The organism is Streptococcus bovimastitidis (assembly GCF_001885095.1).
GTDB classification, from domain to species: domain Bacteria; phylum Bacillota; class Bacilli; order Lactobacillales; family Streptococcaceae; genus Streptococcus; species Streptococcus bovimastitidis.
Window position 1 is genome coordinate 865,073 of the sequence record NZ_LZDD01000001.1, and the last position, 56,439, is coordinate 921,511.

At 37.0% G+C, this 56,439-nt stretch carries 61 protein-coding genes, 1 pseudogene and 1 riboswitch (2 of these 63 only partly in view); of the genes and pseudogenes, 21 read left to right on the top strand and 41 right to left on the bottom strand.

What is annotated here, in order from left to right; translation table 11 throughout:
* A protein-coding gene (ppc, locus tag A9Q68_RS04155; protein WP_071793422.1) for a phosphoenolpyruvate carboxylase crosses the window boundary here: on the bottom strand, positions 1-1,739 show its 5' portion. The gene continues 967 nt to the left of window position 1, outside the view; only the first 1,739 of its 2,706 coding nucleotides appear in the window; the start codon lies at positions 1,737-1,739; its stop codon lies beyond the left edge, outside the window.
* A gap of 196 nt (positions 1,740-1,935) precedes the next feature.
* On the opposite strand from ppc, the gene pepF reads away from it, so the two are divergent.
* The gene (gene pepF / locus A9Q68_RS04160) at positions 1,936-3,732 is read left to right on the top strand and encodes an oligoendopeptidase F (RefSeq protein ID WP_071793423.1); all 1,797 of its coding nucleotides are present in this window, start codon (positions 1,936-1,938) and stop codon (positions 3,730-3,732) included.
* A 37-nt stretch (positions 3,733-3,769) separates the two neighbouring features.
* Here pepF and A9Q68_RS04165 read toward each other — a convergent pair whose 3' ends face one another.
* Positions 3,770-4,144 (bottom strand): DUF4430 domain-containing protein, encoded by a 375-nt coding sequence (locus tag A9Q68_RS04165; RefSeq protein ID WP_071793424.1) that lies wholly within the window; start codon positions 4,142-4,144, stop codon positions 3,770-3,772.
* Complete coding sequence (locus tag A9Q68_RS04170) at positions 4,128-4,631, bottom strand: ECF transporter S component (RefSeq protein WP_071793425.1); 504 nt, start codon at positions 4,629-4,631, stop codon at positions 4,128-4,130. The genes A9Q68_RS04165 and A9Q68_RS04170 overlap by 17 nt, the downstream gene beginning before the upstream one ends.
* A gap of 327 nt (positions 4,632-4,958) precedes the next feature.
* On the opposite strand from A9Q68_RS04170, the gene A9Q68_RS04175 reads away from it, so the two are divergent.
* The 5 genes from A9Q68_RS04175 to A9Q68_RS04195 all read left to right on the top strand — a co-directional run bounded on the left by A9Q68_RS04175 (position 4,959) and on the right by A9Q68_RS04195 (position 8,153).
* On the top strand, positions 4,959-5,804 hold the full coding sequence (locus A9Q68_RS04175) for a glycoside hydrolase family 25 protein (RefSeq protein WP_071793426.1): 846 nt from the start codon (positions 4,959-4,961) through the stop codon (positions 5,802-5,804).
* 71 nt (positions 5,805-5,875) lie between these two features.
* A riboswitch (TPP riboswitch) is annotated at positions 5,876-5,972 on the top strand.
* A gap of 47 nt (positions 5,973-6,019) precedes the next feature.
* Positions 6,020-6,583: an energy-coupled thiamine transporter ThiT gene (gene thiT / locus A9Q68_RS04180; protein ID WP_071793427.1), complete on the top strand. Its 564-nt coding sequence runs from the start codon at positions 6,020-6,022 to the stop codon at positions 6,581-6,583.
* Between the two features lie 82 nt (positions 6,584-6,665).
* Positions 6,666-7,139 (top strand): aminoacyl-tRNA deacylase, encoded by a 474-nt coding sequence (locus A9Q68_RS04185; RefSeq protein ID WP_071793428.1) that lies wholly within the window; start codon positions 6,666-6,668, stop codon positions 7,137-7,139.
* Positions 7,140-7,141: 2 nt separating this feature from the next.
* Positions 7,142-7,507 carry a YccF domain-containing protein gene (locus A9Q68_RS04190; RefSeq protein WP_071793429.1) on the top strand — a complete coding sequence of 122 codons (366 nt, stop codon included), beginning with the start codon at positions 7,142-7,144 and terminating at the stop codon, positions 7,505-7,507.
* Positions 7,508-7,520: 13 nt separating this feature from the next.
* Positions 7,521-8,153, top strand: coding sequence for a histidine phosphatase family protein (locus tag A9Q68_RS04195; protein WP_071793430.1), 633 nt, complete (start codon positions 7,521-7,523; stop codon positions 8,151-8,153).
* A 36-nt stretch (positions 8,154-8,189) separates the two neighbouring features.
* On the opposite strand, the gene A9Q68_RS04200 is transcribed toward A9Q68_RS04195, so the two are convergent.
* Positions 8,190-9,092 (bottom strand): HAD family hydrolase, encoded by a 903-nt coding sequence (locus A9Q68_RS04200; RefSeq protein WP_071793431.1) that lies wholly within the window; start codon positions 9,090-9,092, stop codon positions 8,190-8,192.
* Positions 9,093-9,264: 172 nt separating this feature from the next.
* On the opposite strand from A9Q68_RS04200, the gene lysS reads away from it, so the two are divergent.
* Complete coding sequence (lysS, locus tag A9Q68_RS04205; RefSeq protein ID WP_071793432.1) at positions 9,265-10,761, top strand: lysine--tRNA ligase; 1,497 nt, start codon at positions 9,265-9,267, stop codon at positions 10,759-10,761.
* Between the two features lie 43 nt (positions 10,762-10,804).
* On the opposite strand, the gene A9Q68_RS04210 is transcribed toward lysS, so the two are convergent.
* Positions 10,805-11,083 (bottom strand): hypothetical protein, encoded by a 279-nt coding sequence (locus tag A9Q68_RS04210; RefSeq protein ID WP_071793433.1) that lies wholly within the window; start codon positions 11,081-11,083, stop codon positions 10,805-10,807.
* A gap of 141 nt (positions 11,084-11,224) precedes the next feature.
* Here A9Q68_RS04210 and A9Q68_RS04215 point away from each other — a divergent pair, with 141 nt between their 5' ends.
* Complete coding sequence (locus A9Q68_RS04215; RefSeq protein WP_240494207.1) at positions 11,225-12,262, top strand: DNA glycosylase AlkZ-like family protein; 1,038 nt, start codon at positions 11,225-11,227, stop codon at positions 12,260-12,262.
* A gap of 27 nt (positions 12,263-12,289) precedes the next feature.
* On the opposite strand, the gene A9Q68_RS11050 is transcribed toward A9Q68_RS04215, so the two are convergent.
* Together A9Q68_RS11050 and A9Q68_RS11055 are read right to left on the bottom strand one after the other, a co-directional pair.
* Positions 12,290-12,640, bottom strand: coding sequence for a hypothetical protein (locus A9Q68_RS11050; RefSeq protein ID WP_276204044.1), 351 nt, complete (start codon positions 12,638-12,640; stop codon positions 12,290-12,292).
* Positions 12,636-13,331: an ammonium transporter family protein gene (locus A9Q68_RS11055; RefSeq protein ID WP_338061957.1), complete on the bottom strand. Its 696-nt coding sequence runs from the start codon at positions 13,329-13,331 to the stop codon at positions 12,636-12,638. Before A9Q68_RS11055 ends, A9Q68_RS11050 begins: the two co-directional genes overlap by 5 nt.
* 98 nt (positions 13,332-13,429) lie before the next feature.
* On the opposite strand from A9Q68_RS11055, the pseudogene A9Q68_RS04225 reads away from it, so the two are divergent.
* Together A9Q68_RS04225 and A9Q68_RS11060 are read left to right on the top strand one after the other, a co-directional pair.
* Positions 13,430-14,555: pseudogene (locus tag A9Q68_RS04225) on the top strand (NAD(P)/FAD-dependent oxidoreductase).
* Positions 14,556-14,609: 54 nt separating this feature from the next.
* On the top strand, positions 14,610-14,744 hold the full coding sequence (locus tag A9Q68_RS11060) for a hypothetical protein (RefSeq protein ID WP_276204038.1): 135 nt from the start codon (positions 14,610-14,612) through the stop codon (positions 14,742-14,744).
* Positions 14,745-14,763: 19 nt separating this feature from the next.
* On the opposite strand, the gene A9Q68_RS04230 is transcribed toward A9Q68_RS11060, so the two are convergent.
* Positions 14,764-16,413 carry a peptide ABC transporter substrate-binding protein gene (locus tag A9Q68_RS04230; RefSeq protein ID WP_071793435.1) on the bottom strand — a complete coding sequence of 550 codons (1,650 nt, stop codon included), beginning with the start codon at positions 16,411-16,413 and terminating at the stop codon, positions 14,764-14,766.
* Positions 16,414-16,589: 176 nt separating this feature from the next.
* Positions 16,590-16,805, bottom strand: a complete 216-nt coding sequence (locus A9Q68_RS04235; protein ID WP_071793436.1) for a YdbC family protein — start codon at positions 16,803-16,805, stop codon at positions 16,590-16,592.
* A gap of 120 nt (positions 16,806-16,925) precedes the next feature.
* On the opposite strand from A9Q68_RS04235, the gene A9Q68_RS04240 reads away from it, so the two are divergent.
* Positions 16,926-17,225, top strand: a complete 300-nt coding sequence (locus tag A9Q68_RS04240) for a hypothetical protein (RefSeq protein WP_071793437.1) — start codon at positions 16,926-16,928, stop codon at positions 17,223-17,225.
* 48 nt (positions 17,226-17,273) lie between these two features.
* On the opposite strand, the gene A9Q68_RS04245 is transcribed toward A9Q68_RS04240, so the two are convergent.
* Positions 17,274-18,560, bottom strand: coding sequence for a peptidase U32 family protein (locus tag A9Q68_RS04245; RefSeq protein WP_071793438.1), 1,287 nt, complete (start codon positions 18,558-18,560; stop codon positions 17,274-17,276).
* Between the two features lie 102 nt (positions 18,561-18,662).
* Positions 18,663-19,589: a peptidase U32 family protein gene (locus A9Q68_RS04250; RefSeq protein WP_071793439.1), complete on the bottom strand. Its 927-nt coding sequence runs from the start codon at positions 19,587-19,589 to the stop codon at positions 18,663-18,665.
* A 155-nt stretch (positions 19,590-19,744) separates the two neighbouring features.
* On the opposite strand from A9Q68_RS04250, the gene A9Q68_RS04255 reads away from it, so the two are divergent.
* Positions 19,745-20,029: a DUF3270 domain-containing protein gene (locus tag A9Q68_RS04255; RefSeq protein WP_071793440.1), complete on the top strand. Its 285-nt coding sequence runs from the start codon at positions 19,745-19,747 to the stop codon at positions 20,027-20,029.
* A 98-nt stretch (positions 20,030-20,127) separates the two neighbouring features.
* Here A9Q68_RS04255 and A9Q68_RS04260 read toward each other — a convergent pair whose 3' ends face one another.
* From A9Q68_RS04260 to A9Q68_RS04330, 15 genes are all read right to left on the bottom strand, one after another.
* Positions 20,128-20,670, bottom strand: coding sequence for a YtxH domain-containing protein (locus tag A9Q68_RS04260; protein WP_071793441.1), 543 nt, complete (start codon positions 20,668-20,670; stop codon positions 20,128-20,130).
* Positions 20,667-21,071, bottom strand: a complete 405-nt coding sequence (locus A9Q68_RS04265; protein WP_071793442.1) for a DUF948 domain-containing protein — start codon at positions 21,069-21,071, stop codon at positions 20,667-20,669. The genes A9Q68_RS04260 and A9Q68_RS04265 overlap by 4 nt, the downstream gene beginning before the upstream one ends.
* 24 nt (positions 21,072-21,095) lie before the next feature.
* Positions 21,096-21,875 carry a prolipoprotein diacylglyceryl transferase gene (lgt, locus tag A9Q68_RS04270; protein WP_071793443.1) on the bottom strand — a complete coding sequence of 260 codons (780 nt, stop codon included), beginning with the start codon at positions 21,873-21,875 and terminating at the stop codon, positions 21,096-21,098.
* On the bottom strand, positions 21,872-22,804 hold the full coding sequence (gene hprK / locus A9Q68_RS04275) for an HPr(Ser) kinase/phosphatase (RefSeq protein WP_071793444.1): 933 nt from the start codon (positions 22,802-22,804) through the stop codon (positions 21,872-21,874). Before hprK ends, lgt begins: the two co-directional genes overlap by 4 nt.
* Before the next feature lie 184 nt (positions 22,805-22,988).
* The gene (locus tag A9Q68_RS04280) at positions 22,989-23,261 is read right to left on the bottom strand and encodes a PspC domain-containing protein (protein ID WP_071793445.1); all 273 of its coding nucleotides are present in this window, start codon (positions 23,259-23,261) and stop codon (positions 22,989-22,991) included.
* 136 nt (positions 23,262-23,397) lie between these two features.
* A complete protein-coding gene (locus A9Q68_RS04285; RefSeq protein WP_206281792.1) occupies positions 23,398-23,835 on the bottom strand; it encodes a SprT family protein in 438 nt (145 codons plus the stop codon).
* Entirely contained in the window at positions 23,822-25,954 is a 2,133-nt protein-coding gene (locus tag A9Q68_RS04290; RefSeq protein WP_071793447.1) for a Tex family protein, read from the bottom strand. Before A9Q68_RS04290 ends, A9Q68_RS04285 begins: the two co-directional genes overlap by 14 nt.
* Before the next feature lie 91 nt (positions 25,955-26,045).
* The gene (gene phoU, locus A9Q68_RS04295) at positions 26,046-26,699 is read right to left on the bottom strand and encodes a phosphate signaling complex protein PhoU (RefSeq protein ID WP_071793448.1); all 654 of its coding nucleotides are present in this window, start codon (positions 26,697-26,699) and stop codon (positions 26,046-26,048) included.
* Between the two features lie 14 nt (positions 26,700-26,713).
* Complete coding sequence (gene pstB / locus A9Q68_RS04300) at positions 26,714-27,466, bottom strand: phosphate ABC transporter ATP-binding protein PstB (protein ID WP_071793449.1); 753 nt, start codon at positions 27,464-27,466, stop codon at positions 26,714-26,716.
* 2 nt (positions 27,467-27,468) lie between these two features.
* On the bottom strand, positions 27,469-28,284 hold the full coding sequence (gene pstA / locus A9Q68_RS04305) for a phosphate ABC transporter permease PstA (RefSeq protein ID WP_071793450.1): 816 nt from the start codon (positions 28,282-28,284) through the stop codon (positions 27,469-27,471).
* Positions 28,277-29,140: a phosphate ABC transporter permease subunit PstC gene (gene pstC, locus A9Q68_RS04310; RefSeq protein WP_071793451.1), complete on the bottom strand. Its 864-nt coding sequence runs from the start codon at positions 29,138-29,140 to the stop codon at positions 28,277-28,279. Before pstC ends, pstA begins: the two co-directional genes overlap by 8 nt.
* A gap of 63 nt (positions 29,141-29,203) precedes the next feature.
* Entirely contained in the window at positions 29,204-30,088 is an 885-nt protein-coding gene (locus A9Q68_RS04315; protein ID WP_071793454.1) for a substrate-binding domain-containing protein, read from the bottom strand.
* Positions 30,089-30,240: 152 nt separating this feature from the next.
* Positions 30,241-31,596 (bottom strand): two-component system histidine kinase PnpS, encoded by a 1,356-nt coding sequence (gene pnpS, locus A9Q68_RS04320; RefSeq protein ID WP_071793456.1) that lies wholly within the window; start codon positions 31,594-31,596, stop codon positions 30,241-30,243.
* The gene (locus tag A9Q68_RS04325; RefSeq protein ID WP_071793457.1) at positions 31,580-32,308 is read right to left on the bottom strand and encodes a response regulator transcription factor; all 729 of its coding nucleotides are present in this window, start codon (positions 32,306-32,308) and stop codon (positions 31,580-31,582) included. Before A9Q68_RS04325 ends, pnpS begins: the two co-directional genes overlap by 17 nt.
* Before the next feature lie 251 nt (positions 32,309-32,559).
* A complete protein-coding gene (locus tag A9Q68_RS04330; RefSeq protein ID WP_071793459.1) occupies positions 32,560-32,943 on the bottom strand; it encodes a VOC family protein in 384 nt (127 codons plus the stop codon).
* 194 nt (positions 32,944-33,137) lie between these two features.
* On the opposite strand from A9Q68_RS04330, the gene A9Q68_RS10765 reads away from it, so the two are divergent.
* From A9Q68_RS10765 to A9Q68_RS04345, 4 genes are all read left to right on the top strand, one after another.
* Entirely contained in the window at positions 33,138-33,284 is a 147-nt protein-coding gene (locus tag A9Q68_RS10765; protein ID WP_165605221.1) for an SPJ_0845 family protein, read from the top strand.
* A 45-nt stretch (positions 33,285-33,329) separates the two neighbouring features.
* A complete protein-coding gene (locus A9Q68_RS04335; protein WP_071793727.1) occupies positions 33,330-34,235 on the top strand; it encodes a permease in 906 nt (301 codons plus the stop codon).
* Positions 34,232-35,047, top strand: a complete 816-nt coding sequence (locus A9Q68_RS04340) for a TIGR03943 family putative permease subunit (RefSeq protein WP_071793461.1) — start codon at positions 34,232-34,234, stop codon at positions 35,045-35,047. Before A9Q68_RS04335 ends, A9Q68_RS04340 begins: the two co-directional genes overlap by 4 nt.
* A 104-nt stretch (positions 35,048-35,151) precedes the next feature.
* Positions 35,152-36,513 (top strand): MFS transporter, encoded by a 1,362-nt coding sequence (locus A9Q68_RS04345; RefSeq protein WP_071793463.1) that lies wholly within the window; start codon positions 35,152-35,154, stop codon positions 36,511-36,513.
* A gap of 27 nt (positions 36,514-36,540) precedes the next feature.
* On the opposite strand, the gene A9Q68_RS04350 is transcribed toward A9Q68_RS04345, so the two are convergent.
* Positions 36,541-37,158: an SDR family oxidoreductase gene (locus A9Q68_RS04350; RefSeq protein WP_071793465.1), complete on the bottom strand. Its 618-nt coding sequence runs from the start codon at positions 37,156-37,158 to the stop codon at positions 36,541-36,543.
* 351 nt (positions 37,159-37,509) lie between these two features.
* Here A9Q68_RS04350 and A9Q68_RS04355 point away from each other — a divergent pair, with 351 nt between their 5' ends.
* Positions 37,510-38,220, top strand: coding sequence for a peptidoglycan recognition protein family protein (locus tag A9Q68_RS04355; RefSeq protein ID WP_165605222.1), 711 nt, complete (start codon positions 37,510-37,512; stop codon positions 38,218-38,220).
* Positions 38,221-38,303: 83 nt separating this feature from the next.
* On the opposite strand, the gene A9Q68_RS04360 is transcribed toward A9Q68_RS04355, so the two are convergent.
* The 9 genes from A9Q68_RS04360 to yycF all read right to left on the bottom strand — a co-directional run bounded on the left by A9Q68_RS04360 (position 38,304) and on the right by yycF (position 49,404).
* Positions 38,304-38,804 (bottom strand): YkgJ family cysteine cluster protein, encoded by a 501-nt coding sequence (locus A9Q68_RS04360; RefSeq protein WP_071793469.1) that lies wholly within the window; start codon positions 38,802-38,804, stop codon positions 38,304-38,306.
* 19 nt (positions 38,805-38,823) lie between these two features.
* Entirely contained in the window at positions 38,824-40,275 is a 1,452-nt protein-coding gene (ftsY, locus tag A9Q68_RS04365) for a signal recognition particle-docking protein FtsY (RefSeq protein WP_083426033.1), read from the bottom strand.
* 263 nt (positions 40,276-40,538) lie between these two features.
* On the bottom strand, positions 40,539-41,363 hold the full coding sequence (locus tag A9Q68_RS04370; RefSeq protein WP_071793473.1) for a Cof-type HAD-IIB family hydrolase: 825 nt from the start codon (positions 41,361-41,363) through the stop codon (positions 40,539-40,541).
* 2 nt (positions 41,364-41,365) lie between these two features.
* Positions 41,366-42,163 carry a Cof-type HAD-IIB family hydrolase gene (locus A9Q68_RS04375; RefSeq protein WP_071793475.1) on the bottom strand — a complete coding sequence of 266 codons (798 nt, stop codon included), beginning with the start codon at positions 42,161-42,163 and terminating at the stop codon, positions 41,366-41,368.
* A gap of 25 nt (positions 42,164-42,188) precedes the next feature.
* Positions 42,189-45,734, bottom strand: coding sequence for a chromosome segregation protein SMC (smc, locus tag A9Q68_RS04380; protein ID WP_071793477.1), 3,546 nt, complete (start codon positions 45,732-45,734; stop codon positions 42,189-42,191).
* Complete coding sequence (rnc, locus tag A9Q68_RS04385) at positions 45,735-46,427, bottom strand: ribonuclease III (protein ID WP_071793479.1); 693 nt, start codon at positions 46,425-46,427, stop codon at positions 45,735-45,737.
* Between the two features lie 102 nt (positions 46,428-46,529).
* Positions 46,530-47,339, bottom strand: a complete 810-nt coding sequence (locus tag A9Q68_RS04390) for an MBL fold metallo-hydrolase (protein ID WP_071793480.1) — start codon at positions 47,337-47,339, stop codon at positions 46,530-46,532.
* A gap of 3 nt (positions 47,340-47,342) precedes the next feature.
* Positions 47,343-48,701 (bottom strand): cell wall metabolism sensor histidine kinase VicK, encoded by a 1,359-nt coding sequence (vicK, locus tag A9Q68_RS04395; RefSeq protein WP_071793482.1) that lies wholly within the window; start codon positions 48,699-48,701, stop codon positions 47,343-47,345.
* On the bottom strand, positions 48,694-49,404 hold the full coding sequence (gene yycF / locus A9Q68_RS04400) for a response regulator YycF (RefSeq protein WP_071793483.1): 711 nt from the start codon (positions 49,402-49,404) through the stop codon (positions 48,694-48,696). The genes vicK and yycF overlap by 8 nt, the downstream gene beginning before the upstream one ends.
* 260 nt (positions 49,405-49,664) lie before the next feature.
* On the opposite strand from yycF, the gene A9Q68_RS04405 reads away from it, so the two are divergent.
* The 4 genes from A9Q68_RS04405 to A9Q68_RS04420 are packed head-to-tail and all read left to right on the top strand — an operon-like array spanning position 49,665 to position 52,654.
* Positions 49,665-50,444 carry an amino acid ABC transporter ATP-binding protein gene (locus A9Q68_RS04405; RefSeq protein ID WP_071793484.1) on the top strand — a complete coding sequence of 260 codons (780 nt, stop codon included), beginning with the start codon at positions 49,665-49,667 and terminating at the stop codon, positions 50,442-50,444.
* A gap of 12 nt (positions 50,445-50,456) precedes the next feature.
* Positions 50,457-51,275: a transporter substrate-binding domain-containing protein gene (locus A9Q68_RS04410; protein ID WP_071793485.1), complete on the top strand. Its 819-nt coding sequence runs from the start codon at positions 50,457-50,459 to the stop codon at positions 51,273-51,275.
* Between the two features lie 15 nt (positions 51,276-51,290).
* Positions 51,291-51,992 carry an amino acid ABC transporter permease gene (locus tag A9Q68_RS04415; RefSeq protein WP_071793486.1) on the top strand — a complete coding sequence of 234 codons (702 nt, stop codon included), beginning with the start codon at positions 51,291-51,293 and terminating at the stop codon, positions 51,990-51,992.
* A 14-nt stretch (positions 51,993-52,006) separates the two neighbouring features.
* The gene (locus A9Q68_RS04420) at positions 52,007-52,654 is read left to right on the top strand and encodes an amino acid ABC transporter permease (protein ID WP_071793487.1); all 648 of its coding nucleotides are present in this window, start codon (positions 52,007-52,009) and stop codon (positions 52,652-52,654) included.
* Between the two features lie 124 nt (positions 52,655-52,778).
* Here the strand turns inward: A9Q68_RS04420 and A9Q68_RS04425 are convergent, their stop codons facing one another.
* The 5 genes from A9Q68_RS04425 to dhaK form a co-directional block, all read right to left on the bottom strand.
* On the bottom strand, positions 52,779-53,786 hold the full coding sequence (locus tag A9Q68_RS04425; protein WP_071793488.1) for a DUF3114 domain-containing protein: 1,008 nt from the start codon (positions 53,784-53,786) through the stop codon (positions 52,779-52,781).
* A gap of 234 nt (positions 53,787-54,020) precedes the next feature.
* Entirely contained in the window at positions 54,021-54,731 is a 711-nt protein-coding gene (locus A9Q68_RS04430) for an MIP/aquaporin family protein (protein WP_071793489.1), read from the bottom strand.
* Between the two features lie 10 nt (positions 54,732-54,741).
* Entirely contained in the window at positions 54,742-55,116 is a 375-nt protein-coding gene (dhaM, locus tag A9Q68_RS04435) for a dihydroxyacetone kinase phosphoryl donor subunit DhaM (protein ID WP_071793490.1), read from the bottom strand.
* On the bottom strand, positions 55,113-55,691 hold the full coding sequence (dhaL, locus tag A9Q68_RS04440) for a dihydroxyacetone kinase subunit DhaL (RefSeq protein WP_071793491.1): 579 nt from the start codon (positions 55,689-55,691) through the stop codon (positions 55,113-55,115). The genes dhaM and dhaL overlap by 4 nt, the downstream gene beginning before the upstream one ends.
* Positions 55,692-55,701: 10 nt before the next feature.
* Positions 55,702-56,439, bottom strand: partial view of a dihydroxyacetone kinase subunit DhaK gene (dhaK, locus tag A9Q68_RS04445; RefSeq protein ID WP_071793492.1) — the 3' portion only. The gene runs 252 nt beyond the window's last position; only the last 738 of its 990 coding nucleotides appear in the window; its start codon lies off the right edge, out of view; it ends in the stop codon at positions 55,702-55,704.

Here is a 56,439-nt window from a genome sequence, read left to right on the forward strand (position 1 = left end):
TTTTGAGCTTTATAAAGGGTCCAACCAGAAGATAAATAACCACCATCCTTATTACTGTCAGAATAACCTAACATAATTTCTTGATAGTTACCTTTGGAAGCAATCCAATTCTTAACCATTGGATAGGCTAGGTAGTCGGTCATAATATGATTTGAGTTGTCCAAATCTTCGATAGTTTCAAATAACGGAACAATCTGAACACGTGCACTATCCTTATCCACCAAGCCAACTTCTTTAAGCATGATTGCTAATTCAAACATATCTGACACACTCTCAGTATGAGAAATGATGTGTTGTTTGATAACCTCTTCGCCAAGTTTATCCTTCAAGCGACGGGCAGCTTTGTAGATAGCAAGTTCTTTCTCTAAGAGTTCTGATTTCTCAACATTTGTCGAAGAAAGGGTTCTTGGATCCTCAGATAATTGTTTGTAGAGAAGACGACATTTTTCAGACTCAGAAAGGGATGAATAGTCTTCTTCAATATTTGCTGCTTTCAGCAATTCAGCCACACATGCTTCTTGAACACTGGAATCTTGCCGCATATCAATACTTGCCAAGAAGAAACCAAAGATATCAACAGCTTGAATTAGTTCCGTCAAATCACCAGTAATCAGAGAACGGTCTCCGTTTTCAACTAAAGAATTTTTAATTTTCAAAAGATCTTTTTTAAACTCTTCGGGATTTTCATAGGCTGGAACCAGGGATTTTTTGAAGCGACTTTTCGTAAGACTTGAGTGCGTTTCTTGTAAACGTGCCTTAATATAATGAAAAGCTTTACGATAAGGCTCATTTTCACGGTAAATCGATTTATCACTAGATAAATCCGCTAACTCTTGAACATCCTCACTTGTTTTTACTAATGTCGATGACATAGAGAACGTCCGATAAAGAACTGATAACTTATCAAGGTAATAATTTAAAATCACTTCACTTTGAAGAGTAGCCGACTGTTTTAAGGTATCTGCTGTGACAAAAGGATTCCCATCACGGTCACCACCAATCCACATCCCCATGGTAATTGGTTTTGGATTCTCTAAAACTAAGCCTTTTTCTTTAGCTAAATCTTTATATTGTCTAGTTAATTTTGTAATGGCTGGAATCAAAGAATTGTCATAATATTGCATGACATTAGTGATTTCATTTTTAACTTTTAATTTTTTTTCACGAATGATGTCGGTTTGCATAATAATTTCAATGTAGCGACGTAATTCTTCCAACCATTTCTTTTGGTTAACGACACCATTTTTGACATCACGGTATTTCCGCAGCAAATCATGAATGTGATTTGTTAATTCTAAGACAGTTTTTCGTTGCACTTGCGTAGGATGAGCCGTCAAAACTGGTACAACGTTTACCTTTTCCAGAATATCTTGCGCATTATCTTTAGAAGCGACTTCATTAATTGTGTTTGCTAATTTTCCTAAGTAGTCAACATTGGTATTATTTTGATAATTAATTTCATATGCCAAATCAACATCTTCAGAAATATTAATTAGTAAGGGCAAAATTGAAAAATAACGAGAGATGATAACCATTTCGTCATTGGATAATTCTCTTATAGTATTCTCCAGTAAAACAGCATCTTTCCCTTGTGATAATTCCAAAATTCTTTCAATTTTAGCATATACTTGGTCTCCGGCCATAGACCTTGTAATATCTTCGAGTAGATCTTGTAAAATAGCTACTTCTTCAGTAATCATTTTATGATGGTTACTACTCTCTAATTTTTTTACAGTCAAATCAATCACTCCTTTTCTCATTGCTTAAGTCAATGATACCACTTTTTCAAGTAAATGTAAGTTCTTTTTCATATAATGTTTGCTTTTTACAAAAACTTTACCGAAAATTTATACAAATGTTTGCTTTTACTTATTTTTCTATTCTCTTAACCGCTTTTTTGTTATACTGAAACTATTAGAACAAAAGGAGATAAGCATGGAACTCAAAAAACGCTCTACATTTCCCGAAAATGAATTATGGGATTTAACAGCTCTTTACAAGGATCGACAAGATTTCCTTCTAGCCATCGAGAAAGCTTTGGATGATGTTCAAACATTCAAGAAAAACTATGAAGGGCACTTAAACACCAAAGAAGACTTTGAACAAGCCCTATATGAAATTGAACATATCTACATTCAAATCAGTCATATTGAAACTTATGCTTTTATGCCACAAACAACTGATTTTTCTAATGAAGAATTCGCTGAAATCGCGCAAGCTGGTGATGATTTTGTTACAAAGGCTTCTGTTGCTCTGAGCTTTTTTGATTCTAGCCTAGCTCAAGCTGATTCTGCTATCCTCGATGCATTAGAAGAGGTCGAATACTTTAGATCTACAATCCGTCAAGCTAAATTGCGAAAGCAACACCTACTGGCCCCAGAAGTTGAACAAGCAATGACCAACCTTCGCGAAGTTATGAATGCACCTTATGATATTTACACTAAAATGCGTGCTGGTGACTTCGAAATGGAGCCTTTTGAAGTTGAGGGCAAAAGCTATCCCAATAGTTTTGTTTCTTATGAGAATTTCTATCAAAACCACGAAGACCAAGCTATTCGCGAAAAATCTTTCCGCTCATTCTCTGCTGGGCTTCGCAAGCATCAAAATGCTGCTGCCGCTGCCTATTTAGCAAAAGTCAAATCTGAAAAATTAATGGCCGACATGCGAGGATATGATTCTGTTTTCGACTATCTTCTTGCAGAACAAGAAGTCGATCGTGCCATGTTTGATCGTCAAATCGACTTGATTATGACCGAGTTTGGTCCAGTGGCTCAAAAATACCTTAAACACGTCGCCCAAGTAAATGGCCTGGAAAAAATGACCTTTGCTGACTGGAAGTTGGATATTGATAACGACTTAAATCCACAAGTGAGTATCAACGATGCCTATGATTTTGTCATGAAATCCATCCAACCACTTGGTCAAGAATACTGCCAAGAAATCGCCCGTTATCAAACAGAACGTTGGGTTGATTTTGCTGCCAATGAAAATAAAGATTCTGGTGGCTACGCTGCCGATCCATATAAAGTGCATCCTTATATCCTCATGTCTTGGACAGGTCGCATGTCAGATGTCTATACCTTGATTCATGAAATTGGGCATTCAGGACAGTTTATCTTCTCAGATAATAATCAATCCTACTTCAACACTCACATGTCAACCTATTATGTTGAAGCACCTTCTACTTTCAACGAATTACTTCTTTCCGATTACTTGGAAAATCAATTTGAAGACGCCCGTCAAAAACGCTTTGCCCTAGCTCATCGCTTAACAGATACCTACTTCCACAATTTCATTACCCATTTATTAGAAGCCGCTTTCCAGCGAAAAGTATACCAGTTAATTGAAAATGGTGGAACATTTGGCGCGGAAAAATTAAACGAGTTTATGAAGGCTGTGCTAACAGAATTCTGGGGGGATGCTATTGAAATTGATGATGATGCAGCCCTTACCTGGATGCGTCAAGCTCACTATTACATGGGCTTATATAGTTATACTTATTCTGCAGGGCTCGTTATCTCAACAGCTGGCTATTTAAACCTAAAAAACAATCCAAATGGCGCACAAGAATGGCTTGAATTCTTGAAATCCGGTGGAAGCAAAACACCACTTGAAACAGCCCTTTTAATCAATGCCGATATTTCAACTGACAAGCCACTCCGTGATACCATTCAGTTCTTAAACCAAACCGTTGATCAAATTATCGACTACAGCAATCACATTGAAAAATAGAATCAAAGAACCAAGGACACTGTCCCTGGTTCTATTTTTATTTGATTTTTTCCATATAGAAATAAATCTTATCACCCTTTTTGACTTTTAAAGCATTGGCAGCTTTCGTGGCTATTTTCCCATTTACCTTATAAAACCAATAAGTCTTTTCTTTTGGTTTTTGAGCATAACCATCAATAGCTATAATAAAACCATCTTTTTCCTTGACCTTGTAATTAGCTTTAAGGACATCCATTACCGTATCCCCTTTTTTGAAGCTAACCTTCTCATCGATTTTATTTGTATCCTCTTTAACAATTAATCGCACAACTTTTTCTTCTTTAGTTGAGACTTTGTCAGAATTTTTTTCACTACAAGCCGATAAAGACACTAAACTAACGAAAATTAAAAACCATTTAAAATACTTTGTCATTAAAAACCCTCCGAAAAATTGTTAATAAGATTGGATAAAAGAGAAAGGTTGAAATTGCGTGTAAACCATTAAAGACAGTACCTGCTAAAAGATAAGACCACCAAGGCATACTATATAGATAAGCAAAACAAGAATCAATGATCAAACCATAAAAGAATGCTAAAATAGCTGCAAAAAGTGACTGCATGACAATTTCTGGACCTTTAATTTTCTTTGTCAAAGGATAAAGTAAAAAACGCCAAATTGTCATAATCATAATAAATGCTGTTATTTGCCAGAAAACCCAAGGACCAAATCCTAATAGAAAAGAACTTAGTAAAATAGAGATAATCATGGCTAAAATAGCTTCATAATAACCCATCATTAAAGTTGTTAGTAAAAAAAGAGCTGAAATGGGTTGAATATTTGGCAAATGCGAAAACGTCATTCTGAGGACAAAAGCCAAAGCTGCTAAAATGGCAATTCGAGCCATTTGTTTTGAAGTCATATGCGAACCTTTCAGTGTTTTTTACTATTATGACAGAAAGACAGAAAAAATGCTAGATAAGGAAAGGATAAAAAACTGTTAATTAAAACTAAGATAAGAAAATTATCATTATTTTCTTATTTTAAATACGGTTAGAGGTAATTCAGCTATTAATAAAAAGAAACAATTTTTCTATATCACTTATCACAAAAAATTGAGTAAAGGTATAAGGACACTCCTAAGGAATTTTTCAGACATTTTCCCAATTTTAGCTTAAATTGTAAGATAATATAAGAATATAGTTAGGAAGTTTTGATTTTTTAAAGCAATTAAGGTACAATATCAATAATGAGAAGAAGAATAAAACCGATAGTTGTGCTGGTTTTTTTTCTCTTATTTGCACTTTTATTAGTGATTGGCAAAACACATACAGACCAATTAAAGGAAACTGAGCTAAAACTCGCAAAATCAAATGTTCCAATCATTTCTAGCAAAGAAGAAACAAAAACATCAAGCACTACAGACACCGAAGAATTTATCATAAATCCAATCGTCGATGTCTCAGGTTGGCAATTACCAAGAGATATTGATTATGATACCTTATCAAAAAACATTTCGGGCGCCATCGTCCGAGTATTTGGAGGGTCTCAAATCACTTCCAAAAATAATGCTGCCTACACAACTGGAATTGATAAATCATTCAAGACCCACATTAAAGAATTTCAGAAGCGTAAAATACCTGTTGCTGTTTATAGCTACGCCTTAGGCTCAAGTACTAAAGAAATGCGTGCCGAAGCAAGAGCCTTTTACAAAAATGCTTCTCCTTACAACCCAACCTATTATTGGATTGATGTCGAAGAAGCAACCATGAAAGATATGAATAAAGGAGTAACAGCCTTTCGAGAGGAATTGGAACGATTAGGAGCTGAGAATATCGGACTTTATATTGGAACCTATTTTATGGCAGAACAAAATATTTCAACTAAAGGATTCGATGCTGTTTGGATTCCAACTTATGGAAGCGACTCTGGATATTATGAAGCTGCTCCTGATACAAAATTAGACTATGATTTACATCAATATACTTCTCAAGGCTATCTACCTGGCTTTGATAAACCACTTGATTTAAACCAAATAGCTGTTAATAAAGATACAAAAAAGACCTATGAGAAACTTTTTGGAAAACAAAAATGACCTCAAGGTCTTTTTAAAATCATCTCCTTGACAGTTTATTAGAAAAAATATTATAATTAGAAAAAATAATATATGTCACAAAGGAGTGCTTTAGCTGAGATCGCATTTGCGAAATCCTGACAACCTGATCTTGTTAGTACAAGCGTAGGGATTGTGAACTTGAACTCAATCAAAATGAATTCAGGCTCTTTTTGTGAAGAAAAAGGAGTTTTTTTATGTCTCAAAATAAACAGATTAAGTATTTAGTCGAAGCCGCAATTTTCGCTGCTCTAGCTATGGTACTATCATTCATTCCTGATTTTGCCTCATGGTTTACCCCATCATTTGGCGCAATTCCACTTGTTTTATTTAGTCTTCGTCGTGGTCTAAAATATGGACTTCTTGCTGGACTCATTTGGGGACTTCTTCATTTCGTACTTGGTAAAGTATACTATCTCAGCATGTCTCAAGTCTTAATCGAATACATTATTGCTTTTATTGCTATGGGCTTAGCTGGATTGTTTTCTGTTCAAGTTAAAGATGCCATTGAACAAAATAATTCTAAAAAGGCCATCAGCTTTGCTTTACTAGGTGCAATCTTCGCCGTAACTGTTCGTTACATCTTCCACTTCATAGCTGGCGTTATTTTCTGGGCTTCTTATGCTCCTAAAGGAATGTCAGCCGTTTGGTATTCATTTACCGTAAACGGAACAGCCGGATTACTAACCTTAATTTTCGTAGTTATCGCAATCTTTATTTTAATGCAAACTCAAAAACAATTTTTCGCACCTAAAGATTAAACTAATCAAGCTCTTAACCCTATACAAAAAAAGTGGTATAATAATTTTTATACCATTTTTTTATTTTTTAAAGGAAGACTATATGGCGAAAAAGAATAAACTAAAAAAAACCTTAGTTGAACAAATTTTAGATAAGGCCAATATCAGTTATCAAAGCTTAGCTTTAAATGCCCTTAAGAACGAACTCCCAGATGATATTCAAAAAGAGGATATCTATAAAACTTTGGCTTTATCAGGAGATAAAACCGGACCAGTCATTGGAATTCTCCCGCTTACTGAGCATTTATCAGAAAGGAAATTAGCAAAAGTATCTGGCAATAAGAAAGTGAGCATGATTCCCCAAAAAGACCTTCAAAAAATAACAGGTTATATTCATGGTGCCAACAACCCTGTCGGAATACATCAAAAACACTCCTTTCCAATTTACATTGATAAGATTGCTTTGGAAAAAGGAAGTCTCATTGTTTCTGCAGGCGAGCTCGGTCGTTCCATAAAAATTAATAGTCAAGAATTAGCCAATTTTGTGGAAGCAGAATTTGCTGAAATTAAGGAGTAATTATGAAATTTTTAGGTAATCTTATTTGGTTCCTCTTCTCAGGCCTATGGGCATGGCTAGCATGGTCACTTTTAGGTGTCCTTCTTTGCATCACAATCGTCTTTCTTCCCTTAGGGCTTCAATGTTTTAAAATTGGCAACTTCGGCCTCTTCCCATTTGGAAAAGACATTGAAATTGGTCAATCGTCAACAAGTCTCCTCTTCAATATCATTTGGATTATCCTCTTTGGCTGGTCATTAGCTGCTATGCACTTAACCTCAGCCATTGCCTTATGCCTTACAATTGTCGGCATCCCTTTTGCCATTCAATCATTAAAACTCGCAAAACTAAGCCTCTTCCCATTTGGGGCAAGAATCATATCAGTATAAAGGAATTTTTGCAATGAAATTTTATTTTGTTCGCCACGGGAAAACCGAATGGAATTTGGAAGGACGCTTCCAAGGAGCTTCGGGTGACTCGCCACTCTTAGAAGAATCTTATCAGGAAATTGAAGCTTTAGGCCATTTCTTGAAAAATATTCCTTTGGATACCATCTATTCCAGTGATTTGATGCGTGCCCAAAAAACAGCTCAACTCTTAGCTGACGCTGCTGAACTTGACTTAGACATTAACTATAGCCAAGACCTGAGAGAATGGCAATTGGGCAAATTAGAAGGTGCAAAAATTGCCACTATGACTGCCATTTATCCCAGCCAGATGTCAGCTTTTCAACATAATTTGGCAAAGTTTAACGACCGTCAATTTGAAGCCGAATCGATTTATCAAACAACCACTCGTGTGAAAAACTTTATTAAAACCTTTGCAGATAAAAAGGTTGAACATGTCTTAATTGTTGGTCATGGAGCTAACTTAACGGCATCAATCCGTTCATTACTAGGCTATGAACCAGCTTTACTTAGAGCACAAGGTGGTCTAAAAAATCTAAGCTTAACAGTCTTAGAAACAGAGGATTTTGAAAATTTCAACTGCCTCCTCTGGAACGACAAATCCTACTTAGACGATAAAATTCACTAATAGACAAAAAAGAGAGTTGCAAAGCAACTCTCTTTTTTATTTAGCATATTTCAAACGAAGAACTTTTTCCTGACTCTTAGTCAAACGTAATAACATCACTACTTTATCAATGCTTATATTGCTTTCAAGCAGACGCTCTGCCGCAATCATTAAACCATTGTTCAGACCCATTTCTAAAATAGGGTTTTTCTTATCATTGATATCAAAGATAAATTTATTATCAGGTAAATCAAAGAGAACTTTAACTGCTCCAAAGAGTTGCTCAAAGTTATCAATAGCAACATCATAAACTGGCTTAGTTCCCGATTTTAAGCTTCTGCCACGATGGTTAAACCACATGGAATGCCAGCCCCCATGAAAAGCCCCCATAATATCATTGTCGTAAGAATCGCCAACATATAGTGTTGTTTGCGGATTCATGCCAAACTGCTCAGCAGCCAGATTAAAGATTTCTTTTTCAGGTTTTTGGAAACCGGTCGCCTGACTGACGATTACACACTTAGGATCCACGTAGTCGTAAAGTCCTAATTTTTTCACTTTTTTCAATTGGTGTTCCGTCGGACCATTGGTGATGATCCCCATGGGTACACCCTTAGATTTCAAGAAATCTAAAGTCATTCGCATTTCGTCTAGCATTGTTATATTTTCAAGTTCTTTTTCGTAGACTTCTTGGAAATAAGTCCCAGTTTCCTGGTCAATCTCTGGGTAATCAAATTCCAAAAGCGTTTCACGACATCGCCAGAACCGGAAATAATCAGTTGTCCATTCACCGGCCATTACTCTTGGAAAGCCGGTATCTGAATAATGGCGAAAGCGAATATAAGCTTTATTAATCATAGCCATATTAAAGTCTGGGAAGCATTTTTCCATCGCAATGCGATAGGGTGCTTGCTGGTCATAGATAGTATCATCAACGTCAAAAACAATGGCTGTAATCATGAGTCTCTTTTCTTTCATTTGTAATGTCTGTCATATTATACTATTTTCTCTCATTCATTTCAAATAGTGAAATAGTTTAATCTCCTTCTAAGGCATTGATTCCAAGGAAAAATAGGGTGTATTCTAGAGTCATTTATGTTACAATAAAAGGGAAAACTTATTGGAGGAACTCATGTCAAATCAACATATCGAAGAATTAAATGACCAAGAGATTGTCCGTCGTGAAAAAATGACGGCTTTGGCAGAAAAAGGCATCGATCCATTTGGAAAACGATTCGAAAGAACAGCCAATTCTGAACAATTAAAAGCAAAATTTGCTGACAAATCAAAAGAAGACTTACACGAATTAAACGAAACAGCTATCATCGCTGGTCGTCTCATGACCAAGCGTGGTAAAGGAAAAGTTGGTTTTGCTCATATCCAAGACCGTCAAGGCCAAATCCAAATCTATGTTCGTAAAGACTCCGTTGGCGAAGAAAACTATGATATTTTCAAAAAAGCTGACTTAGGTGATTTTCTTGGAGTTGAAGGCGAAATCATGCGTACTGATATGGGTGAGTTGTCCATCAAAGCCACTCATTTAACCCATTTATCAAAAGCCCTTCGCCCACTACCTGAAAAATTCCATGGCTTAACTGATATTGAAACCATTTACCGTAAACGTCATTTAGATTTAATTTCCAACCGTGAAAGCTTTGACCGCTTCATCACGCGGTCAAAAATTATTTCTGAAATTCGCCGCTACTTAGATGGTAAGGATTTCTTAGAAGTTGAAACTCCTGTTCTTCACAATGAAGCTGGCGGTGCAGCTGCTCGTCCATTCATCACTCACCATAATGCTCAAAATATTGATATGGTGCTTCGTATCGCAACTGAACTTCACTTGAAACGTTTAATTGTTGGTGGTATGGAACGTGTTTATGAAATTGGTCGTATCTTCCGTAATGAGGGAATGGATGCGACCCATAATCCAGAGTTTACGTCGATTGAAGTATACGAAGCTTATGCAGACTTCCAAGACATCATGAACTTAACTGAAGGTATTATCCAGCATGCTGCTAAGGCCGTTAAAGGTGATGGTCCAATTGATTATCAAGGACAAGAAATCCGAATCAATAAATCTTTTAAACGTATTCACATGGTTGATGCTATCAAAGAAGTTACAGGAATTGATTTCTGGAAAGAAATGTCAGTTGAGGAAGCACGCGATTTAGCAAAAGAAAAACATGTGCCACTTGAATCTCATTTCACTAGTGTTGGTCATATCATCAATGCTTTCTTTGAAGAATTTGTTGAAGAAACACTTATCCAACCTACATTTGTTTATGGACATCCCGTTGAAGTATCACCATTGGCTAAGAAAAATGCTGACGATGCTCGTTTCACTGACCGTTTTGAATTGTTCATCGTTACGAAAGAATACGCAAATGCATTCACGGAGTTGAACGATCCGATTGACCAATTAGCTCGTTTCGAAGCGCAAGCTAAGGCTAAGGAAATGGGTGACGATGAGGCAACTGGTATTGACTACGATTACGTTGAAGCTCTAGAATATGGTATGCCACCGACAGGTGGTTTAGGTATTGGTATTGATAGACTTTGCATGTTGTTAACCGATACAACAACAATTCGCGATGTTCTACTATTCCCAACCATGAAAAATCTATAAAAAAAGAGAGCCACTAATAGAAATTAGTGGCTTTTTTGCTGGCTTATAAATTTTCAACATATTCTTTGGCCGATTTCAAATCCATTCCAGTATGATCCCTTAAGATTTTGATGGCTTTAATCAGTTGACCAGACTCTTTGAGCATCATCAGTTTTGCTTTGAGTTCATCTGAGATTTCGGCAGCTTTTACAGGTTCATTTTCATTTGGAAAGGCAGCACCCGGTATCATTTCTTCTTGTTCTTTAATACGTGTTTTCATAAAAAGAATGACAAAAAGTAAAATTCCAATAACCACCGCTAAGAGCATTAATTTAAGTGACATAAGCTATCCTCCTACTGCCATTATATCCTTTATTGTCAGGCTTTTCAAATACTTATAGCAAGAGCAGCCCACATTTCTCTGTCTTCCTATGCTATAATGAATTATTAGATTTTCAAAAATATTATGAAGAAAGTTAGTGTCATGGACATCACCAGAGATTTACTCTTAGCCAATCGCTTTAATAACCACGGTTTACTTGAACCATTCACATCACCTGAAGAGCTCTTGGAAAAATCTTTAGGTATCCAAGCCCAATACCTCAATCATGCCCTTTTTAATATCGCTATCCGATTACCAAAAGACCAGCAACAAAGCTTCGACAGCCTTGCCAAAAATGCTATCCTAGCTTGGGGACAACGGCAAACCTATCACTTTTTTGCTTATGAGCAATGGAAAGCCATTTGTCGCTTTTTAGATCACCAAAAATTATGGCCGGAAAATTACCTGAGCCAGGAAGGCCACCATCTGGAAGAGCTCCAGAAACAATTAGCCAAACAATTGCTAAATCCTTTAGAACGAAAAGTCCTCCTAGAAAAATTTCAACCCCATAGTAAAGTTCTTTTCCAATGGAGTGCTCTCTTCTTACTCCATTCCCGTAAAGGCCAACTCTATCATAAGTGGCATCCTCAAGAAAAGGATCGTTTGGTTTTTTGGGATAATCTACCCTCCGAAGTAAATCTGCACCTTGAAAGTCAGCTACTAGAAGCCTACTTTGCCTTCTATGGCCCTGCTACTTTGTCAGATGCAGCTCACTTTTTCGGATTAAGAGTGTCAGAAATAGCCAATATCCCATTACCAAACAGTAAGTCACTAAGCTTTAACAAGATGACTTATTACTATCAAGCCTTAAAACCTGAATTTGACTTACCAAATATTTTAGTGATTGGAAAATTTGATCCCTTACTGATTGCTTACAATCATAAAGACTTACTCATTCCACCAAGTTTAGCTCCCCTAGTCTGGAAAAAAGCCGGCCAGATTTCCGCCTTAATCTTGAAAAAGGGACAGTTACAGGCTACCTGGACTTTTAAAGTCAGTAAGAAAGATATTCGTTTTACAGTAAATTATTTAACAGCTTTTAGCAAAAAAGATAAAAAAGAAATCGAAAAAGTCTTTAACAATTACTGTCAGATGATGAAGCGTCAATTGCATTCTGTTACATATGAGAAAATTGTTTAAATCAAGCCTTTCCAAAAAGCGATTAGGTTAAAACTTTCCCAATCGACAGACCTTGGCAATGAGCCATGTCATTAGAAGTGATAAGAAAATAGTTATTAAAATCGAAAATGATTGACCTATGATGTGACTTGGATAGAAGATAAGAATTCCTAGTGAACCACAAAAACCACCAACTCCATTCAAGGCGAAAGAATCAACCACATCATCAACTAAGTTTTTTAGTCTAAGTTGCCACATGGTTAAATATGATAAGGTCGAAGAAATAATGACAATCAAAAGCATTTGCCAGGGAGCAAGATAGCCTACACCAGCTGTGCTAGTGACCAATCCAACAACCATTCCATTTAAGACAGCTGAGGCTGATTCTTGCCTCTCAATTAAGAATTCCCGCTACTGACCAGCTAAGACCGCCAGCTATAATGGCAAGGAGACTATTTATCAGAACCTGACCTGCTTGCTGATTTAACTCACCTACAGGGCCGGCATTAAAGCCAAACCAGCCAAGAGTAATTAAAAGCATTCCAAGATAATGCCACTTCACTTCTACTGGGTCATTATGCAGGTGACGACTTGGTCCAACCAAAAGTGCTAAAACCAAACTTGAAACACCCGCTGATAGATGGACAACGATACCACCTGAAAAATCTAGAGCACCTAGCTGTGCAAGGAAGCCCTCTGGATTCCAAATCAGGTAGGCTAGTGGACAGTAGACAAAAGTCATCCAAAGCACTCCGAGTAAGATTAGCTGGCCAGTTCTTAAACGATCCATAACAGAACCGACAAGCATTACGATAGCATAAAGAAAGAAACAGAGTTGAAAGAAAGTTTCAAGACTATCTTTCAATTTTATGTTTCCGGCAAAAAGTACCGACCAAAGACTAGTTCTGAAGGAAAAACCATAACCCCAGAGACCAACCATGCTAAAGAGGATATTAGAATGAGGATAACAAACTGGAAAATGATTTTTCCACTTAGGCTTCCAGAAAGATTGGCATAATAGGTCACCCCTACGCCAAAAATCATTAACCACATCATTAAGATACAAATAAATAGAAACACAAGTAACCATCCTTTACAAACTAAAATTCTTTTGTTAAACTGAGACTGGTTTTTGCTTAACTGGTTAAGTATTTTAAAGCAGTTTTTTATTTTTGTCAAGGAGATTGTATGAAGAACTATAAGATTATTATCATTGGTCCGGTGCAGCTGGGATTGGCTTTGCAGCAAGTTTAGAATGTCTTGGAATCAAAGACTATATTATTTTAGAAAAAGGAATCATAGGCGATAGTTTTCAAAAGTGGCCAAAAACGACACAATTCATTACCCCTTCTTTTACCAGTAATGGATTTGGTTTTCCGGATATGAATGCTGTTGTACCAGACACTTCTCCTGCTTTTTCATTTGAAAAGGAACTTCTTTCTGGTAAAGAATATGCTCAATATTTAAGATTAGTTGCTAAAACATATGGTATCACTGTACAAGAAAACTGTCAGGTTACAAAGATTAATAAATCAAATGATTCTTATCAAATTGATTCCAGTCTGGGACTCTATCAAGCAAAGTATCTGATTGTTGCTACGGGTGAATTTCAAAATCCAGATACCACCGGTATTCAAGGGGCCGAACTGGCTATGCACTACGGCCATGTTGAGCATTTCTATGTCACTTCTGACAAACCCTTTATCATTATTGGCGGAAATGAGAGTGCTTGTGATGCCTTAACCCATCTAGCATACTTAGGTAATGAGGTTCATCTTTTCACTGATTGTTTTGGGGCTAAAGAAGATAATCCCGACCCAAGTATTTCTCTGTCACCGATAACAAAAGAAAGACTGAAATATATTCAGTCAGACCCTAAATACCATATTCACATTAAGGAAGGTAAAAAAGCTCGCAAGATTGAACTAATTAAGCAGATTTATCATGTGACTTTTGAGGATGGGTCATGCACCAATAGTCATCATAAACCTATTTTAGCAACCGGATTTCGCAACTGTTGTCACTTAATTGATGGCATTGACCTCTTTGACTATGATGCTCAGCAATTACCCAAAGTCAATGAAAAGGATGAATCTACCGTTCAAGACAATTGTTTCTTAATTGGCCCTAGTTTGAGACAGGGACAAACCATTTTTTGTTATATTTATAAATTCCATCAACGCTTTTTACCAGTCATTGCTGAAATGGCAAAACGTGAAAATTGGACCTTAAATCCAGAAGAAGTCGCTTTTTCAAGGCAAATCAAATGTATTTGGAGGACTTATCTTGTTGCCAGGTCAACTGTGATTGTTAGGAGTGAATGGCCAATTTATGGTACAATAAGAGAAAGTTTCTTAAAGGAGTTATTATGAAAAAAGAATACATTTCCTATCTTTCAGCTGCTATTTTTATCATTTATGGATTAAGTAATCATAAGATGGTCTTCTTGATTTTAGGTTTTATCCTCATCTTAATTGGCCTTGCTGATCGCCTAAAAAAATAAGACCCTAAGGTCTTATTTTTTATTTTGTTTTATAGGCTTGAGAGAAGTCTACATCGAGACCAGTTGAGTTACGAACCAAGCCTTTAATGTTTGGATTTTGTAAGCCTGCGTTAGAAAGATTATAAAGTGGGTTATAATGAGCACCTTCATATAGGGCTTTTTCTGCGGCTTTGTAATCATCAGCAGCTGCATCTTTGTCTAAAGCATGAGTAGTCAAAGCTTCTTTATAGGCTTTGTCGTATTCTGGACTAGCAATTTTACCATAGTTGTAATCAGATGTTGTTGTGAATAATCCATAGAATGTTGAACCTTCTGGATAATCACCACCCCAACTAACAAAGGCAATTTCAAAGTTTTGGTTGCTAGTATCTTTTAGGCGTTGTTTAAAGGTTACAAATTTTTCTTCAAGAGTGAATCCAGGTAGATTCTTTTCCCAAGCTTCTTTTAGGTAATCAACAGCTGCTTTTTTAGCCGGATTATCAGAATCAGCTTCCATTGTTAAGGTTAGCTTATCCACTCCAAGTTCTTGCAAACCTTCTTTAAATAATTTAGCTGCTTCTTCCTTATTATAAGAGTATGGTTGAGCAACATGTTCACTTAAATCTGTCCCATCAGTTAGTTTTTCCAAACCTACTGGTGCTAGGGCTTTTGCTGCTTTAGACCCAGTATCAACAGCTGCTTTAACCAAACCTTCACGGTCTGTAGCTAAGTTAAGTGCCTTACGAATTTTAGCATTAGTTAAAGCTTTAACAGAACCAGTTTCATTGTAAACAATATAATCAGCTCGGGCTTCAGCAATTTCAATCATATCTTTATTATTCTTATTAGCATTAAAGATTGCTGAAGTACCTGAGATATTAGCAAAATCCAATTGTCCCTGTTTGTACATTTGGACTGCTGTATCAGGTTTTTTAACCGTTTGTACATTGATTGTTTTTGTTTTTACTTTTTTAGCATTCCAATAATATTTGTTTTTAACTAGTTTGAAACTACCACTCGTTCCATTCCAGTCTTTAACAGTATAAGGACCTGAGTAAATGAGTTTGTCTGAATTAGTTCCATAATCTTTGCCGGCCTGTTCAACAAAGGCTTTTTTCTGAGGAACAAAGTTAGAGAATGACAGTAAGCTTTCAAACTGTGGTGCTGGTGTGTCTAAAGTAAAAATGATTTTATTCCCTTCTGCTTTGACACCTAATTGACTAAAATCTTTGATTTCGCCTGACAGAATCTTATCAGCATTTTTCAAATGAGCATCTGTTGTTAAATAAGCATACTCAGAAGCTGTTTTAGGATCAACCATCCGTTGCCATGTATAAACAAAGTCTTCAGCTGTTAAATCAGATCCATCCGACCATTTGAGACCATCTCGTAATGTAGCTGTATAAGTTTTACCATCTTCTGAAATATCGACTTTTTTAGCTAAATCTGCGACTAATTTTCCATCTTTACCAACACGGAGTAAATTACTACCAGAATTTCCAATGGCCATTGCAGAATACCGGTCAGTATTTTTTGAGATGTCTAATGTAATGATTTCAGTCGGTGTGTACCAGTTAATCACATCTTTTGAGCCAGTCTTGGTTTCCTTAGACTGTCCACCACAAGCAACCAGAGTCACTGTTGAAAGTGCCACAAGCCCTAAACTTGCATATTTTTTCCATTCCTTCATAAAAATAGCTCCTATTATTTTCTTAACTTTTAATAAATAAGTTATGCATTCAATCATATCACTAGACTTATAAATTGTCAAATAATTTAGAAAATTTTTTCTATTGTATTTTTATCCACAAAGATAAAAAATAACCTAGATGATATCTAGGTTATTTTTTTAGATTGAAGAACATTTTAGTTTTCTTTAAAAGCTTTAACCAACTTGTCAAACTCTTCGTTACTTAAAGTAACTCCTTTTCCCATCTTGGTGTGATCTGGACTCCAGGTTCTGATATCCCATTTAGCTTCTGCCCCATTAAAGGAGACACGATTTAATTCCTTTGTCCAACCCTTCTCACTTTCAGAAAGGGTTAATAAATGTTCTTCTATTGTAAATGTAAATTCAGCCATTTTTATCCTCCTAATAGTAGATTCGAAAATCTTTTGAAAAAATTGCTATTTCTTTAAAAATTTTATGATTTAAGGTAAAATACTATAAAACTATTTTAACAAGAAAAAAGGAATTTAGCTATGAAATCATTTATGACTATTATCAAAGACCACCTTATCGATTTTATAGAAAGTAAACCTAGAGAAAAACATGATAAAATTTCATTAAACCATAACCAACTTATTACGAAGATTAAAAAGGCAGTAAGTGAGCAAGTACCAGTCCATCTTATTGCCAATAAAAAAAGTTATACTGGTATTATTCTTAAATATGATAAAGGTGAAGAACAAATTGTTTTCAAAAATAATCAAAACAAATTGACTTCGATAATCAATTTAGCTGATATTGAAAAAATAAGTCCCTTACCTCAGACAAAATAAAAATGATGGTAGAAAGAGCAAATTAAGCTCTTCTAGCATCATTTTTTATTATGCTCTTACAGTTTGGCTACTGCCATCTTTTTTATAGAGGTTGACAAGTCCTTCTTTACAAGCTCTAATCATATCACCAGGCTTCACAGCTTGCGGTAAACTAATAGTTAAGAGAGCCATTGGATTTGGTGCACGGTCAATTTTATTGCCATCTTCATCATGAAGGTCTGTCACGATTGTTTCAAAATGACGGAAACCCGGTCCGTAAAACTCAATACGATCACCTTCATGGATAACATTGCGTTGACGGATGGTTGCGGTCATTGTGTCATCGTCAAAAGCGACAACTTCGCCGACAAATTTATATTGTGGTATTTTACGGCGGGCACCGAAGAGTTGCTCGTTCTCAGTAGGAGTTCCGTAATAGAAACCTGTCGCTAATTCTCTCTGTGCAACCTTCCAAAGTTCGTCAATAAGTTCCTCTTTGATAGCATGGAATTTTTCTGGACTTTCCATGTAGGCATCAACGGCAGCTTTATAACAGTTAGTCACAGTTGACACGTAATGAATTGATTTCATTCGGCCTTCAATTTTTAAGCTGTCAACACCATTTTCGATCAAGTCAGGTATATGATTAATCATACACATATCCACTGAAGACATGGAATACTCCTCTGGTATTTCACCCTTCAAAGAACGACGTTCAGAACCAAATGGCATATCATATAAATCGTATTTCCAACGACAAGACTGTGAGCAGCCACCACGGTTAGCATCACGATGACTCATATGGTTTGACAGAACACAGCGGCCTGAATATGAGATACACATAGCTCCGTGAACAAAGGCTTCAATTTCCACATCGGTCCGTTTACGGATTTCAGATAGCTCAGCCATATTAACTTCCCGGGCTAAAACAACACGGGTCAAGCCCATTTCTTTCCAAAATTCAAAGGTTTCATAGTTGGTTGATGAAGCTTGAGTAGAAAGGTGAATTTCTAAGCCAGGGGCTTCAGTTGAACAAATAACAATTAAGGCTGGATCTGAAACGATAACAGCATCTAAGCCCATATCACGTAATTGGCGGAACCACTCGCCAGCACCGATTTCGTTACCTTCATGGGTAACCATATTTGCAGCTACATAGACCTTAGCATCCCGAGCATGGGCGTAGTCTATTCCTTCTTGCAATTCTTCCATTGAAAAGTTTCCTGCCCGACTACGTAAACCGTAAGCCTGACCACCTACAAAAACGGCATCTGCACCATAATCGATAGCAACTTTTAATTTTTCTAGAGTTCCAGCAGGTGAGAGAACCTCTGGTCTTTTTTTCATATTTGTCATTATTTTTTCTTTCTATTTTCAAGATAGGTAGATAAAAATCTATGTATAAAAATTTTTCCTCAAGCCTTGAAATAGCAAAACTCGCACTTAAGGAAAAGTTACTTATTTAACTGTTTTTGGGTCAAAATCATAGAAGCCAGTATCTAGACCTCGACCCTTTGGATGTAAGTCTTTCACTTTTTGATCAAGCTCATCTGCTTTCTCTAAACTCCATTGGCCATTTTCAATCAGAACTTTGGCTTGCAAGAATAAACGACAAATCTCTACAAAATTATCACCAGGACAATAGATTCCATCCAATTTCCAATGGCCCAATCGATGCTCATAGAGCTGTCCTAACTTGGACATCATATCAATATCATTGTTCATAAAGATATGCGTTCCGTGTTTGTCTTGATAGACAGAATAGTGACTATCATGGTCGCTTGGTTCAGCAAGAAATAGTCCTCGTTGTCTTGTGACCTGGTCATCAATATGGGTAAAGTTGTAGTAATTTTCCAGCAAAGGGCGTTTTGAATGGTGAATAACTGAAGCACCATATACTAATACTTCTGCAGGAAAATCTAAATTTGCTGCTAGTTGGAATAGCTCTTCAGATGGAATTTCTCTTGCTAAAACACTTTCAACTGCGCCATGTTGTCCCCAAAAATTAACTTGTCGACTTGAAGTTACAAAAACAGATGTATCATAAATTAACTTAAAGTTATAGCCATCTCTTTTATTGATATAAAAAAGACCAGCATCTCCGACAACCAAGTAATCAACATGAATCTCTTTCATCAAATCCAGAAAGGGTTTGATATTATCCATCATATCCTGGTGCATCAATGCGTTGCAAGCAACTGTAAGTTCTTTTCCGGCTTCATGTACTACGTCGGCAATTTGACGTATTTCTTCTTCAGAAAAATTATATGGCAAACGTAAGCCAAAATTTTCTTCACCAATATAAATGCGATCGACTCCAATTGCCAAGAGTTGTTTTACTTGTTCAATACTTTCAGCAGTAGCTGTTACAATTATTTTTTCCATAGGACTCAATTATACCAAATTTATTGCATCCTGAAAGCATATTTCTTGTCAACTTTGAAATTTTGTGCTTAAATTTTCAAATATTTTAAATTATAGTGACAAAAGACTTTTTTTATGGTAAAATGACTTAGTATCTCGTAAGAAAGGAGTGGACTATGCCTTCACCATTAAAGAAGCAAGAAGAATTTGATTATCTTTATCAAGAAGCTGATTTAGAACCAAAGTATCAAGATTTCCAAGAATACAATAGCCAAAGTTCTAAATTAGAAGAATTACTCTTCTTTGCCCGTGTTGCAATTTTTTCAATGATTACCGTTCTAATCGCATTTGTCCTACTCGCTATGAATTTAGCTCCCATTTGGGCTTTCTTTATCTCTAGCTTAATTAGCTATGGTGCAACATCAAGTTTAACAAAATCAATTCATTCATTCCTATCCTAAAAGTTCTGACATAAGTCAGAGCTTTTTCTATTGCATTAACTGCTATCAACATAATAGAAAAGAAACAGACTTTGTCAGTGACAAAGTCTGCTTTGGGATTAAAAGTTGCTTTCTGAATGTTCTTCTGAAAACTCTGGTGTTTGAGCAGCTTGTAAGCTATCTTCACCTAAATCACTACTTGTTTCAGGATCTAATTCAGTCATAACAGGAATTGTTTCTTCCATTTCTGAATTTTTTCCAGCTTCTTGAATAGCCTCATAATCAATAATGACATCTTCTTCTGAAAGATTAACATCACTTGATTCTGTGTAATCATGTTCTGATTCTTCAGCAAATTGTTGACTTGTTTTTTGAACAAACTGGCTTGTTTTTTCTTTAACAGTTTCAAAAACTTGCTCAGGAGTAATTTCTCCAGTTTCAAATTTTTGTTTATAAGTGTTAAAGGTATCTTTGGCTAAATGGCTATACTCATTACTTTTTTCTTTAGCCATTTGGTGGTATTCTTCTGGATTTTCTTTATAAGCATCATAAGCCTTTTCAGCACGCGCTTTTAATTCTTTCCCTTTTTCAGTACCTAAGAAATAAGCCGTTGCAAGTCCTGTAGCTGTTCCGATCACTAATGATTTTAAAAATTTACTCATGCTTTTTCTCCTTTTTTATTAAAAAATTTATTGGCAACTTTCCCAACAAGTGCTGCTTTACTGATTGTTGAAGCTTGACTAGTTGCAGAACTTGCTTTTTGACCTAAACTACGCGCATGAACATTTAAATCCGATACACTTTCAGATAAATCTGCAATAGCTACAAATAAAGGATCAATAGTGGATACTTTTCCATTTACGTCTTCAACTAGAACATTTGCTTTAGCTAAAATTTCATTGGTTTGATAGAGTGTTACATTAACATCACTTGTTAACATACTAATTGTTTTTTTGGTTTCATCAATTGTTGCTGAAACTTTTTTCAATACTAAAATTAAGAAAATGACTAAAGCTACAAAAGCTAATGCAATAATAATTAGGGCAATTCCGACTAAATCCATATTCTTCTCCTCTTTCCCTATTCCCTATTTTTGATAGTAAGGGACTTCCTTCATTTGACGTCTAATAATAACAAAAATACTTCCAAAAATAATAAGCACTACTGAGACAAGCTGAGAAACTCTAAAGTCATAGAACATTAAACTATCCGTTCGCATTCCCTCAATAATAAATCTCCCAATACCATACCAAATTAAATAAAAGGCTAATAGTTCACCTTCCTTTAAAAAATGCTTCTTACGTTTCACAATTGAAATTATTGTAAACCCGATTAAATTCCAAAGGGATTCATATAAAAAAGTTGGTGTTCGGTAATGCCCATCAATAAACATTTGTTTTTGAATAAAGGCTGGTAAATAATCTAAATGACTTACAATTTTACCATAGGCTTCCTGGTTAATAAAATTCCCCCACCGTCCAATAGCTTGGGCAATCATCACACTTGGTGCCAAAATATCTAAAAAGGTAATCGGATTAATCACTTTATAATAAGAATAAATAAAGAGAACAATTGCACCGGTAATCAATCCCCCGTAAATGGCTATCCCACCATTCCATATTGCAAAAAGTTCATTTAAATGTTGTGAATAATAGGACCACTCAAAAATCACGTAATAAAGTCTGGCTCCGATAATAGCTAGCGGAAAAGCGATTAAAATAAAATCAATAATATCATCACTTGTAAGATTTTTACGTGGTGCTTCTTTACTAGCAAGATAAACAGCTAAGAATAAGCCTAACATGATACAAATAGCATACCAATGAATGGCTAAGGGTCCAATTTTAAAAGCTATTGGATCGATCATCTAACTTCCTCATTCTTGCTAATCAATTGAGTCAAGCGGTCTTCAAAGGTTTTGGTTGCATCAAATCCCATTTGCTTAGCTCGATAATTCATGGCAGCAGATTCGATAACGACTGAAACGTTACGTCCTGTCTTGACAGGAATCCGAATTCTAGGGATTTTAACGCCAGAAAATTCGACTTCTTCATTACCATTCCCAAGTCTATCAAAAACTTTTCCAGCCTCAAAATTCTCGAGGTATATAGCTAATTGAACTTGAGAAGAATCTTTAACCGCACTGGCACCGTATAAAGACATGACATCAATAATACCAACTCCACGGATTTCTAAAAGATGACGTAAAATTTCTGCTGGCTCACCCCATAAGGTTTCTTCATCTTTAGAATAAACATCAACTCGATCATCAGCAACTAACCGATGTCCACGTTTGACTAACTCCAATCCCGTTTCACTTTTACCGATACCTGAGTCACCTTGGATTAAGACACCCATCCCATAGATATCCATTAGGACACCATGTACACTTGTCCGTTCTGCTAATAGCGAATCCAAATAGTAAGAAATAGAACCTGAAAGTCGACTTGTTGAAACCTTGCTTCTTAAGAGAACAATACCTTCTTCTTCTGCTGCCTGAATCATTTCTTCAGGTATTGGTAGATCCCTTGAAATAATAACTGCAGGGGTATCATTTCTAAACATCTCTTTTAATACAGAATAACGATTATGTGATGTCATCTTAGTTAGATAAGACCATTCTTTCATCCCAAAGAGTTGTATCCGCTCTGGTGAATAATAATCAAAATAACCTGTCATCTCTAATCCTGGACGTGAAATATCTGATGTGGTGATTTCTTTTTCCATAATCTCATCTGTACCATAGATGATTTCTAAACGCAGTCTATCAGCAAGTTTTTTTACTGTTACAGTCATATTTTCTCCTTTTTTTTATTATACCATAAATCAAAAACATAACTGGAACAGAGACTTATTAATAGGGCATTTAATGATTTTTTTGGACAGAAAAAGTCTTTATTTTGGGAAATAAAGACTTTACTTAATCTATTGACTTTTGATAAATGCTTCCTGTTATGACATCTACTTCAAAGCGCTTTATTTACCAAGACCAACCATCATCTTCATCATTGGCAGGATCTGCATTTTTTCTTTTGCGTGGACCAAAATCAGGACCTTTGCCAACTAAATCTTCCTTATATGGTAAGAAAATGGCAAGCATGATATAAATAACAAGTCCAAAGCCAGAGAAATACATCAATAATGCTGCCAAGACTCGTGCAACTGGTAAATCCCAACCGTATTTGTCGGCCAAACCAGCTACAACACCTGCAACTAATCGATTCTTCCTTTGTTTATAAAATTTACTTTCCATGATAAAACTCCTTTTATCTTCAATAATATTATTTTATACCTTTGGAGGTAAAAAATAAATCAGTCTTTCGACTGATTTATTCTAAATTAATGGCTATTCAAAGCTAGCTTTTTCTTACCCTAAGAAAATTTATCATCTAAGGCTTTCTCATTTCAACAATTCTTCCTCGACAACGTCCACAAAAATATTTTTTCGTATCGATACGACGTTTTCGCTGGTAGGTCATTTGACAATTCTGACAGCGATAATTCTTGTATTGAAATTCTTGCTGACTTTTGGGTGCAAACCTGAGTCCATCAACTTGCCTCAAAAGCTTTTTAAAATCTTGATCCTGGTGTCGGTAGCCCTTTTTCTCAAAATAAAGATGATAATGGCAGAGCTCATGACGAACAATCCGGCGAAAGACATCAAGTCCAAACTCCTGATAAAGTTTTGGGTTAAAATCCAAGTGCCCATCTTTAGGGAAGAAACGACCCCCAGTTGATCTTAATCTATTATTCCAATTTGCAAAATGACGAAATTCTTTCCCGAAGTCTTCCTGCGAGACTTCTTTAACATAATCAGTGAGATTCATTTGGCGCAAGTAGGGAGAGGTTGACTTTGTGTCGATTTAAGTCGATTTTTGAAACCCATACTGTGACCAAATCGCCAACTGAAAGAACTTGGCTTGGATGATTAACAAATGTTTTACTCATTTCAGAGATATGAATTAAGCCATCCTCATGGACACCAATATCGACGAAAGCACCAAAATCTACGACATTACGGACGGTCCCTTCTAATTTTTGTCCAATAATTAAATCTTTAAGGTCTAGAACATCTTGGCGTAGAACCGGGGTTTGGAAGTCATCACGTAAGTCGCGCCCTGGTTTTAATAAATCTACGATGATATCTTTTAAGGTTTCAAAACCAATTTCTAATTCAGCAGCCATTGCTTTTTTATCCACACTCTTTAATTTTGCTTTTGCCTCTTCATCAAGTTCATTAATAGCCAGTTTTTTAAAGAGTTCTTTAACAGCCGGATAGGATTCTGGGTGAACGCCGGTATTATCAAGAATATTTTCAGCATTTGGAATTCTTAAGAATCCTGCTGCTTGTTCAAAGGCTTTAGCACCTAAACGTGGAACTTTTTTAATTTCAGTACGAGATTTTATACGACCATTTTCTTCTCTGTACTTAATGATGTTTTCAGAAATGGTTTTATTTAGACCTGAAACATGAGATAAAAGGACCGAGCTGGCTGTATTTAAATTAACACCAACTTGGTTAACCACGGTATCGACGACGAAGTCCAGATTTTCAGATAATTTCTTCTGACTAACATCATGCTGGTATTGACCGACACCAATGGATTTAGGATCGATTTTAACTAATTCCGCCAATGGATCTTGAAGTCTTCGGGCGATGGAAATAGCTGAGCGTTTTTCGACAGTTAGGTCTGGGAACTCATGTCTGGCCAATTCTGAGGCAGAATAAACAGAGGCTCCGCTTTCATTTACGATGACATAAGAACAATCAGGGAAATCTTTCAATACATCTGCTACAAAAGCTTCGCTCTCACGACTAGCAGTTCCATTACCAATCGCAATAACTTCAATCTTAAAGTCGTTAATAATAGCTGCTAAATCTTTTTTAGCTTGAGCAATCTTAGACTGACTTGCTGGGGCAACTGGATAAATGACTTGCGTGGTCATCAATTTTCCTGTTTGATCAACTACCGCTAATTTAGCTCCTGTTCTAAAGGCAGGGTCAAAACCTAATACCATTTTCCCTTTAAGTGGTGAAACCAATAGAAGGTTACGCAAATTTTCTGAGAAAAGCCCAATAGCACCATCTTCTGCCGCTTCCGTAAGTTCAGTTCGAATACGTCTTTCCATTGCTGGTACTATTTTTTTCTTGATACATTGTTGAATAACATCATCAATGTATGGATTTCTTTCTTTGAAGCGAACGCTATAAAAGCGTGTCATCTTATCAAAATGATGATTGAAGGCAATTTTTAAAACGCCTAATTTTTCACCACGATTGAGCGCTAAGGTTCGGTAACCTTGCATTTTTGAAACTTTATCAGCGAAATCATAGTAGATTTGGAAGATTTGCTTTTCATCTAAACTTTGATCTTTAAGTTCTGAAGTTATCTCAGAATAAGACCAGATTTCATTATAAGTCCAAGAACGTAATTTGGCATCCTCTGACATGGCTTCAACCAGTATGTCAACTGCTCCCGCCAAAGCTGCTTCAGGCGTTGGAAATCCTTCACAAATGAAGTTTTCAGCTTCATCTTGGAGATTATGGGCATTTTGTAAGATCAATCTAGCAAGTGGAAAGAGACCAGCTTCTCTAGCAATCGTCGCTTTTGTCCGTCTCTTTTCTTTATAAGGTAGATAAAGCTCTTCAACATCAGCTAATTTTTCAGCTGCTAAAATACTAGCTTTAAGGGACTCACTTAATTTCCCTTGTTCCTGAATTTTAGCCAAGACGGTTTCTTTACGATCTGCCAAGTTACTTAAAGCCTTTTCCTGATCGATAATAGCCTTAATGGTGACTTCATCAAGATTCCCAGTAACTTCTTTACGGTAACGGGCAATAAAGGGAATAGTATTTCCTTCAGCTGTCAGTGCTAAAACATCTTCAATTTGCTTTTGTGAAATTTTTAAATCACTAGCAATACGTTCAATAATATTATTTTCCATAGTATGACTATTATATCATAAATCCTTACTCCCACTTGGCTAGATGGTAATTTCTACAAAAAAATCACGCTACTAATAGCGTGATTGATTTTTAATTTAATTCTACTAATTCACCTGTTTGCAAGTAAACAAGTCGTTCACAGATATTTGAAATGTAATCTGCAAAACGTTCAACGTGACCAATCATGTAAAGGTATTGGGCACCATTGCGAATTGACGTTTCTTGTTCCTTCATTACAGTTAAGATTTCTTTTGAAATCGTGTAATACAATTCATCAATAGCCTCGTCTTGATTTGCGATTGTGATTGCCTTATCAGCATTATGACGAGGGAAAGCAGCTAATAAATCAGCCATCATTTTAAGGGCTTTTTGACCAGCTTCATGGATACGTTCTTCAATAGCTTCAAGCGTATCAACTTCTTTCAAGTGAAGAATTGCTTTAGCAATTCCTGCCATATGGTCACCCATACGTTCTAAGTCAGAACATGCAGACATGATGGTAAGAACAAAACGTAAGTCTGTTACTTGTGGTTGCTGCAAGGCCAAAAGACGAGCACAGGCTAATTCTATCTCCAACTGAGATTGGTTGATTAACTTGTCTTCTTTAATGATTAATTCCGCCATAGCAACATCTTTAGCAGCTAATGCTAGTAATGCTTTTGATGCTGACTCTAATACGGCGTTGCCCATTTCCAAGAAACGTTGCTCAAGCTCTTGTAATTCTAATTCAAATTGATCTCTCATGACTTATCCTTTCTCTATCCAAAGCGTCCAGAGATGTAATCCTCTGTCCGTTTATCTTGTGGGTTAGTGAAAATATCGACGGTATCACCAAATTCACAGATTTCTCCTGTTAAGAAAAATGCTGTTTTATCTGAAATCCGTGATGCTTGTTGCATGTTGTGAGTAACGATGATAATGGTATAGTCATTTTTCAAATTTTGAACCAAATCTTCAATTTTCAAAGTTGAGATTGGGTCTAAGGCAGAAGTTGGCTCATCCATAAGTAGGACATCTGGTTCTACTGCTAATGCTCTAGCAATACAGATACGCTGTTGTTGTCCACCTGATAAAGACATGGCACTTTTTTTCAAGTCGTCCTTAACTTCATCCCAAATGGCAGCACCTTTTAGAGATTTTTCAACTAAAGCATCAAGTGTTGCTTTGTCTTTAATACCATGTGTTCTTGGTCCATATGCGACATTATCATAGATCGACATGGCGAATGGGTTAGGCTGTTGGAAAACCATACCAACACGTTTGCGGAGGGTATTAAGATTCATGTTTTTGTCATAAATATTTTTACCATCTAGTTCAATTTCACCTTCAATGCGACAACCGGCAACAAGGTCGTTCATCCGGTTTAAGGTCTTTAAGAAGGTTGATTTTCCACACCCTGAAGGGCCAATTAAGGCAGTGATTTCACCTTGCGGTAATTCAATTGAAACGTTTTTAAGGGCTTTAAAATCCCCATAGTATAAATCTAAATTTTTTACGGAAAAAGTTCCCATTCTTAGGATGCTCCTTTCACAAGACGGCGAGATAATAAACTAGAAATTGCATTAATAATTAAGACAGTTATGATTAAGATAACCCCTGTCGCGTAAGCTTCTTTAACGTGGAGACCTTCACTTGATAACATATACATATGAAGTGCTAAAGAACGACCTGATGCCATTAGGCTTGTTGGTGTATTGGTAGAAGTCCCTAAAGTATACATCAAGGCTGCTGTTTCACCAACAATACGACCAATAGCTAAGATGACTCCTGATAAAATACCAGGCATGGCCACGGGTAGGACAATTTTGAAAACTGTTCTCAATTTCCCTGCACCAAGACCATAACTGGCTTGACGCATGCTATCATTAACAGAAAGTAAGGCTTCTTCTGTTGCTCGAATAATAACAGGTAATACCATAATAACCGATGTTAAAATACCGGATAGTAATGAATACTGAAATCCTAGAAAGACAACAAAGAAGAGCATCCCAAACAAACCAAAAACGATTGACGGAATTCCTGAAAGTGTATCTGCAGCAATACGGATAATTTTAACCCAAATCGAACCTTTTTTCGCGTATTCAACCAAATAGAAACCAGCAAATACACCAATAGGTAAAGCTAATAAGAGTGACCCAAAGACTAATATGACTGTTGAGACAATGGCTGGCATCAAGGAAACATTATCTGAAGTATAGGTCCAATCAAATAATTTTGGTGTAATACTTGGAAGACCATTTACAAGGATGAATCCAATGATGAGGAAAAGGGATCCAAATGTAAGAATGGTAAAAAGATAAACCAAGCCTTTTAAAATATGTTTACTCATGAGCTGATTTTCCTTTCACGTATGCAAAACAAGCATTGATTAAAAGAATGAAAACAAATAACACTGCTGATGTTGCAATCAAAGCTTCTCTATGTTGTCCTGAGGCATATGCCATCTCTAGGACAATGTTGGTTGTCATTGTACGCGTACCTTCAAAAATACCTGCTGGGATTATCGGTTGATTACCTGCAACTAAGATTACGGCCATGGTTTCACCAATCGCACGACCAATTCCTAGAATGATTGCTGAGAAGATACCTGATTTGGCTGCAGGTAAAATAACCTTAAAAATGGTTCTTTCATGAGTTGCACCCAAAGCGAGACTACCTGAATAATAGGTAGCAGGTACTGTTCTAATCGCAGACTCAGACAAAGAAATAATGGTTGGTAAAATCATGATCCCCAAAAGGATTGAAGCAGTTAAAACACTCATCCCATTTCCAGCAAAGGTTCTAATCCAAGGTACAAGTAATTGTAGACCAAAGAAACCATAAACGATTGATGGAATTGCTGCCATTAAGTTTACTGCAGATTTTAGGAAGGTATAGAGCTGTTTTGGACAATAGTAAACCATAAAAACAGATGTAAAGATACCTGTAGGTACTCCAAGAATAATTGCTCCAATGGTAATTAAAAAAGATCCTAAAATCATTGGCAAAATGCCAAAACTTGCTGGTGAATTAGATGGTGACCAGTCCTTTCCTAACAAGAAATTGCCGACCCCATATTTGGCTATAAATGGTAAACCATTCATGAAGATAAAAATACAAATGAGCAAGATTGCAATTACCGCAGTTGCTGCACTTAGAAAGAATATGATTCTAAATAGTTCTTCTCTAAAAGCTTGTTTTTTCACATGCTTCCCTTTCTAAACAATGAAAGTAAGGGAGACCTAAGTCTCCCTTACAAATTAATCGACTTATTTTACTTTATCCCAGCTAGTTACTTTACCAGTGAAGATATCTGTGATTGCGCTCATGCTGATTTCTTCAGCTTTGTTGTCTTTATGAACAACTACTGCGATTCCGTCAAGAGCGATTGCATCATGTTTAAGTCCTTTTCCTTCTTCAGGAGTTAACTCACGAGATACCATACCGATGTCAGCAGTTTTTTCTTGTGCTGCTGTGATACCTGCAGATGAACCATTTGATGTGATGTCGATTGTTACATCTGGATTTTCTTTTTTGTAAGCTTCAGCAAGTTTTTCCATAAGTGGAGAAACTGATGTTGAACCAACTACTGAAAGTTTACCAGACATTTTTTGTGAAGTGTATTCTTTAGTTTCTGTTTTAGCTTCAACGAATTTGTTATCAGTTACAACAGCTTGACCTTGTTTAGAGTGGATGTAAGCGATAAAATCTTTACCAAGTTCAGAAAGATCATCATTGAAAACAATGTTGAATGGACGTTGTAATGGGTACTCACCATCTAAAACTGTTTTAGATGAAGCTTCAACTCCGTCAACTTTAAGTGCTTTAACGTTGTCGTTAAGAGAACCAAGTGAGATATATCCTACAGCATTTTCGTTACCAGATACTGCTGAGATAACTCCTTCAGTACTGTTTTGAACAACTGCTGATTTAGATGTGTTATCAACTTCTTTGTCACCATCTTTTTTCAAGATTCCAGTGATTTCAGTAAATGCTCCACGAGTACCTGATCCGTCTTCACGTGTGATTACTTCAATTTTACCACCACTTTTAGATGTATCTGAACCAGAATCTGCAGTGTTGTTTCCACATGCTGCAAGACCAAATCCTGATAAACCAAGAACTGCTAACGTAAGCATTTTTTTCATTTTCATAATATTCACCTTTTTATTTTTTGATAAATTCTGTTGTAGTTTTCCTACACTTTATAGTCTACCAACTCTTTGTAAAGATTTATTAGTGATTAATGTAAAGATTTTGTAAATCTTGAACTTTTGTCAAAAAAAAGAAAGAATTAGTCAATAGACTAACTCTTATTTTCTTGTTTTTCTGTCATTTCTCTAATGAGATGGCTTGGCAAAGTCAGTGTAAATTGACTTCCTTTTCCAAGTCGACTTTGGACGCTAACTTCGCCACCTAATATTTGACTTAATTCTTTTACAATAGACAAACCAAGACCAGTTCCACCACTCTGACGACTCCTACCCTTATTTACCCGATAGAAGCGTTCAAATATTCGATCTAATTCAATTTGGCTGATACCAATTCCTGTGTCTTTTACCGATATTCCTAAGTGGTGGCCATCAAATTGACTTGATATAGTAATTGTTCCACCTTCATCAGTATAGCGAATGGCATTTGACATCAAATTGAGTAATATTTGTGACAAGAGGTATTTATCAGACTCGATTGTTAAATCTTGATCCAAGGCAAAATCCAATTGTAACTGTTTTTGATCTAACTGGTGTTTCATACTGTTGCCAATATAACGAAGAAATTCATTAACTGAGAAATGCGTTTTCTGCAACTGTGTCTTTTTAACCCTTGAAAGAGTTAACATGTGTTCCACAATATGTTCTAAGCGTAAACTTTCATTATAAATAATATCTAAAAACTCTGCTTTTAATTCTTTTTCATCTTCCGGCATATTTTTTATGGTTTCAGCGAAACCTTTAATGGAGGTAACCGGAGTCCGTAACTCATGTGAGGCATTCGAAACAAAATCCATGTTCAATTTTTCATAAGCTCTGATTGTTGTTAAATCATAAAGCAAAACAAGGACTTGTTCAATTTCTCCTGCTTGATTAGAAATGGGAATGGCTGTCACTTCAAGAATTAAGTCACCATCATGGAATCCTTTTAATTCTTTTTTTACTGTAAGTCGCGTATCAAAGGCTTGGGAAACTGCTGCCTTGATATCTGTTCTTCCAATATCCTCAATTCGCTCAAAAAGCTGACCAGCTTCCGGAAAATAGTTTGGTAGGGATTTACTATAAATAACAATTTCTTTCTCTTTATTGACAAGTAACATCCCCATCGTTAAATGTGAAATAAGAGCTTCCAAGTTACCGGAAAGTCTGGCGTGTTCTTCATGACAAGATTCCAGTTTATTTTGCATTGCTTCAAATTGAGTAAAAGCAACCTTCAAGTCTTCCTGACTTTTTGGAAAAAAACTATCTGGATTTACAAATTTGCCAGTCCCTAAGACTTGAAATTGTTTTTCCCAGTTTAATAATCTTTGTAGAGGCAGGTAGGACATTAAGATGAAAATAGTGGTTATTAACAAGAAGAGTAGGTGCAATTTTGGAAATAACAGTGACATGACAAGTGATAAAATTGCAAGTGCTAAGAAGATGAGTAAAAGTCTAAGATTCTTTTTCATCCTTTATCTCCTTAAATTTATAGCCATAGCCACGAATCGTTTTGATGAATTTTGGATTTTTAGGATCATCCTCAATTTTTTCTCTTAACTTTCCAATATGAACATCAACTAATCGAGTTTCTTGTCCGAAATCATATCCCCAAATACGTTCTAGTAATCTTTCTCTCGTCAAGGTCATATTAGGATGTTTAACCAAATATAATAAGAGCTCAAATTCTTTTGGCGTTAAATTGAGCAAGTCTTGATTTTTATAAATCTCATGTCGCTCTGGGTAAATGACAAGATTGTTGACCTTCCAGTATTCTTCAGGTAAACCAATACTATCATCAGCCTGCTGGTCATCTTTTTCTGTTCTTCTTAAAATTGCCTTGAGACGAGCAATTAGTTCACGAGGACTAAAAGGTTTGGTCATATAGTCATCAGCCCCTAGTTCAAGCGCTAATACTTTATCAAACTCTTCCCCTTTAGCAGATACCATCATAATTGGGGTCTTAATGCCTTTTGCTCTAATTCGTTTACAAACTTCAATACCGTCTAATTGTGGGAGCATAATATCGAGAAGAATAAAGTCAAAATGCTCTGATTCAGCTAATTTTAACGCAGATCTACCATCACTAACGAGCTCAGTCGCATAACCCTCTTTTTCCAAATGATAGTCCAATAAACGCAAAATATGTTCTTCGTCATCAACTAATAAAATTTGTTTTTTCATTTTCTACTATCTACTCCTATAATTGTCATTATATCATAATTCTAAGAAAAATCTTTTTTAAGTCGCTAAAAGAAAAATGTAAGTGCTATCAGCTTTTTGGGCCAATTTTTCCTACAGAAAAAGCAAAGATTTTTCGCTATTTTTAGAATTATTAAAAATGCTAATTATCGACTTTTAACCAAACAAAAAAAACAGAGCCTAGGAATATGTCCCAGACTCTTCAATCTTGTAAATAAAAACACTTTTCCAAGTTAGATAGTTAATTCAAGAATATTACCCTCTAAATCATGGATAACAGCTTCATAGTATCCATCACCTGTTGTTCTTGGACCATTTTGAATAGGGAATCCTTGACTTTGCATGTAATAAGCAAATTCATCGACAGCATCTTTTGATCCCAATGAAAAAGCTAAATGAGCAAAACCAAGACTGTCTGGATGACTTTCCGTAATGTCTTCACGGTGCATCAATTCTAAACGAGCACCTGATTCAAATGTTAGAAAATAGGAATAAAAACCCGTCTTGGTATTATGGTAAAGATCAGTTGAACTTGCTTCAAAATACTTACAATAAAAGTCTTTCATAGCTTCAATATCTTTAGTCCAAAGTCCAATGTGTTCTACTTTTACTTTCATAAGGTCACCTCATTATTTTTTCTTAATTATAGTATACTCTTTTACAGTTCTTCTGACTTGTAGAAAGAAAGGTATTTCCTATACTATCCTCTGCTTTTCATCATCAATTTACCTGTTCATCTCGAACTTTTCTTTTCCTTTCTTTCAATTAGATAGTATAATAGGAATATCTTGAATGAAAGTTGGTATTCCAAATGGCTATTACCCATAAAAAAAATGATGATCTTGAAAAAATGATGGCAGGTTTTGCCTCAATTCCAAATTTTGATAAACCAATCAATGTAGACGCTGAAGGCAAACTTATTGATGAACTTAATGACAAGGAAAAAAAGAATGATTAAGTCTATGCAGCTTGATTCTTATCTTTTTAGAGGAGGTCACCTATGTTGAACCTCTTTTCTAATTTGCCACCAAGTGTCCTCCAATGGTTTGCTATTTTTCTCTCCATCATTATTGAAGCTTTACCCTTCGTCTTGCTGGGCACCATCTTATCTGGCTGCATTGAAGTCTTTGTCACGCCCGATTTAGTGCAAAAATACTTACCCAAGGCCAAATTCCCCAGAGTCCTCTTCGGAACCTTTATCGGATTTATTTTTCCTTCATGTGAGTGTGGCATCATTCCCATTATCAATCGATTCTTACAGAAGAAAGTTCCAAGTTATACCGCTGTTCCCTTTTTAGCGACAGCTCCGATTATTAATCCCATCGTTCTCTTTGCTACCTATTCTGCTTTTGGGAATTCCCTGCGGTTTTTGACATTGCGACTTCTAGGAGCTATTATCGTAGCCATAACAATCGGCTCTATGCTGGCTTTCGTGCTTGACGAGGACATCTTGAAAGAAGGCGACAACCACATTCACTTCCATAATTACGCGGGAGAATCGTGGCCTAAAAGAATTTATTTAGCGCTGGTTCATGCCATTGATGAATTCTTTGATACTGGGCGCTATTTAGTCTTTGGAACCGCGATTGCTTCTGCCATGCAGATTTATGTGCCAACACGGATTTTGACGACTATTGGTCACAACCCCTTAACGGCGATATTGGTCATGATACTTTTGGCCTTTATCTTATCCCTTTGTTCAGAAGCTGATGCCTTTATTGGTGCATCGCTCCTGTCCACTTTTGGTATGGCGCCAGTACTTGCCTTTTTATTAATTGGACCGATGGTTGATATTAAAAATCTGATGATGATGACTAAAGCCTTCAAAGGCAAATTCATTATTCAATTTATTAGCCTTTCTGTTCTGGTTATCGTCTTATATTGTTTAGGAGTGGGGGTGATTGGATGATTCGCTTTCTTATCTTAGCAGCCTATTTTGAATTGACCATGTACTTAGAACTATCTGGTAAGCTTGATCAATACATCAACACGCGCTACTCGTATTTGGCTTATATTTCAATGATTCTCTCTTTCATTTTAGCCCTTGTCCAGCTTTATACCTGGATGAAAAATATCAAGACAGAGAGCCATCTCAAAGGAAAATTGGCTATCATTACCAGTCCGATCATATTGATAATCCCCGTCTTTATAGGATTATTTATCCCAACTGTAAGCTTAGATTCAACAACAGTATCTGCCAAAGGTTACACCTTCCCATTGGCAGCTGGTTCAACCCGAGCCGGAACAAGTGACGATGGTACCACCGTTCAATATCTTAAACCAGATACCAGTCTTTATTTTACCAAGTCTGCTTATCAAAGAGAAATGCGTAAAGAATTGAAAAAGTACCAAGGAAATCAACCTGTCACCATTACGACCGACAATTACATGGAGATAATGGAGTTAATCTATCTCTATCCTGATGAATTCACCAATCGTGATATTGAATACACTGGATTTGTTTACAACGAACCGGGACACGAACACTATCAATTCCTATTCCGTTTCGGTATTATCCATTGTATTGCTGACTCAGGCGTCTACGGATTATTAACAACTGGAAATCAAGCCTCTTATCCAAACAATACTTGGTTGACCATCAAAGGCCGTATACAATCTGAATATAGTAAGGAGCTAGACCAAACGCTTCCTGTTCTTCATATTGAACAAGTTCAGGAAACCAATAAGCCTAGCAACCCTTATGTTTATCGTATCTTTTAACCTTAGAAGTGGAAAGCTTCTCAATGATAACTATATTTTGGTGGCTTTCCCTTCTTTTATCTTGCTCAAAACAAACTAGAAAATAGAATTCTCAAGGAGGAATAATGCACACCAAAGTCGAAAAAGTCAGTAAAGAAACCTTAATGGCCATTATCGCCATTGCCATGATTGGTTTTTCAGGTATCCTGTCAGAAACCAGTATGAACGTAACCTTTCCTAAAATGATGTCTGTCTATCATCAACCCCTAAGTCATCTGCAGTGGATCACCACAATCTATTTATTAGCTGTCGCTATCATGACCACTGCTTCAGCTGCATTAAAAAAGAATTTTGGCGAACGCCAAATCTTCTTCACTGCCTCAAGTTTGATGATTGTTGGAACCTTACTAGCAGCCCTAACCACTTCTTTTTGGGTAATGCTTTTGTCTCGCGTCATTCAAGGTGTGGCTACCGGAATTATTATGCCTCAGATGTTTAACATTATTTTGGAACGGGTTCCTGAGAAAAAAATCGGAACCTACATGGGCTTGGGTGGACTCATTATTAGTCTTGCGCCAGCCTTTGGTCCTACTTACGGTGGCTTTATGATCAGTCACTTTGCCTGGCAATGGATTTTTATCTGCATCTTACCTTTTCCGATTATCGCTAGTCTTATTGCTTATCCTTATTTGGTTGATTCTCCCAAAGGTCAAAAAGTTTCCTTTGACTTCATTGGTTTTACTGCCCTCTCAGTCAGTTTGACAATGGCCTTATTAATGATTTCAAGCCTAGAAAAAGCCGGACTTAATGTTTGGTATCTCATTATTTTCTTATTAACTTTTGCACTTTTTCTTTATCAAAGTTTACATTGCAAAGAACCTTTTCTTGATATTCGTATTTTAAAAATTCCCTCTGTTAGTTTTGGATTGATTCCTTTCTTCACATTCCAGATGATTAATTTGGGCATTAATTTTATTACCCCCAACTTTATCGTCTTGGAAAAAATTGCGAGTAGTTCTACTGCTGGTATGACTCTTTTACCTGGAACATTACTAGGTGCCTTTCTAGCTCCACTTTTAGGGAAATTTTACGACGAAAAAGGGCCAAAATTATCCTTATACATTGGTAATAGTCTCTTCTTCCTCTCATTAGTACTGATTACAATTATGATTCCGCATTTTTCAGTGCTTTCCTTTACAATCCTCTATATTATTTTTACAATTGGTCGTAACATGACCTTTAATAATACCTTAGCAACTGCGATTGGTAATCTTCCTGTTGCTAAAAATGCGGATGCGACGGCTATCTTCCAAATGATGCAACAGTTCGCCGGTGCCCTTGGGACTGCCCTTGCTGCCATTATGGCAAACCAAGCACCCACTTTTTCTAAAGGCGTAGGCTCTGTTTACTTCTTATTCGCCATTTTCGCATTCCTGAATTATCTGCTCTACATTGGTATGTTCTCATCCTTGAAAAAAGGAAAATAAGAGAACACTAAAAATCCTTAAGATGACTTAAGGATTTTTTTGAGGTTCATAAGTTAGTAGAGTATTTGGAATTTCATTTTCTAGTGCTGCAAAAATCTTATTAGCCAGTTCTATTGTGCTGACTGGTGCTAAGTGCTTTAGTTTAGGTCCAATAAATGGTAGCCCGAGTAAGAATCTTAAAACCCAAGCTTGGAAAATCGTTTTTGGCCGATCTGCTCCAAAAAGGAGTCCTGGCCTGACAATCAGATAATTTATTCCACTCGATTTTACAAGCTCCTCGGCTCGCCTTTTACTTCTAACATAGGCTGGGTAACCGCCACTGGCAGAAATATAGACAAAATGTTTAACATGACTCTCTTGACAGATTTTAATGGCTGACTTGGTTGCTTGGACATTTAGCTTATCTAATTGACTTGGCTTAATGGCACCCACACAATCAATCATTAAATCAAATCCATAAGATGATAAATCTAAGTGATTATCTTTTAATAAATCAGCTTCAAGAAAGGTGACCTGTTGACGAGCAAATACAGAACCTTTTGCCTGATGCCTACCCAGATAGGTCACTTGATGCCCCTTTTCCAGAGCTGTCGCAATTAGCTGACGCCCTAAAAAGCCTGTTCCACCAGCAATCAAAAGTTTCATTTCAGTCCACCTTCTTTTTTCTCTCAGTATATAGAGAATTGATTTGTCTGTCAAAAAAGACTAATCAATCCATTAAAATGCCTAAGCATCTTCTTTTTTGTTACAATATAAAATATGATTCCTAAAAAAATAACATTTCCTAAAAATTTAAGTCATAAACACAAGACAAGACTAAAGTGGACCCTCTTCCTTATTGCGGTACTGCTAGTTTTTATCTTTTCATCTATGCTTATCAGTATTAAATCCTATGATAACCCAGAAACAGCCCTAATCAAATCAGAAAACAGCAAAGCCTATTCTTCCAACCTCCTCCTCTTCCCAAAAGTCCTAACTAAAAATAAAGAGGTCATAGTGACTAGCTATCACTTGAGCTGGTATCGGGGACAAAAAGTTCTCTTTGCCAAAATTAAGGACCAAAATCATAGTTACCTTATTGATAGTTCTTCACTGAGTATCAATCAGAGCAACCCAATCAATGCATATATCCAATCTTTAGGCTACCCCAAAGGGAAAATTGAGACTGCTTATGTAAAAACCTTTAATCAGATTCCCTACCTCGATTTTCCTTCTAAACCTAAAGGGATTATCATCCATGATACCGGGACTGAAAGCACTACTATCGATGATGAAGTCACATATATGACCAAAAATTATCCCAAAGATGGTGTCTTTGTTCATGCCTTTATTGATAGCCAGGAAATCCGAAAAATAGCCAAGGATAACTACATGGCTCAAGGTGCTGGGCCAAAGGCCAATCCCCATTACATCCAATTTGAAATGCCACACGAGTATAGTCCTGATAGCTTTGCCTTGCAATTAGCTAACGCTGCCTATTACAGTGCTCAAATGTTAAAAAAATACCAATTACCCCTAGAATTAGGACAAGAAAATGGCCAAGGCTCCTTATGGAGTCATGAAATGGTATCCCTCTATCTTGGAGGAACCGACCATGTCGATCCAAGTGATTATTGGAACCGATCGGCTTATTCCTATTTCAATACCAGCTATACCATGACCGATTTTCTACAATTGGTCCAAGCCTATTACAATCAATTAGATTAATAAGACATCAAAAAAGAAAGTTTTCTTCTCAAAAGCCAAACTTAGCAGTTACTAAGAGTGGTCAGAGAAGAAAACTTTCTTTTTTAGAGACGCGTTTTTAATTTTTCAACAAAGAGATAGGCTGCCGGACAGGTCAAGGTATTTTTAATGGTCAAATGATTAATTTGGTAGATTTTCTTCCGGTCCGTATGCGGAAATTCTCGACATGCTTTAGGCCGTACATCATAAATACTACAAAGATTGTCATCTCCTAAGAAGGGACAGGGCATGCTCTTAAAAACCTTATCATTGTCTTCATCCACTTGTAAATAGAGATCTTCGAATGCTGCTAACTTCATTCGAAAATGTTTAGAAATCCGTTCAATATCAACTTCCGTAAAAAGTGGTCCCAAGGTCTTACAACAATTAGCACAAGCCGTACAATCAATTTCTTGAAAGACTTCAGTGTGGACTTCTTGAACAAGTTTGTCTAAATTTTTGGGTGGTTTCTTTTTTAATTGAGCTAAAAATTTTCGGTGTTCAGCTTGTTTTTGCTGCGCTAAATCCTTGTAATGCTCAATATCAAGACTTACAGTTTTTGCCATGATTTTCTTTCTAAATAGGTTAAATTAAATCACCAAGGAGACTCTTCATAAAGTCTTCTGAATCAAATTCACCAATATCATCAATTTTTTCACCAAATCCAATGAACTTAACAGGGATATCTAGCTCTTGACGAATTGCTAAAACAACACCACCTTTAGCACTGCCATCGATTTTCGTTAAAATCAGACCTGTAAGTGGCATAATTTTTGAAAATTCCTTAGCTTGGCTCAAAGCATTTTGTCCTGTTGAAGCATCTAAGGCCAAAAGAGTTTCATGCGGTGCATCAGGAATAACCCTTTTAATAATACGACCCATTTTTTCCAACTCGGCCATTAGGTTTTCCTTGTTTTGCAAGCGACCAGCTGTATCAATCAATAAGATATCAATTCCTTCAGCTACTGCTCTTTCTACTCCATCAAAAACAACTGAAGCTGGATCTGCTTTTTCAGGTCCGGTAACGACAGGAACATCGACGCGACGCCCCCATTCAGCCAACTGAGCCACAGCTCCTGCCCGGAAAGTATCCGCCGCAACCAACATGACCTTCTTACCTTCAGCTTTATAGCGATAAGCTAATTTCCCAATAGAAGTTGTCTTTCCGACCCCGTTAACACCAACAAAAAGCATAACAGTTAAATCGTTTTGGTAATTAATTTTTTCATTATAGACGCCATCTTTTTCATAAATGTCGACTAGCTTTTCAATAATAACCCTTCTCAAGGCTTCTGGCTTTTTAGCATTCTCTAATTTAGCTTCTTGGCGGAGCTCATCAGTTAGCCTTGTAGCAACAGTCACACCAACATCTGACAGAATCAGCATCTCTTCTAATTCTTCAAAAAATTCTTCATCAACACTACGGAAGTTGGCAAAAAAGGCATTTAAACGACTAGCAAAACCTGATCTGGTTTTCTTCAAAGAACGATTATATTTCTCTTGATCACTTTCTGACTCTCCAACTTGGCTAGCCAAGGCATCCGTCTCTTGCTTAACTTCATTTTCAGTATCTGAATTTGAAGTTTCTTGATTCGAAAAAGTACCTTGCCGTAATTGTTCTTCAAAAGCAGCCTTTCTTAAATAATATTCTTCCATAACGGAATATGAGCTGGATTCAACCTTATCAGATTCATCCTGATTTGTTTCAGCTAATCCAGTTTCTTCATTGTCGGTATCGATTGGTTCAAATTGCATGGGTTCTGATATAACAAGGTCAGAGCCTTCTTGCTCATTGTCTAATTGTTCTGAAACGTCATTTACTGATTCAAGGTTACCTAATTCTTCTGTCTCATCTTCTACTGATGATAGGACACCTGATCCTTCTGAAATTTCTTGGTCTGAATTATCTTTTACAGATTCAAAGTGACCTGATTCTTCAGAATCAACTTGTTGTGAATCGTTTTGTTCTAGAACTGCTTCTTCTGATTCAGAATTGAGTTTATTTTCATCTAGACTAACTTCTTCAAGAGGAGTCAATTGCGACCTTTCAAGGTCTTCTAGAGAATTATGTTCTTGAGACTCTGTTAATCCTTTTTGATCCAAGTCGGAGAGACTTTCACTTTCAGTTTGCTCGATATCAGAACTGAACAAGTCGTCTTCTGTCACTTGAGTATCTTCGTTATTTTCAAGACTTTCAAGGTCTTGCGGAGAATCTTCTTCAATCTCAGTCAATTCTGGTAAATCGAGTTCCTCTTTTTTATCTTCTTTTTTGGAACCAAATAATTTATCAAATAATCCCATTAGTTTTCCTCACCTAAAATGTATTTTTGAACGGCTTCTGCCACTCCGGATTGATCATTACTTAGACTGGTGACAACATCTGCGATTTGTTTCGCTTCATCGACTGCGTTAGCCATTGCTACCCCTAAGCCAGCCCAAGCCAACATAGTAAAATCGTTTGCTTCATCACCCATAGCCATCACATCTTTAGCTTCAAAACCGAGATGTTTACCCAACAACTGTAAACCAAATGCTTTATGAACGCCTTTAGGCATCACTTCAAAGATGATATCTCGTGATTTGAAATATTCAAAAGCTTCAAAAGTATTTTCTGGTAATTTAGCCAATTGCTGATCAATGAAGTCAGCATCTGTGACAGTTACAATTTTATTATAAATAATATCTTTTGATAAGTCTTCTAATGAGCCTAATTCAACAAAATTCAAAAGGGGATTTGCTTGTCGATACTGACTCTTGCGGCCATCTGGACTGGGAATGCTAAAGACAGTACCTTCAGATAAAATATCTGTTGGCAAACCAATACTTTTAAGTTTTTCATGGACATAGGAAACTTCTTCAAAAGTTAAAGAACTTTTATCAAGAACTTGTCCTGTATTTTTTTGAACTAAACCGCCATTGAAAGTAATGCTATAGTCATCTTCATGAATTAAGTCTAATTCTTCTAGTAAGTTACCAATTGCTGCTAAGGGACGGCCAGTTGTAATGACGACTTTAACCCCTTTTTCTCTTGCAGCTTGGAGGGCAGCTTTATTGGCATCACTGACAATTTTTTCTGTGTTAAAGAGTGTCCCATCCAAATCCAAAGCTAAAATTTTATATGTCATTACTAAACCAACCCTTCCATATAGGTCATGACTGATTGCTCATTACAGTCGCCGATCACTTCATCAGCAATGGCTTTAATCTCAGGACGAGCATTAGCAGTTGCTACTGCATGTCCAACGTATTCCAACATTTGATAATCATTCAAATTATCACCAAAAGCAATGACCTGGTCAGGACTGATATCAAGTGCCTGACAAAGGTGCTCAATACCAAATCCTTTATTGACCTCTGATAAAATAATATCAATTGACTCAAAACCTGTTGTGACAGCTGAAACATAAGGGATTTGCTGATCTAACCAGTCACTTCCCTCAAGCACGGTATCACCAGTAAATGTGGTCGTAATTTTAAAGATTGAATCATGATCCATCTGATCAAAATCACTAATGACTGAAATATTTTCATAGTAAAGGTGCATACGGTCTATGTAATCTTGGCTAGCGCCTTCTAAAATGTAGGCACCTTTCTGACCGGAAAAAAGCATTCCTGTTTCAACATAGAAAGGATTCTTCAAGATAGTTTGGGCAATTTCAATATACTGTTCCTTGGTCATAAAATCAGCAAAAATTACACGATTTTGGTACTGAACGATTGAGCCATTTTCAGCAATAACAGCAATATCATCTAAGAATTCTTCAAATAAATGATCTATAGCTAATAAAGAACGACCACTAGAAACAGCAAAAACCATTCCCTTTTCTTTTAATTTGGGTAAGAGTGCAGCTAATCGCTCTTTATCATAACTGCGCTGATTATCTAAAAAAGTTCCATCCATATCACTGGCTAATAATTTAATCATTTATCATCTATCTCCCTTTCAGCTCCTAATTCAAAAAGCTGAGATTTTCTGAATCTTTAAGTTTTACAGAGACTACCTTCGAAATACCTGATTCCTGCATGGTAATCCCATAAATGCTGTCGGCAGCAGCCATTGTTCCCTTACGGTGGGTAACAACAATGAACTGACTATCCTTATCAAAACGGTTCAAATAGTCACCAAAACGTTTAACATTGGCTTCATCCAAAGCGGCCTCAACCTCGTCAAGGATAACAAATGGAATGGTCTTAACGCGGATGATGGCAAATAGCAGAGCTAAAGCAGAAAGTGCCTTTTCACCACCAGACATGAGATTGAGGGACTGAATTTTCTTCCCAGGAGGTTGTACGGAAATCTCAATTCCCGAAGTCAACAAGTCTCCATCAGTAAGAATCAAATCGGCAGAACCGCCACCAAACATTTGTTTAAAGGTTTCTTGGAAACTTGTCCGAATAGCTTCAAAAGTGACTTTAAAGCGAGCCTTAACTTCAGAATCCATTTGAGCAATAGTTTCAAGAAGCATATTCTTAGCCTTATTTAGGTCAGCTTTTTGTCCATTTAAGAATTGTAATCTTTCCGAAACTTCCTCAAATTGAGCAATGGCATCACTGTTAATTGGACCTAAAGCACGGATTTGCCGTTGAAGTTTTTGGAGCTCTTGCTTAGACAAAGTAATGTCTTCAATGACTTGAGCTTTCGTTTCAGCTTCTTCAAAGCTCATTTGGAATTCTTCCGTTAAGGTCTTAGCATGATTGCGTAAACGTCCTGTTACCTGTTCCAAGTCTGCTTCTGCCTTGGTCTGTTTACGGATAAAATCTTCATTTTTGCTGTGTTCATGAAGCAGCTTTTCTTCTAATTCTTCCAGCTGCGCCTGATAATCATCGCTTTCAAAGCGGAGGCGTACCAAGTGCTGTTCAACTGAACTTTTACGATCTGCAATTTCGTCGAGATGAGTCTCTAAAGCTGGTAAACGGGTGATATCTTCTTCTGAAATATGGCTGTTAAGTAGCGTTTGTAATTGGTTTAAGTTTTCTTCTTTTTGCTCTTTATCTGTCTGTAGACGGTGCAAATGACTTTCTTCAAAGCGTTTTTCATTAGCGATATCTCGTTCAGTTAAGCGAGCTTGGGCCAGAGCTTCTGTTAAGCTGGCTTTTTTACGATTGATACTATCTTTGTCTGTTTTGATCGCTTCCATTTCCTGATTAAGGTCAGTTTTTCGATCATCTAATATTTGTAGTTTTGCCTCTAATTCAGCTATTTCTTCCGTGAAATTCCGATGACCATCTTGTTTTTGCAAGTTTTGCAAGTTATCTAGAATAGCTTGGGCATCCTCTAGCTTTTCTTGCAATTGAGTCACTTTGAAAGATAATTCTTGCTCTTGAAAGCGACAAGCTTCACCTTCTGCCTTAAGTTGAGCTAAATCCTCTTCAGCACTTTCGACGGCATTTTTTTGAGAAGCCACTTCTTTTTCCTGATTACGGATTTCTTGTTGTAGCTCTTCTAAACTAGCTTGGAGATTATCCATTTCTGGCTTAATGAAGGTGGTATTATTTTGACGATTGGCACCTCCGGCAAAAGAACCACCTGGTCGCAATTCCGTACCATCCAAGGTGACAATACGAACCTTATAGTGAAGTACTTTAGCTGCTTTATTGGCATTATCAATAGTATCAAAAATAACTGTCATATTTAAGAGATTTTTGAATATATGTGCTAATTCTTCATTATAAGTAACTAGGGATTCTGCCGTTCCAAGAAATCCTTCAGATTTTTGCAATTGGGCTAATTGTGTATCAGCAATATAACGGGCTTTAATTGTTGTTAACGGTAAGAAGGTAGCACGACCTTGACGGTTTTTCTTAAGGTAGGCAATGGCTGCCTTGGCTGCTGCCTCATCCTTAACAATAATATTTTGGCTGCTTGCTCCTAAAGCAATTTCAAGAGCTGTTTGGTACTGTGTATCAAAGCTAAGGTGTTCACTTACCGCACCTAGGATTCCTTGTAATTGGTTTGAAGCTTGCAGAACGGCACGGACACCGGCATAATACTGACTATGACTTTTTTGAATGGCTTCTAAGCTATTAAGTCTTGCTTCTTTCGCTTTCTTCTGATCCAAATAATCAAAAAGCTTAGTTTGTGCCATTTGATAAGCTTCTTTTAGACCTTGAATAGATTTGGCTTTTGCTTGATAGTTTTGTAAGAGTTCTTGCAAATGGCTACTTGTCTCTTGATAGCTATTTGAAAGTTCCTCATAGTTTTGCTTAAAGTCCTTAACTTGATTAACTTGCTGGATTAAGGTCTGTGCTTGTTTTTCTTTATCAAGATCTTCCTTTGCCAATTCTGATTTTAATAAAGTTAATTGATTACTGACACGGGCTTCATCTTGCATTAAAGCAAGATAATCGGTTCTGAGTTTTTCTAAAAGCTGATCAGGATCACCTGAGAAACGTTGCAAATCATCTTGAATCTCTTGCAGTGCTTGAGCATTCTCTTGCTTTCTACTTTCAATGGTGTTTAAGGCTGATTTTTTTTCATCAATAGAATGAATGAGAGTTTCAAGTTCTGCTTGCAAGTTGGCAATTTGAGTACTTGCTTCTGCTTTTTTCTCATTCTTTTGACTAGTCTCTAGTTTGATTAAATCAATTTGACTTTTGAGTTCAGCCTCAGCTTTGGTTAGCTCAAGAAGTTCGCTTTGCTTACTGTCACTTTCACGAATTAATTCTTGGCGTTTAGCTTTCAGTCTCTGGTTTTCAACTTCAAGGACTTCTCTATGCTGATGATAAGCTTTCAAGTCTTCAAGAACTTTTGCTAAACTTTCTTCAGTTTCTGCCAGTCTTTTTTTATCAGCTATTACATCTTCAACTAAAATGGAAAGATGAAGTTCTTTCCGTTCACCCTCAAGACGATTGTATTCTCGGGCAACCTTAGCTTGTTTTTCCAAAGGTCCCACTTGAGTTTCTAATTCATAGATAATATCATCAAGACGATCTAAATTATCTTGTGTTTGTGTTAATTTGCTTTGGGTTTCTTTTTTACGCGTTTTATACTTGAGGACACCCGCCACTTCTTCAAAAATGGTTCGTCTTTCCTCTGGTTTACTGTTAAAAATTTCTTCAACACGGCCCTGAGAAATGATAGAGAATGAGTCTCTACCTAATCCTGTATCCATAAATAAATCATGGATGTCCCTTAAACGGACTTTTTTTCCATCAATCAAATAGTCACTATCACCATTACGATAGATATGGCGTTCAACACGTATTTCTTTACCAGCATCTTTAATAAAAGCATCTGAATTATCCAAAACGATAGCAACTTCAGCAAAGTTCAAAGCATTTCGGCTCTCTGTCCCGGCAAAAATAATATCTGGCATTTTGCCTCCACGAAGACTTTTGGCACTAGATTCACCCAGTGCCCAGCGGAGACTTTCTGTAATATTGGATTTCCCAGAACCATTTGGTCCTACAACTGCAGTTACCCCTTTTTCAAACTCAATCTTGGTTTTATCCGCAAATGATTTGAAGCCCTGCATTTCAATTTTCTTTAAAAACATTTATTCCTCACTCAACTCTTTCAAGGCATTTCGGGCTGCTTTTTGCTCAGCAATTTTCTTGGATTTGCCAACTCCTCGGCTAACTAATTCCTGGTTGACAAAAACTGCCACTTCAAATTCTTTGGCATGAGCTGGACCACTTTCTTTGACAACCTGATAATCAATTTGGACATCGCCTTTAGCTTGGAGGACTTCCTGAAGACTTGTTTTATAATCCTTGACCTTTTCAAAATTACCTTTTTCAACTTGTGGAATCATGACTTGATTGAGAAAAGTACGAACACTGTCAATCCCCTTATCTAATAGGAGAGCACCTAAAAAGGCCTCAAAAAGATCTCCTAAGATAGTGTCACGGTTACGACCTCCAGATTTTTCCTCACCTTTACCTAATTTGATATAAGTGTCAAAGGAACAAAAACGGGAAAAGCCAGCCAAACTCTCTTCACGAACAATCATTGATCGTAATTTGGAAAGATCTCCTTCAGATTTATTGGGATATCTGCTAAAAAGATATTCAGAGATGATGAGTTGTAGAACGGCGTCTCCTAAAAATTCCAAACGTTCATTATGTGAAATGTTTAGGAGGCGATGCTCATTAGCATAAGAGGTGTGAGTAAAAGCTGTTTCAAGTAAATCATTGTCATTAAAGACAATGTTAAAAGACTCTTTTAATTGGGCTTTTAAATTTTTCATAATAACTCCTTTTCTTTGGTCTGCATACAGACTCTACTATTATATCAAAAAAAGCAGGTGACTGCTTGAACCACTTGCTTTTTTCTTGATTTTATAGCTTTTTTAAATATCTGACAAGGGAATAGCTGTATCTGGTGAAGTGTCATGAACGGTAAAATCACTTCCTACTGCTAAATCCGCCATTGCCAATTGATTTTCCATGGTCATATGAGCTAATTCCTTAATGTTATTTTCCTTGCTTAAGTGACCAAGGAAAATCTTTTTGGTTTTATTTCCCATACTGCGAATCATCGCTCCAGCACCATCTTCATTAGACAAATGGCCCATGTCTGATAAAATCCTCTGTTTCAGGCTCCAAGGATAAGAACCCGATCTGAGAATTTCAATATCATGATTAGATTCAATCAAATAAGCATCTGCATTGTCAATAATACCTGACATGCGGTCACTGACATAACCGGTATCAGTCAGCATAACAAAAGATTTATTATCTTTCATAAAACGATAAAATTGAGGATCAGCAGCGTCATGACTGACACCGAAGCTTTCAATATCTATGTCGCCAAAGGTAATCATCTTATCGCGTTCAAAAACATGTTTTTGCGCCACATCAATCTTACCAATCATATTGCGCTCGTCAATAACCTGCCAAGTTTTTTCGTTGGCATAAATATCTAAGTTGTATTTCCGAGCTAGCACACCAACACCTTTGATATGATCTGAGTGTTCATGTGTAATTAAAATAGCATCCAAATCTTCCGGCTTACGATCAATTTCTGCCAGCAGACTGCTAATTTTCTTTCCTGTTAATCCAGCATCGACTAGGATTCTTTTCTTAGGCGTTTCCAAGTAGAAACTATTCCCCGAAGAACCTGAAGCCAAAATACTGTATTTAAATCCTTCGTGTGTCATAAATTAGTCGATTTCGTCCTCCCATTCATCGTCATCATCTGACATAACATCTTTTTCATATGGCAGAACAATTGTAAAGGTCGAGCCCTTACCGTAATCACTTTTGGCCCAAATAAAGCCATTATGTTGTTTAATTATTTCTTTGGCAATCGCTAAGCCCAAACCAGTTCCCCCCTGAGCCCTGCTTCTAGCCTTGTCGACCCGGTAAAATCGGTCAAAAATAAGTGGCAAATCCTTTTTGGGAATACCTAAACCTTGATCCGAAATGGAAATGATTAACTGACTGTCAGTCGTTTTCATTTTAACCCGGATTTTGCCACCATCAGGTGAATATTTTATGGCATTATTCAAAATATTTTCAATCACTTGAGTCATCTTATCATTATCAATTTCTAACCAGACGGAAGTAATGGGGTAATCCCTGATGATTTCATAACTCTTTCCCGCAACTGTATTTTGGTTACGGACCAGATCAAAACGATTTAATATAGATGTCATGAAAGCTGTAAAATTGGTCATTTCAACAGCAAGTCGAGTGACTTGATTATCGATACGAGATAGATTTAAGAGGTCAGAAATCATTCGCATCATCCGGTTGGTTTCATCTAAAGAAACCTTGATGAAACTTGGTGCAATATCTTCTTTAAGGGCACCTTCATCTAGGGCTTCAAGATAAGACTTAACAGATGTTAATGGCGTCCGTAATTCATGACTTACGTTAGAAACGAAGAGACGGCGTTCTCTTTCTTCTTTTTCTTGTTCCGTTGTATCATGTAACACAACAACTAAACCTGAGATGAAGCCACTTTCACGTCGATTCAAGGCAAAGCGCAGCCGAAGGGTAATAAACTCACCCGTTTCATCGCGACGGTTTATGGTAACAATTGGTGTTTTGGAAACCAATTCCCGATAGGTATAAGGGGAATCACTACCAAGCAAATCTGTGATATTTTTCTTAAGGGCCTCTTCACGGCTAATATTCAACTGCTTCTGCGCTGTCTCATTAACCATCAAAATCTGACCAGTCCGGTCTGTTGCCAAAACCCCATCACTCATATAAGCCAAGATACTTGCTAAACGATTTTTCTCCTGGGCTAAATTTTCGTGGGTAAGGCGGAAAACATCAGAAAGGTCATTTAGTTGCTCGGACAATTCAATCAATTCAATATCGGCTTTACCAGTAATGTCATCTGTATAGCGACCATTAATCAAATCGCGCATTTTGAGACTCATTTGCTTTATGATTTTAGCATTGCGATAATCGCGAATTGCTAAATAGATAAAGTAAACAGCAACAAAAATGAGTAATAAAAGGATTGCAAGTTCAAATAAGGATAAATTTCCAATGATATCTTTAGTCATGTTGTTTCATGTAATAACCAACGCCACGACGAGTTAGAATGTACTCGGGACGACTTGGTGTATCTTCTATTTTTTCACGTAAGCGACGAACAGTTACGTCAACTGTTCTGACATCACCAAAGTAATCATAACCCCAAACAGTTTCCAAGAGATGTTCACGCGTCATCACTTGACCCATGTGATTAGCTAAGTGGTGTAATAATTCAAATTCACGATGGGTTAACTCAACTTCATTACCATATTTCTTAGCCAAGAATGCATCTGGCAAGATCTGTAAGTTACCAATGGTTAATTCTTGATTGCCTGATGAAGCATTTTCTTCAGCCACCGCTGTTTCAATAGTTTCTGTGCGACGCAGATGCGCTTTAACACGCGCAAGTAATTCACGGTTTGAAAATGGTTTTGTTACATAGTCATCCGCACCAATCTCAAGACCAATGACTTTATCAAATTCACTATCTTTGGCTGAAAGCATAATGATTGGAATATGGCTTGTTTTTCTAATTTCTTTAGCAACTTCTAAACCGTCCATCTCTGGAAGCATCAAATCCAGGATGACTAAATCCGGTTTTTCATCTTCAAATGCTGCAACAGCCTCACGACCATCAAAGGCAGTGATGATGTCATAGCCTTCTTTAGTAAGATTAAATTTTATAATATCTGAAATCGGCTTTTCATCATCGACGATAAGAATTTTTTTCATGTGATTACTCCTCTTTTTCAACTTTGATTATTATCCTAAAAAACAAACGGCACTGTCTTTTAAGCTCTCATTTCATATTAATGTCCCTATGATTATACCAAATTTTAAGTATAAAAGACAATGACAGCCTTTATTTACCAATAAATTTCAACAATACTTTCAATTTTCTGAATATATTGACATAAATTTGGACCTATGATAAAATATAGCAACACTTTATGTGTCATATTTTATGACACATATTACTTAAGGAGGATACTATGTCACTAATTGAATTTAAGAATGTTAACAAGTATTATGGAGACTATCACGCTTTAAAGAACATTAATTTAAGTTTTGAAAAAGGACAGGTGGTTGTTCTTCTTGGACCTTCGGGATCAGGAAAATCCACTCTAATCCGCACTATTAATGGCTTAGAAAAAATCGAAGATGGCAGTCTTACGGTCAATGGACATGAGATTGTTAACAGTAGCAATAAAGAATTAGTCACCCTTCGTAAAGAAGTTGGTATGGTCTTCCAACATTTTAATTTATACCCTCACAAAACCGTGTTAGAAAATGTAACTTTGGCGCCGATAAAAGTTTTGGGACAATCAAAAAAAGAAGCCGAGGCCATTGCTGAAAAATATTTAACCTTTGTAAATATGTGGGACCGTAAAGATGCCTACCCATCAATGTTATCCGGAGGCCAAAAACAACGGATTGCGATTGCTCGGGGTCTTGCTATGGATCCAGAACTACTTCTCTTCGATGAACCAACATCAGCCCTTGACCCTGAAACCATAGGTGATGTTTTAGCAGTTATGCAAAACTTAGCAGCTGATGGTACAAATATGATTGTTGTTACCCATGAAATGGGCTTTGCTCGCGAAGTTGCTGACCGCATCATCTTTATGGCAGATGGTGAAGTTTTGGTTGATACAACTGATGTTGCAGGCTTCTTTGACCATCCAGAAGAACCACGCGCCCAACAATTCTTAAGTAAAATTATTAATCATACCAGTGAAAAAGTTCAAGCTAAGAAAAAAGTTCGTTCTTAAGGAGGATTTCAGATGAATAAGATGAAAAAATGGATTCTATTCAGCCTACTGGCTCTCTTCAGTCTCAATCTTCTAAACACTACTAATACAGAGGCTGATGATCAAACTTTGCTTAAAAGCTCAGCTATTCAAAAAATTAAAAAATCCGGACAATTAAGAATCGGGGTTAAACAAGATGTCCCGAACTTTGGTTATTATAGTGCTGAAACCGGAAAATATGAAGGTATGGAAGTTGACTTAGCTCGCAAAATCGCTAAGTCACTAAAAGTTAAACCTGTTTTTACAGCTGTTACGGCTCAAACGAGGGAAGCTCTTTTAGATAACGGGCAATTGGACATGATCATTGCTACTTATACGATCACTCCTGAACGCCAAGCAGCTTACTCTTTCTCCCAACCTTATTATCGTGATGAAGTTGGCTTTTTAGTTAATAAGTCTGGCAAAATTTCCAGTCTTAAAGACCTTAATAAGCAAACCATTGGGGTTGCTCAAGGTTCTACCACTAAAGCTGCTATTGAGGAATATGCCAAAGCCAATCATCTCTCTTTTAACTTTGTCCAATTGGGATCTTATCCTGAACTAGCCATCTCCCTTTACTCCAAACGTATAGATGCTTTTTCAGTAGATAAATCAATCCTTACTGGCTACCTAAGTCAGGAGACAAAAATATTATCGGACGGTTTTAATCAACAGTCATACGGTATTGCTAGCACTAAGGCCAATGCAAAATTAACCACTTATATCAATGGTTTGATTAAAAAATGGTCTCAAAATGGCAGTTTGCAAAAACTTTATGATCACTATAATTTAAAACCAGCCAAAGAAGAATAAGAAAGGAGCCAATTAATGACCTACTTAGCAGTTGAAAGTCCATTTGCTCTGTCGAAATGGCAAGCATTTTTGACAAGTTTTCCACTTTTTGCAAAAGCATTCTTATATACTTTGGGCATGTCAATTGGTGCCTTAATCTTAGCTCTAGTCTTAGGAATAGTCTTTGGTGCCTTATCAACCTCAAAGAAAAGTCTCAATCGAACGATTGCCAGAATCTATGTTGAACTTTACCAAAACACACCACTACTTGTACAGTTGGTTTTTGTTTACTATGGTCTAGCCATCATTAGTAATGGCAAAATCATGATTTCAACTTTTTTCACAGCCGTTCTTTGCGTCGGTATCTACCACGGTGCCTATATTGCCGAAGTTATTCGTTCCGGTATTGAGGCTGTCCCTAAGGGACAGATCGAAGCCTCTCTTTCACAAGGTTTCACCTACCAACAAACCATGAGCTTAATTGTGTTACCTCAGGCGGTGCGGACCATCTTACCTCCAATGACCAACCAAGTGGTCAACCTGATCAAAAACACTTCAATCGTAGCCATCATCTCTGGCGCTGACATTATGTTCACAGCCAAGGCTTGGGCCTATGATACCACCAATTATGTTCCGGCCTTTGCTGGAGCAGCCATCCTATACTTCATTCTTTGCTACCCCCTAGCCAACTGGGCCCGTCGCAAAGAAGAAGCTAATAAGAAAACTTATTCTGTATAAAGGGAGGAAAGCTTATGTCACAAGTATTTACTGCCGCCAACCTTTCCTTTATCCTACAAGGCTTGGCATTAACCTTATATATATCCCTAGTTTCCATCATTTTATCAACCATCTTTGGAACCCTTTTGGCCATCATGCGAAATGGCAAAAACAAAATCCTAAAATTAATAGCCGGTATCTATATTGAATTTGTTCGTAATGTACCAAACCTTCTTTGGATTTTCATTATCTTTTTAGTCTTTCAAATGAAATCAACGCCAGCTGGCATTACCGCATTTACAGTCTTTACCTCAGCTGCGCTAGCAGAAATTATTCGTGGTGGCCTAAATGGTGTCGATCATGGACAAACAGAGGCCGGTTTAGCACATGGCTTTAGTCCCAGTCAGGTTTTTCTTCTGATTGTTTTCCCACAAGCCTATCGTAAGATGTTACCCGCTATCATCTCACAATTTGTTACTGTTATTAAAGATACTTCATTGCTTTATTCAGTTATTGCTATTCAAGAACTCTTTGGTAAGAGCCAAATATTAATGGGCAAGTATTTCCAAGCCGGACAGGTCTTCGCCCTCTATGCCCTTATTACATTAATTTACTTCATCATTAACTTTGCCATTTCAACTTATTCCAGAAAATTAGCTAAGAAATGGGCACAAGCCAATTAATGATTAAAAACTGAATATAAAAAAGCGGTTGAGATTGCTATCTCAACTGCTTTTAATATTGAAATTTACTTCTTCTATAATGGCTGAATTCTCAATCAGTCAATAAAGAAATTTTCGCAACATATCATTTTATACCTAACAATTTCAACCATTTTAAGAATCGGATATGCCAACGGAAATAGAGACTGTTTCGCTTAACATGTCCGTAACTGGACAAGCCTCTTCGACCAAAGGCGCCCTTTCGGTTGAAATAGGATAAATCGAATTCATCCATTTGACCTTGATACCATTTCTTAGCAATATGTTTAGGAGAGCGGTAGCCTCGTCCAATTTTCCGACGGAAGGCTGGATCATGTTTTCGGATGGGGTCGACATCTAAGTCCCAATGCCTTTTTCCTGCTGTTCCATAATTAAAACTGGCCCCATTGACAACCCCATTCTCAGAAATTTTCTCAGCATCACATTCATTGAGAAAATGTCCCTTGCTGTCTAGAATAAATTCCGTATGGAAGCCCATTAATAATTTAATGTTGTAGGAAACACGATTATCTGGAAAGAGGATTTGATCATCCTCAATTTTTAGTTTATTGTGAAGGCGAGCAGATTCTGATAAAGAATAATCCACCGATTTCCGCCAAAAAGCTGGTCCTTTCTTATGAAGTAAGTAATCCGCAAGAGCCTGACTATCCGTTTGAATATGATCCTTATAATGGTCTCTGACATACTGGGCCTGTTGACTAGAAATCAAATAGCGAAATTGATGGAGACGACGTTCTAAATCCCCTTCTTTTCCCAGCGTTCGGTTTGGAAAAGTTCTGTTTACCAAAGCTGCTAATTGGGTCCAAAAGTCACTATCTGGACTTAAACTGGGATGGAATGCTCTCAGTAATCTTTGCGTTTCCTTTAAGTCACCCGTCAATTCTGATGGCATTCCTATCAAGTCTAAAAGATTTCTCAACAAAATCTTTCCTTTCACTTCATGGTAAGAAGCTTGCCAATAGTCCATAAAGAGGGGTGATCCAACTCGGTAATCTAAATCATCAGAACGAACGAGTCGTCCTAAGAGGTCAAGGGGCCAACCAAGGGTCTGAAGTTTTTTAACAGTTTCATATTTTTTTTGCAGATTTGCCATGGTTAGCTCCTTTCCTTAAAATCTTTGTTCTATTATAGCTTAATTTTGCTAATTTCTCATTTCTCTAACCTTATAGGAACTTCATTTTTAGATTTCATAACTACTACATCACAAGAGATTTAGCTTAGATTACGTATCTTCACCATCACGAGAGATTTAACTTTAGATTTTATATCTTCTCCTTCAAAAAAATAGACTAGGTCTCCCTAGTCCATTTTGCTATATAATCAATTCTTACATTCCTGATAGAATCATTTGGTAAATGAAGGCTCCCAAAGCTCCGCCAATGATAGGTGCGATTACTGGAATCCATGCATAGGACCAGTCAGAATCACCTTTGTTAGGGATTGGCAATAGAGCATGCATTAAACGAGGGCCTAAGTCACGCGCTGGGTTTAGGGCATATCCGGTTGTTCCACCAAGACCAAAACCAACAGCTATAACCACTAAACCAACAATCAAGGGACCAAAGCCAGATGATAGTTTATTTGGGCCTAATGACATAACGGTCATGACAAGAACTGCTGTACCAAGGATTTCTCCTAAGACGTTTGACCATGTGTGACGAATTGCTGGTCCTGTTGCAAAACAACCTAGGATGGTTGGAGCGTCTTTTGTTTCTTTCCAGTGTGGGTAGTAATGTAAGAAGACTAGAGTTGCACCAATCATGGCACCAAGCATTTGGGCAATAATGTAGGGAGCAACTTGAGCCCATGGGAAGCCTCCTGTTAAGGCAAGGGCAATGGTAACTGCTGGGTTTAGGTGAGCCCCACTCATGAAGCCAACCATGTATACCGGAATGGCTACGGCTAAGCCCCAACCTAATACAATGGCAATCCAACCCGAGCCTTCAGCTTTAGTATTTTTTAAACAGACCGCTGAAACGACACCGTCTCCTAAGAGAACTAAAACAAGGGTTCCTAATAATTCACCGATAAATGACATTCTTTAAACCTCACTTTTTAATTTCTAATTCTGATAATTGTTGTAAAATGGCTTCTTTGTTGACACCTGCTTGTAAGAGGGCTGCTGCGGTGTAGGCACCTTCTACGATTGGGACTTGCATGATGGTGATTCCTTTGTCAGTGAAATCAGCTACCATCTCTAAGTTCATTCTTGCCGAACCGAGATCGAAGAAAGCCAGTAAATCCTTTTTGGGGTTTTCATCGACTATTGTTTGCACTTGGTCAAAGCTAGTTCCAATTCCGCCATCTTCGGTGCCTCCAACTGAGGTGATGGCCACATCTTGTGCTACTTCTGCTAACAAGTCCCTAATGCCAGAGGCAATCCCCTTGGAATGGGAAATGATGATGATTCCTAAATCTGTCATTCAGTCACCTCTGTTTCTAAGAGGGCTTCAAATAAAAGACCAGAGGAATAAGAACCTGGGTCAATGTGGCCAAGGGAACGGTCACCGACATATGAGGCTCTGCCTTTTGTCGCCACGATATCTTTTGTTGCTTCAACGCTTGCCCAAATGTCATCCTTGCTGAGTTGGTCTTTTTCCAAACCTTCTATGACGGGAATCCAGACATCGACCATGGTTTTTTCTCCCTTTTCAGCTTTGCCACGTTTTTGAATCATGGCTAAGCCTTCTTTTAAGAGTTCTGCGATGCTGGCATCTGTTCCTTGCTTAGCTATTCCCATAAAGGCAGAACCATATAGGGGACCTGAAGCTCCTCCGACTTTGCTGACCAGTTGCATAGCTACAACTTTAAAGACATCAGCCCCAGTTTCGAAGTTTTTTCCTTCTAGGTTTTCCATAACAGCAGCCATGCCACGCGCCATATTGCCACCGTGGTCGCCATCGCCAATCGGGGTGTCTAACTCACTTAAGTAATCTTTATTTTTTTGCATCTTTTCATTGAAAAGATGCATCCATTTTAAAGCTTTTTCTTGATCCATATTACCTCCATTACCAAGCTGGTGTGATAACCTCAGCATTTAAGGCCTCTAACCAGTCTTGAGATTCTAGTTTAATCAATGTTAGGGATAGACCGGCCATGTCAAGGCTAGTCATGTAATCTCCCAATTTCTTGTAGGCAACTTCTACTCCCGCTTCTGCTAGTAGTTGCGCTACATCATTAGCAAAGACATATTGTTCCATCAAAGGTGTTGAGCCTAAACCGTTGATTAGAATTCCATATTTTTGACCTGCTTCAAGTTTAAAGTCAGCCGCTAATTTGGTCACCAATTCTTTGGCTAATTCTGCTGATGGCTTCATGCTTTCCTTTTGATAACCTGGTTCGCCATGGATACCAACGCCATATTCAAATTCATTATCGTCAAGAACAAAGCCTGGTTTGCCAACTTCTGGTACTGTTGCGCCAGAAAGTGCTAAACCAATGGTTTTGATGTTTGGAACTAATGCATCAGCTAGGGCTTTGATTTCTTCTAGAGATCTGCCTTGATGCGCAGCCTGGCCTAAAATTTTGTGCACTAGGATAGTTCCTGCAACACCACGACGCCCTTGTGTGTAGAGGCTATTCTCCACAGCAATATCATCATCAACAACGACACTAGCAACTTCAATGCCTTCCATTTCAGCCATTTCTTGGGCCATTTCAAAGTTCATGATGTCTCCAGAATAGTTTTTGATGACCATAAAGACACCTGCACCTTCATCGGCTGCTTTGATAGCTTCTAAAATTTG

Bases quoted from the DNA above. Each gene is read 5' to 3' on its own strand.
- A9Q68_RS04420 (WP_071793487.1), top strand. From the start codon at position 52,007: ATGTCACAAGTATTTACTGCCGCCAACCTTTCCTTTATCCTACAAGGC.
- vicK (WP_071793482.1), bottom strand. From the start codon at position 48,701: ATGACTAAAGATATCATTGGAAATTTATCCTTATTTGAACTTGCAATC.
- A9Q68_RS04360 (WP_071793469.1), bottom strand. From the start codon at position 38,804: ATGGCAAAAACTGTAAGTCTTGATATTGAGCATTACAAGGATTTAGCG.
- thiT (WP_071793427.1), top strand. From the start codon at position 6,020: ATGTCTCAAAATAAACAGATTAAGTATTTAGTCGAAGCCGCAATTTTC.
- A9Q68_RS04330 (WP_071793459.1), bottom strand. From the start codon at position 32,943: ATGAAAGTAAAAGTAGAACACATTGGACTTTGGACTAAAGATATTGAA.
- A9Q68_RS04345 (WP_071793463.1), top strand. From the start codon at position 35,152: ATGCACACCAAAGTCGAAAAAGTCAGTAAAGAAACCTTAATGGCCATT.
- hprK (WP_071793444.1), bottom strand. From the start codon at position 22,804: ATGACTGTAACAGTAAAAAAACTTGCTGATAGACTGCGTTTAGAAATC.
- dhaL (WP_071793491.1), bottom strand. From the start codon at position 55,691: ATGGATCAAGAAAAAGCTTTAAAATGGATGCATCTTTTCAATGAAAAG.
- A9Q68_RS04165 (WP_071793424.1), bottom strand. From the start codon at position 4,144: ATGACAAAGTATTTTAAATGGTTTTTAATTTTCGTTAGTTTAGTGTCT.
- A9Q68_RS04370 (WP_071793473.1), bottom strand. From the start codon at position 41,363: ATGACATATAAAATTTTAGCTTTGGATTTGGATGGGACACTCTTTAAC.
- A9Q68_RS04325 (WP_071793457.1), bottom strand. From the start codon at position 32,308: ATGAAAAAACAAATTTTATTAGTTGATGACGAAGAACATATTTTGCGT.
- lysS (WP_071793432.1), top strand. From the start codon at position 9,265: ATGTCAAATCAACATATCGAAGAATTAAATGACCAAGAGATTGTCCGT.
- A9Q68_RS04265 (WP_071793442.1), bottom strand. From the start codon at position 21,071: ATGGATTTAGTCGGAATTGCCCTAATTATTATTGCATTAGCTTTTGTA.
- pepF (WP_071793423.1), top strand. From the start codon at position 1,936: ATGGAACTCAAAAAACGCTCTACATTTCCCGAAAATGAATTATGGGAT.
- phoU (WP_071793448.1), bottom strand. From the start codon at position 26,699: ATGAGAGATCAATTTGAATTAGAATTACAAGAGCTTGAGCAACGTTTC.
- smc (WP_071793477.1), bottom strand. From the start codon at position 45,734: ATGTTTTTAAAGAAAATTGAAATGCAGGGCTTCAAATCATTTGCGGAT.
- A9Q68_RS04415 (WP_071793486.1), top strand. From the start codon at position 51,291: ATGACCTACTTAGCAGTTGAAAGTCCATTTGCTCTGTCGAAATGGCAA.
- A9Q68_RS04260 (WP_071793441.1), bottom strand. From the start codon at position 20,670: ATGAGTAAATTTTTAAAATCATTAGTGATCGGAACAGCTACAGGACTT.
- A9Q68_RS04425 (WP_071793488.1), bottom strand. From the start codon at position 53,786: ATGGCAAATCTGCAAAAAAAATATGAAACTGTTAAAAAACTTCAGACC.
- A9Q68_RS04375 (WP_071793475.1), bottom strand. From the start codon at position 42,163: ATGATTAAATTATTAGCCAGTGATATGGATGGAACTTTTTTAGATAAT.
- A9Q68_RS04235 (WP_071793436.1), bottom strand. From the start codon at position 16,805: ATGGCTGAATTTACATTTACAATAGAAGAACATTTATTAACCCTTTCT.
- A9Q68_RS04405 (WP_071793484.1), top strand. From the start codon at position 49,665: ATGTCACTAATTGAATTTAAGAATGTTAACAAGTATTATGGAGACTAT.
- A9Q68_RS04410 (WP_071793485.1), top strand. From the start codon at position 50,457: ATGAATAAGATGAAAAAATGGATTCTATTCAGCCTACTGGCTCTCTTC.
- A9Q68_RS04170 (WP_071793425.1), bottom strand. From the start codon at position 4,631: ATGACTTCAAAACAAATGGCTCGAATTGCCATTTTAGCAGCTTTGGCT.
- A9Q68_RS04315 (WP_071793454.1), bottom strand. From the start codon at position 30,088: ATGAAAATGAAAAAAATGCTTACGTTAGCAGTTCTTGGTTTATCAGGA.
- A9Q68_RS04430 (WP_071793489.1), bottom strand. From the start codon at position 54,731: ATGTCATTTATCGGTGAATTATTAGGAACCCTTGTTTTAGTTCTCTTA.
- A9Q68_RS04340 (WP_071793461.1), top strand. From the start codon at position 34,232: ATGATTCGCTTTCTTATCTTAGCAGCCTATTTTGAATTGACCATGTAC.
- A9Q68_RS04250 (WP_071793439.1), bottom strand. From the start codon at position 19,589: ATGGAAAAAATAATTGTAACAGCTACTGCTGAAAGTATTGAACAAGTA.
- pstB (WP_071793449.1), bottom strand. From the start codon at position 27,466: ATGGGAACTTTTTCCGTAAAAAATTTAGATTTATACTATGGGGATTTT.
- A9Q68_RS04290 (WP_071793447.1), bottom strand. From the start codon at position 25,954: ATGGAAAATAATATTATTGAACGTATTGCTAGTGATTTAAAAATTTCA.
- pstA (WP_071793450.1), bottom strand. From the start codon at position 28,284: ATGAGTAAACATATTTTAAAAGGCTTGGTTTATCTTTTTACCATTCTT.
- A9Q68_RS04285 (WP_206281792.1), bottom strand. From the start codon at position 23,835: ATGAATCTCACTGATTATGTTAAAGAAGTCTCGCAGGAAGACTTCGGG.
- A9Q68_RS04245 (WP_071793438.1), bottom strand. From the start codon at position 18,560: ATGACAAATATGAAAAAAAGACCAGAGGTTCTCTCACCTGCTGGAACT.
- dhaM (WP_071793490.1), bottom strand. From the start codon at position 55,116: ATGACAGATTTAGGAATCATCATCATTTCCCATTCCAAGGGGATTGCC.
- pnpS (WP_071793456.1), bottom strand. From the start codon at position 31,596: ATGAAAAAGAATCTTAGACTTTTACTCATCTTCTTAGCACTTGCAATT.
- A9Q68_RS04185 (WP_071793428.1), top strand. From the start codon at position 6,666: ATGGCGAAAAAGAATAAACTAAAAAAAACCTTAGTTGAACAAATTTTA.
- A9Q68_RS04240 (WP_071793437.1), top strand. From the start codon at position 16,926: ATGAAATCATTTATGACTATTATCAAAGACCACCTTATCGATTTTATA.
- lgt (WP_071793443.1), bottom strand. From the start codon at position 21,875: ATGATCGATCCAATAGCTTTTAAAATTGGACCCTTAGCCATTCATTGG.
- A9Q68_RS10765 (WP_165605221.1), top strand. From the start codon at position 33,138: ATGGCTATTACCCATAAAAAAAATGATGATCTTGAAAAAATGATGGCA.
- A9Q68_RS04175 (WP_071793426.1), top strand. From the start codon at position 4,959: ATGAGAAGAAGAATAAAACCGATAGTTGTGCTGGTTTTTTTTCTCTTA.
- A9Q68_RS04200 (WP_071793431.1), bottom strand. From the start codon at position 9,092: ATGATTACAGCCATTGTTTTTGACGTTGATGATACTATCTATGACCAG.
- A9Q68_RS11060 (WP_276204038.1), top strand. From the start codon at position 14,610: ATGAAAAAAGAATACATTTCCTATCTTTCAGCTGCTATTTTTATCATT.
- A9Q68_RS04210 (WP_071793433.1), bottom strand. From the start codon at position 11,083: ATGTCACTTAAATTAATGCTCTTAGCGGTGGTTATTGGAATTTTACTT.
- A9Q68_RS04190 (WP_071793429.1), top strand. From the start codon at position 7,142: ATGAAATTTTTAGGTAATCTTATTTGGTTCCTCTTCTCAGGCCTATGG.
- A9Q68_RS04350 (WP_071793465.1), bottom strand. From the start codon at position 37,158: ATGAAACTTTTGATTGCTGGTGGAACAGGCTTTTTAGGGCGTCAGCTA.
- A9Q68_RS04390 (WP_071793480.1), bottom strand. From the start codon at position 47,339: ATGACACACGAAGGATTTAAATACAGTATTTTGGCTTCAGGTTCTTCG.
- A9Q68_RS04230 (WP_071793435.1), bottom strand. From the start codon at position 16,413: ATGAAGGAATGGAAAAAATATGCAAGTTTAGGGCTTGTGGCACTTTCA.
- A9Q68_RS04255 (WP_071793440.1), top strand. From the start codon at position 19,745: ATGCCTTCACCATTAAAGAAGCAAGAAGAATTTGATTATCTTTATCAA.
- A9Q68_RS04280 (WP_071793445.1), bottom strand. From the start codon at position 23,261: ATGGAAAGTAAATTTTATAAACAAAGGAAGAATCGATTAGTTGCAGGT.
- A9Q68_RS04215 (WP_240494207.1), top strand. From the start codon at position 11,225: ATGGACATCACCAGAGATTTACTCTTAGCCAATCGCTTTAATAACCAC.
- yycF (WP_071793483.1), bottom strand. From the start codon at position 49,404: ATGAAAAAAATTCTTATCGTCGATGATGAAAAGCCGATTTCAGATATT.
- A9Q68_RS04195 (WP_071793430.1), top strand. From the start codon at position 7,521: ATGAAATTTTATTTTGTTCGCCACGGGAAAACCGAATGGAATTTGGAA.
- A9Q68_RS11055 (WP_338061957.1), bottom strand. From the start codon at position 13,331: ATGGTTACTTGTGTTTCTATTTATTTGTATCTTAATGATGTGGTTAAT.
- rnc (WP_071793479.1), bottom strand. From the start codon at position 46,427: ATGAAAAATTTAAAAGCCCAATTAAAAGAGTCTTTTAACATTGTCTTT.